The sequence below is a fragment of the Cellulomonas avistercoris genome (genome assembly GCF_014836445.1).
Classification (GTDB): Bacteria; Actinomycetota; Actinomycetes; order Actinomycetales; family Cellulomonadaceae; genus Cellulomonas; species Cellulomonas avistercoris.
Genome location: NZ_JACSQV010000002.1, coordinates 196,799 through 253,891, shown reverse-complemented (window position 1 = coordinate 253,891; position 57,093 = coordinate 196,799). Strand labels below are relative to the sequence as shown.

53 protein-coding genes and 1 tRNA gene (1 of these 54 running past the window's edge) are annotated in these 57,093 nt (G+C 74.2%); 39 read left to right on the top strand and 15 right to left on the bottom strand.

What is annotated here, in order from left to right; genetic code table 11:
* The 6 genes from H9657_RS03465 to H9657_RS03440 all read left to right on the top strand — a co-directional run.
* Positions 1-4,020, top strand: partial view of an endo-1,4-beta-xylanase gene (locus H9657_RS03465; protein ID WP_191780368.1) — the 3' portion only. It extends 753 nt beyond the left edge of the window; the window shows 4,020 of its 4,773 coding nt (coding positions 754-4,773); the start codon falls outside the window, past its left edge; its stop codon occupies positions 4,018-4,020.
* A gap of 265 nt (positions 4,021-4,285) precedes the next feature.
* Complete coding sequence (locus H9657_RS03460; protein ID WP_191780367.1) at positions 4,286-7,939, top strand: endo-1,4-beta-xylanase; 3,654 nt, start codon at positions 4,286-4,288, stop codon at positions 7,937-7,939.
* A 196-nt stretch (positions 7,940-8,135) separates the two neighbouring features.
* Positions 8,136-9,125 (top strand): carboxylating nicotinate-nucleotide diphosphorylase, encoded by a 990-nt coding sequence (nadC, locus tag H9657_RS03455; RefSeq protein ID WP_318241287.1) that lies wholly within the window; start codon positions 8,136-8,138, stop codon positions 9,123-9,125.
* Between the two features lie 69 nt (positions 9,126-9,194).
* Positions 9,195-10,682 (top strand): lysine--tRNA ligase, encoded by a 1,488-nt coding sequence (gene lysS, locus H9657_RS03450; RefSeq protein WP_191780740.1) that lies wholly within the window; start codon positions 9,195-9,197, stop codon positions 10,680-10,682.
* Between the two features lie 22 nt (positions 10,683-10,704).
* Positions 10,705-10,869, top strand: coding sequence for a hypothetical protein (locus tag H9657_RS03445; RefSeq protein WP_191780365.1), 165 nt, complete (start codon positions 10,705-10,707; stop codon positions 10,867-10,869).
* Between the two features lie 84 nt (positions 10,870-10,953).
* Complete coding sequence (locus H9657_RS03440) at positions 10,954-11,298, top strand: histone-like nucleoid-structuring protein Lsr2 (RefSeq protein ID WP_191780363.1); 345 nt, start codon at positions 10,954-10,956, stop codon at positions 11,296-11,298.
* A 252-nt stretch (positions 11,299-11,550) separates the two neighbouring features.
* On the opposite strand, the gene xylB is transcribed toward H9657_RS03440, so the two are convergent.
* Positions 11,551-12,990: a xylulokinase gene (gene xylB, locus H9657_RS03435; protein WP_191780361.1), complete on the bottom strand. Its 1,440-nt coding sequence runs from the start codon at positions 12,988-12,990 to the stop codon at positions 11,551-11,553.
* A gap of 147 nt (positions 12,991-13,137) precedes the next feature.
* Entirely contained in the window at positions 13,138-14,328 is a 1,191-nt protein-coding gene (xylA, locus tag H9657_RS03430) for a xylose isomerase (RefSeq protein WP_191780359.1), read from the bottom strand.
* A gap of 99 nt (positions 14,329-14,427) precedes the next feature.
* Here xylA and H9657_RS03425 point away from each other — a divergent pair, with 99 nt between their 5' ends.
* The 6 genes from H9657_RS03425 to H9657_RS03400 all read left to right on the top strand — a co-directional run bounded on the left by H9657_RS03425 (position 14,428) and on the right by H9657_RS03400 (position 20,440).
* Positions 14,428-15,750 (top strand): ROK family protein, encoded by a 1,323-nt coding sequence (locus H9657_RS03425; protein ID WP_225214532.1) that lies wholly within the window; start codon positions 14,428-14,430, stop codon positions 15,748-15,750.
* 39 nt (positions 15,751-15,789) lie between these two features.
* The gene (locus tag H9657_RS03420) at positions 15,790-16,872 is read left to right on the top strand and encodes a lactonase family protein (RefSeq protein ID WP_191780357.1); all 1,083 of its coding nucleotides are present in this window, start codon (positions 15,790-15,792) and stop codon (positions 16,870-16,872) included.
* A gap of 81 nt (positions 16,873-16,953) precedes the next feature.
* Positions 16,954-17,475, top strand: coding sequence for a hypothetical protein (locus H9657_RS03415; RefSeq protein ID WP_191780355.1), 522 nt, complete (start codon positions 16,954-16,956; stop codon positions 17,473-17,475).
* Positions 17,476-17,538: 63 nt separating this feature from the next.
* A complete protein-coding gene (locus H9657_RS03410) occupies positions 17,539-18,873 on the top strand; it encodes a glycosyltransferase (RefSeq protein WP_191780353.1) in 1,335 nt (444 codons plus the stop codon).
* 119 nt (positions 18,874-18,992) lie between these two features.
* Positions 18,993-19,529 (top strand): DUF1269 domain-containing protein, encoded by a 537-nt coding sequence (locus tag H9657_RS03405; RefSeq protein ID WP_191780351.1) that lies wholly within the window; start codon positions 18,993-18,995, stop codon positions 19,527-19,529.
* Positions 19,530-19,699: 170 nt separating this feature from the next.
* Positions 19,700-20,440, top strand: a complete 741-nt coding sequence (locus H9657_RS03400) for a phosphoglyceromutase (RefSeq protein ID WP_191780349.1) — start codon at positions 19,700-19,702, stop codon at positions 20,438-20,440.
* Positions 20,441-20,539: 99 nt separating this feature from the next.
* On the opposite strand, the gene phoU is transcribed toward H9657_RS03400, so the two are convergent.
* On the bottom strand, positions 20,540-21,214 hold the full coding sequence (phoU, locus tag H9657_RS03395) for a phosphate signaling complex protein PhoU (RefSeq protein WP_191780347.1): 675 nt from the start codon (positions 21,212-21,214) through the stop codon (positions 20,540-20,542).
* 148 nt (positions 21,215-21,362) lie between these two features.
* Between phoU and H9657_RS03390 the strand changes: the two genes are divergently transcribed.
* The 6 genes from H9657_RS03390 to pstB all read left to right on the top strand — a co-directional run bounded on the left by H9657_RS03390 (position 21,363) and on the right by pstB (position 27,583).
* Positions 21,363-22,631 carry a sensor histidine kinase gene (locus tag H9657_RS03390; protein WP_404813131.1) on the top strand — a complete coding sequence of 423 codons (1,269 nt, stop codon included), beginning with the start codon at positions 21,363-21,365 and terminating at the stop codon, positions 22,629-22,631.
* Complete coding sequence (locus H9657_RS03385; protein WP_191780342.1) at positions 22,628-23,332, top strand: response regulator; 705 nt, start codon at positions 22,628-22,630, stop codon at positions 23,330-23,332. Before H9657_RS03390 ends, H9657_RS03385 begins: the two co-directional genes overlap by 4 nt.
* Positions 23,333-23,464: 132 nt before the next feature.
* Positions 23,465-24,589 (top strand): phosphate ABC transporter substrate-binding protein PstS, encoded by a 1,125-nt coding sequence (gene pstS / locus H9657_RS03380; RefSeq protein ID WP_191780340.1) that lies wholly within the window; start codon positions 23,465-23,467, stop codon positions 24,587-24,589.
* 104 nt (positions 24,590-24,693) lie between these two features.
* The gene (pstC, locus tag H9657_RS03375; RefSeq protein WP_191780338.1) at positions 24,694-25,707 is read left to right on the top strand and encodes a phosphate ABC transporter permease subunit PstC; all 1,014 of its coding nucleotides are present in this window, start codon (positions 24,694-24,696) and stop codon (positions 25,705-25,707) included.
* The gene (pstA, locus tag H9657_RS03370; RefSeq protein ID WP_191780336.1) at positions 25,707-26,771 is read left to right on the top strand and encodes a phosphate ABC transporter permease PstA; all 1,065 of its coding nucleotides are present in this window, start codon (positions 25,707-25,709) and stop codon (positions 26,769-26,771) included. The genes pstC and pstA overlap by 1 nt, the downstream gene beginning before the upstream one ends.
* A 32-nt stretch (positions 26,772-26,803) precedes the next feature.
* On the top strand, positions 26,804-27,583 hold the full coding sequence (gene pstB / locus H9657_RS03365) for a phosphate ABC transporter ATP-binding protein PstB (protein WP_191780334.1): 780 nt from the start codon (positions 26,804-26,806) through the stop codon (positions 27,581-27,583).
* Positions 27,584-27,670: 87 nt separating this feature from the next.
* Here pstB and H9657_RS03360 read toward each other — a convergent pair whose 3' ends face one another.
* Positions 27,671-28,255 (bottom strand): hypothetical protein, encoded by a 585-nt coding sequence (locus tag H9657_RS03360; RefSeq protein WP_191780332.1) that lies wholly within the window; start codon positions 28,253-28,255, stop codon positions 27,671-27,673.
* A gap of 310 nt (positions 28,256-28,565) precedes the next feature.
* On the opposite strand from H9657_RS03360, the gene H9657_RS03355 reads away from it, so the two are divergent.
* The 3 genes from H9657_RS03355 (at position 28,566) to ispF (ending at position 30,359) form a co-directional block, all read left to right on the top strand.
* Positions 28,566-29,048 (top strand): CarD family transcriptional regulator, encoded by a 483-nt coding sequence (locus tag H9657_RS03355; RefSeq protein WP_191780330.1) that lies wholly within the window; start codon positions 28,566-28,568, stop codon positions 29,046-29,048.
* Positions 29,049-29,136: 88 nt separating this feature from the next.
* Positions 29,137-29,874, top strand: a complete 738-nt coding sequence (gene ispD / locus H9657_RS03350; RefSeq protein WP_191780328.1) for a 2-C-methyl-D-erythritol 4-phosphate cytidylyltransferase — start codon at positions 29,137-29,139, stop codon at positions 29,872-29,874.
* Complete coding sequence (ispF, locus tag H9657_RS03345) at positions 29,871-30,359, top strand: 2-C-methyl-D-erythritol 2,4-cyclodiphosphate synthase (protein WP_191780326.1); 489 nt, start codon at positions 29,871-29,873, stop codon at positions 30,357-30,359. The genes ispD and ispF overlap by 4 nt, the downstream gene beginning before the upstream one ends.
* A gap of 27 nt (positions 30,360-30,386) precedes the next feature.
* On the opposite strand, the gene H9657_RS03340 is transcribed toward ispF, so the two are convergent.
* A complete protein-coding gene (locus H9657_RS03340) occupies positions 30,387-31,343 on the bottom strand; it encodes an EamA family transporter (RefSeq protein WP_191780324.1) in 957 nt (318 codons plus the stop codon).
* A gap of 188 nt (positions 31,344-31,531) precedes the next feature.
* On the opposite strand from H9657_RS03340, the gene H9657_RS03335 reads away from it, so the two are divergent.
* Positions 31,532-31,810, top strand: a complete 279-nt coding sequence (locus tag H9657_RS03335; RefSeq protein WP_191780322.1) for a hypothetical protein — start codon at positions 31,532-31,534, stop codon at positions 31,808-31,810.
* Here H9657_RS03335 and H9657_RS03330 read toward each other — a convergent pair.
* Entirely contained in the window at positions 31,800-32,744 is a 945-nt protein-coding gene (locus tag H9657_RS03330; RefSeq protein ID WP_191780320.1) for an NADP-dependent oxidoreductase, read from the bottom strand. The two genes, H9657_RS03335 and H9657_RS03330, sit on opposite strands and share 11 nt — an antisense overlap.
* A 75-nt stretch (positions 32,745-32,819) precedes the next feature.
* Entirely contained in the window at positions 32,820-34,163 is a 1,344-nt protein-coding gene (locus tag H9657_RS03325) for a D-arabinono-1,4-lactone oxidase (protein WP_191780318.1), read from the bottom strand.
* A gap of 143 nt (positions 34,164-34,306) precedes the next feature.
* Here H9657_RS03325 and H9657_RS03320 point away from each other — a divergent pair, with 143 nt between their 5' ends.
* Genes H9657_RS03320 through rlmB form a run of 4 tightly spaced genes read left to right on the top strand, consistent with a single transcriptional unit; the run spans position 34,307 to position 38,765 of the window.
* On the top strand, positions 34,307-35,017 hold the full coding sequence (locus H9657_RS03320) for a TetR/AcrR family transcriptional regulator (RefSeq protein ID WP_191780316.1): 711 nt from the start codon (positions 34,307-34,309) through the stop codon (positions 35,015-35,017).
* Between the two features lie 13 nt (positions 35,018-35,030).
* Positions 35,031-36,269 (top strand): alanine racemase, encoded by a 1,239-nt coding sequence (locus H9657_RS03315; RefSeq protein WP_191780314.1) that lies wholly within the window; start codon positions 35,031-35,033, stop codon positions 36,267-36,269.
* Between the two features lie 58 nt (positions 36,270-36,327).
* Positions 36,328-37,767 (top strand): cysteine--tRNA ligase, encoded by a 1,440-nt coding sequence (gene cysS, locus H9657_RS03310; protein ID WP_191780312.1) that lies wholly within the window; start codon positions 36,328-36,330, stop codon positions 37,765-37,767.
* A complete protein-coding gene (rlmB, locus tag H9657_RS03305) occupies positions 37,767-38,765 on the top strand; it encodes a 23S rRNA (guanosine(2251)-2'-O)-methyltransferase RlmB (RefSeq protein ID WP_191780310.1) in 999 nt (332 codons plus the stop codon). The genes cysS and rlmB overlap by 1 nt, the downstream gene beginning before the upstream one ends.
* Before the next feature lie 15 nt (positions 38,766-38,780).
* Here rlmB and H9657_RS03300 read toward each other — a convergent pair whose 3' ends face one another.
* The 4 genes from H9657_RS03300 to H9657_RS03285 form a co-directional block, all read right to left on the bottom strand.
* A complete protein-coding gene (locus H9657_RS03300; protein ID WP_191780309.1) occupies positions 38,781-40,085 on the bottom strand; it encodes a DUF4032 domain-containing protein in 1,305 nt (434 codons plus the stop codon).
* Positions 40,086-40,194: 109 nt separating this feature from the next.
* Positions 40,195-41,319, bottom strand: coding sequence for an ABC transporter ATP-binding protein (locus H9657_RS03295; RefSeq protein ID WP_191780306.1), 1,125 nt, complete (start codon positions 41,317-41,319; stop codon positions 40,195-40,197).
* Positions 41,320-41,513: 194 nt separating this feature from the next.
* Entirely contained in the window at positions 41,514-42,350 is an 837-nt protein-coding gene (otsB, locus tag H9657_RS03290; protein WP_318241250.1) for a trehalose-phosphatase, read from the bottom strand.
* Positions 42,343-43,782 carry an alpha,alpha-trehalose-phosphate synthase (UDP-forming) gene (locus H9657_RS03285; protein WP_191780304.1) on the bottom strand — a complete coding sequence of 480 codons (1,440 nt, stop codon included), beginning with the start codon at positions 43,780-43,782 and terminating at the stop codon, positions 42,343-42,345. The genes otsB and H9657_RS03285 overlap by 8 nt, the downstream gene beginning before the upstream one ends.
* Before the next feature lie 110 nt (positions 43,783-43,892).
* Here H9657_RS03285 and H9657_RS03280 point away from each other — a divergent pair, with 110 nt between their 5' ends.
* From H9657_RS03280 to H9657_RS03265, 4 genes are all read left to right on the top strand, one after another.
* The gene (locus tag H9657_RS03280; protein WP_191780302.1) at positions 43,893-46,106 is read left to right on the top strand and encodes a serine/threonine-protein kinase; all 2,214 of its coding nucleotides are present in this window, start codon (positions 43,893-43,895) and stop codon (positions 46,104-46,106) included.
* 65 nt (positions 46,107-46,171) lie between these two features.
* Positions 46,172-46,729 carry a hypothetical protein gene (locus H9657_RS03275; protein ID WP_191780300.1) on the top strand — a complete coding sequence of 186 codons (558 nt, stop codon included), beginning with the start codon at positions 46,172-46,174 and terminating at the stop codon, positions 46,727-46,729.
* 130 nt (positions 46,730-46,859) lie between these two features.
* Positions 46,860-47,786 (top strand): DsbA family protein, encoded by a 927-nt coding sequence (locus H9657_RS03270; protein ID WP_191780298.1) that lies wholly within the window; start codon positions 46,860-46,862, stop codon positions 47,784-47,786.
* Positions 47,787-47,862: 76 nt separating this feature from the next.
* Positions 47,863-47,939 (top strand) — tRNA-Thr (locus tag H9657_RS03265).
* Position 47,940: 1 nt separating this feature from the next.
* Here the strand turns inward: H9657_RS03265 and H9657_RS03260 are convergent.
* Positions 47,941-48,702 (bottom strand): deoxyribonuclease IV, encoded by a 762-nt coding sequence (locus H9657_RS03260; RefSeq protein ID WP_318241249.1) that lies wholly within the window; start codon positions 48,700-48,702, stop codon positions 47,941-47,943.
* Positions 48,703-48,751: 49 nt separating this feature from the next.
* Positions 48,752-49,423: a response regulator gene (locus H9657_RS03255; protein WP_191780297.1), complete on the bottom strand. Its 672-nt coding sequence runs from the start codon at positions 49,421-49,423 to the stop codon at positions 48,752-48,754.
* Positions 49,424-49,509: 86 nt separating this feature from the next.
* Here H9657_RS03255 and H9657_RS03250 point away from each other — a divergent pair, with 86 nt between their 5' ends.
* The 6 genes from H9657_RS03250 to H9657_RS03225 all read left to right on the top strand — a co-directional run bounded on the left by H9657_RS03250 (position 49,510) and on the right by H9657_RS03225 (position 53,911).
* The gene (locus H9657_RS03250) at positions 49,510-50,676 is read left to right on the top strand and encodes a sensor histidine kinase (RefSeq protein ID WP_318241248.1); all 1,167 of its coding nucleotides are present in this window, start codon (positions 49,510-49,512) and stop codon (positions 50,674-50,676) included.
* A 144-nt stretch (positions 50,677-50,820) separates the two neighbouring features.
* The gene (locus tag H9657_RS03245) at positions 50,821-51,321 is read left to right on the top strand and encodes a hypothetical protein (RefSeq protein ID WP_191780295.1); all 501 of its coding nucleotides are present in this window, start codon (positions 50,821-50,823) and stop codon (positions 51,319-51,321) included.
* Between the two features lie 286 nt (positions 51,322-51,607).
* Positions 51,608-52,165 (top strand): hypothetical protein, encoded by a 558-nt coding sequence (locus H9657_RS03240; protein ID WP_191780293.1) that lies wholly within the window; start codon positions 51,608-51,610, stop codon positions 52,163-52,165.
* Between the two features lie 68 nt (positions 52,166-52,233).
* Positions 52,234-52,827: a signal peptidase I gene (locus H9657_RS03235; protein ID WP_191780291.1), complete on the top strand. Its 594-nt coding sequence runs from the start codon at positions 52,234-52,236 to the stop codon at positions 52,825-52,827.
* Complete coding sequence (locus H9657_RS03230) at positions 52,782-53,399, top strand: hypothetical protein (RefSeq protein WP_191780289.1); 618 nt, start codon at positions 52,782-52,784, stop codon at positions 53,397-53,399. The genes H9657_RS03235 and H9657_RS03230 overlap by 46 nt, the downstream gene beginning before the upstream one ends.
* On the top strand, positions 53,396-53,911 hold the full coding sequence (locus H9657_RS03225; protein WP_191780286.1) for a hypothetical protein: 516 nt from the start codon (positions 53,396-53,398) through the stop codon (positions 53,909-53,911). The genes H9657_RS03230 and H9657_RS03225 overlap by 4 nt, the downstream gene beginning before the upstream one ends.
* 4 nt (positions 53,912-53,915) lie before the next feature.
* On the opposite strand, the gene H9657_RS03220 is transcribed toward H9657_RS03225, so the two are convergent.
* Entirely contained in the window at positions 53,916-54,767 is an 852-nt protein-coding gene (locus H9657_RS03220; RefSeq protein WP_191780284.1) for an SGNH/GDSL hydrolase family protein, read from the bottom strand.
* Positions 54,768-54,834: 67 nt separating this feature from the next.
* Complete coding sequence (locus tag H9657_RS03215; protein ID WP_191780282.1) at positions 54,835-55,509, bottom strand: uracil-DNA glycosylase; 675 nt, start codon at positions 55,507-55,509, stop codon at positions 54,835-54,837.
* 161 nt (positions 55,510-55,670) lie between these two features.
* Here H9657_RS03215 and H9657_RS03210 point away from each other — a divergent pair, with 161 nt between their 5' ends.
* From H9657_RS03210 to H9657_RS03200, 3 genes are all read left to right on the top strand, one after another.
* A complete protein-coding gene (locus H9657_RS03210; protein WP_191780281.1) occupies positions 55,671-55,991 on the top strand; it encodes a DUF3263 domain-containing protein in 321 nt (106 codons plus the stop codon).
* 99 nt (positions 55,992-56,090) lie between these two features.
* On the top strand, positions 56,091-56,705 hold the full coding sequence (locus H9657_RS19520) for a LytR C-terminal domain-containing protein (protein WP_191780279.1): 615 nt from the start codon (positions 56,091-56,093) through the stop codon (positions 56,703-56,705).
* A gap of 136 nt (positions 56,706-56,841) precedes the next feature.
* Positions 56,842-57,045 (top strand): cold-shock protein, encoded by a 204-nt coding sequence (locus H9657_RS03200; protein WP_191780275.1) that lies wholly within the window; start codon positions 56,842-56,844, stop codon positions 57,043-57,045.
* Positions 57,046-57,093 lie beyond the last annotated feature (48 nt).

Below are 57,093 nucleotides of genomic sequence, written 5' to 3'. Positions count from 1 at the left end.
TACGACATCTCGGCGTGGGTCAAGCTCGCTCCGGGCGAGGAGGCCACGACCGTCAAGGCGACCGTCGCCGAGACCCCCGAGGCGTACACGCAGGCCGCCCCCGCGGTCGACGTGACGGACCAGGAGTGGGTCGAGCTCACCGGCACGTACACGCGCGGCGCGGCCGTCACCGGTGGCGACCTGTACCTCGAGGCGGGCGGCGAGACGACGATCTTCCTCGTCGACGACGTCGTCATCACCGGCCAGGCCGTCACCGACGACTGGGAGCCGGACCTCGAGGGCTTCGTGCCCGGGGGAGCGGTGGACCCGACGAGCACGCCCGTGGGTGCCGCGCGCGGCACCGGTGACGTGGCCGCGCTGACGTTCGACGACGGCCCCAACGGCGCCGACACGACCGAGCTCCTGGACTTCCTCGCCGAGAAGGACATCGACGCGACGTTCTGCGTCATCGGCTCGCAGGTCACGGCGCCGGGCGGTGCGGACGTCCTGCGCCGGATCGTGTCCGAGGGCCACACGCTGTGCAACCACAGCACCGGCTGGGCCGACATGGCCGGTTACACCAAGGCACAGGTCGAGGCCGACCTGAAGGCGAACCTGCAGATCATCCGTGACGCTCTCGGCGACCCCGAGGCGAAGGTCCCGTACTTCCGCGCACCCAACGGCTCGTGGGGCCAGACCATCCCGGTGGCCGTCGCGCTCGGCATGCAGCCGCTCGCGGTGTCGAACACCATCAACGACTGGGCGACGCAGGACGAGGCCGAGCTGACGGCCAACCTGCGCACCGCCATGCAGCCGGGCCGCATCGTGCTCGTGCACGACGGCGGCGGCGACCGCGCGGCGTCGATCGCTGCGACGAGGACCGTCGTGACCGAGCGCCTCGCCGACGGCTGGACGTTCACGCTGCCCCAGGGCGGCGCGGACGGCTCCGGCTCCGGCGTCGAGCTGGCGTTCGACTTCGAGGACGGCACGCTGCAGGGCTGGACGCCGCGCGCGACCGAGGACGGCGCCGCGACGGTCGCCGTGGTCGAGGGCGGCCACGACTCGGCGCAGGCCGCGCAGGTGTCCGACCGCGTCCACCAGGGCCAGGGCATCCAGTACGACGTCACCGGGCTGCTGGCCGCGGGGTCGACGTACGAGTTCGAGGCGTGGCTCCGGTTCGACGGCACGCCGGGCGACATGACGCTCAGCGCACGCACGGAGACCGGCGGCACGAGCACCTACGGCAACCTCCTGGCGATCACCGGCGTCACGCAGGAGTGGACCCGCGTCAGCGGCAAGTTCTCGCTGCCGGCGTACGAGACGGCCGCCGAGGTCTACTTCGAGACCGCGTGGGACAGCGGCAACCCGGGCAACACCTCGACGTTCCTCGTCGACGACATCGTGTTCCGCACGCCGCCGCCCGCGACCATCGAGGACATCACGCCGCTCAAGGACACCGTCCCGTTCCCCATGGGCGTCGCGATCGACAGCCGGGAGACCCAGGGCGACCCGGGCACGCTCACGCAGCGGCACTTCAACCAGATCTCGGCCGAGAACCACATGAAGCCCGAGGCCTGGTACGACGCCGAGGGCGGCTTCCGGATCCACCCGGAGGCGACGGCGCTGATGGACTCGGCCGCCGCGAACGACATGCGGGTCTACGGCCACGTGCTCGTGTGGCACAGCCAGACGCCCGCCTGGTTCTTCCAGGACGACGCCGGGCAGCCGCTGACGGCGGACGCCGCGGGCCAGGCGGTGCTGCGCGAGCGACTGCGCACGCACATCTTCGACATCGCCGGCAACCTGGCGGACACGTACGGCGCGTTCGGGTCGGACACCAACCCGCTCGTGGCCTGGGACGTCGTCAACGAGGTCGTCTCCGACGGCGCCGAGAACCCCGACGGGCTGCGACGCTCCGAGTGGTTCCGGATCCTCGGCGAGAACTTCATCGACCTCGCGTTCCAGTACGCCGACGAGGCGTTCAACGAGGAGTACGCGGCGCCCGGCACCGACCGTCCCGTGACGCTGTTCATCAACGACTACAACACCGAGCAGTCCGGCAAGCAGGACCGCTACTTCGCGCTCGTCGAGCGGCTGCTCGCCCGCGGGGTGCCGGTCGACGGCGTGGGCCACCAGTTCCACGTCAGCCTGTCGCTGCCGGTCTCGGCGCTCGAGGCGGCGATCGAGCGGTTCGAGGCGCTCGACGTCGTCCAGGCCGTCACCGAGCTCGACGTCGCCACCGGCCTGCCGGTGACCGAGGCCAAGCTCATCGACCAGGGCTACTTCTACCGCGACGCGTTCGACATCTTCCGGTCGCACGCCGACTCGCTGTTCTCGGTGACCGTGTGGGGCCTCAACGACGGCCGCAGCTGGGTCAACGACAACGGCGCACCGCTGCTCTTCAACGACGACCTGCAGGCCAAGCCCGCGTACTACGGCGCGGCCGGGCAGGACCTGCCGGACCGCATCCGCACCGCGACGGTGTTCGGCGGTCAGGTCGCGCTCGACGCGGACGCGACGTCCGCGGTCGAGTGGCAGCAGCTGCGGCTGCTGGACATCGGCGAGGCGGGCGCGTTCCAGCTCCGCTGGACCGCGGACACGCTCACGGTGCTCGCGGACGTCGACGGCGACGCCGACGCCCTCGAGGTGCAGGTGGGCGACACCACCTCCACCTACGCGCGTGACGGCTCGGGTGACGTCGACGGTGTCGACGCCGACCGGACCGGCGGCTGGCGTGCGGTCGTCCACGTGCCGCTCGACGGCGCGACGGTGGGCAGCACGCTGTCGTTCGACCTGCGGGTCGTCGACGGTGACGAGGTCACCGGGTGGGCGACCGCCGGTGCGACCGGGACGCTGAGCCTCGTCGAGGAGCTCTCGTTCCACGAGGCCCCGCAGGCCTCGACGGCACCGGTGGTCGACGGTGAGCTCGACGGGGTCTGGGCCGACGCGGAGCCCGTCACGTCGGCCAAGCAGGTGTCCGGCACTGGCACGGCCGTCGGCGAGTTCCGGACGCTGTGGGCGGACGACACGCTGTACGTCCTGGCCGAGGTCACCGACCCGGACATCGACGTGACGGGGTCCGACCCGTGGATCCAGGACTCGGTCGAGATCTACGTCGACGCCGGCAACTACAAGAACGGCACGTACCGACCTGAGGACATGCAGATCCGCGTGTCGGCGGAGAACGTGGTGTCGTTCGGCACCGGCGACGAGGCCGCACAGCAGGCGCGCGTGCGGACCGCGACGTCGCGCACCGACGAGGGCTACCTCGTCGAGCTCGCCGTCGACCTGCTCGACGCGGGTGGCCTCGACACCTTCCACGGCGTGGACTACCAGGTCAACGACGCCAGCGCCGGAGCGCGCCTCGGCATCACGAACTGGGCCGACCCGACGGGTGCCGGCTACCAGTCGAACGCCCGCTGGGGCGTCGTCCGGCTCGTCGCCGCGGAGCCCGCACCGGGTCCCGCGACGGGCGTGCCCGCCAAGCCGCTCCTGTCGCACGACAACTGGGACGGTGACGGCTCCTTCACGGTGACGTCGACGGTGTGGTGGGGGCAGAACGCCCACACCCTGACGCTGCTGGAGAACGGCGCGCCGATCGCCACGCAGCGCGTCGTCGACGCGACGCCCAAGGCCCAGACCGCGACCTTCGAGGTCACGGGCAAGGCCAACGGCTCGTACTCCTACGAGGTCGTCGCGACCAACCAGCACGGCGCGACCACGAGCCGTGCGCTGGTCGTGCGGGTCGTCGCCGCGAGCCCCGGCATCCCGGTGGTCGTGCACGACAACTGGGACGGCAACGGCAGCTACACGGTCTCCATGCACATGTGGTGGGGCACCAACGCCGACACGTACCGCCTCTACGAGAACGGTGTGCTGGTCGACACCCAGACGCTGACGCCGAACGGCCGCAACCCGCAGCACGCCGGGACGCGGTTCACGGGCAAGGCCAAGGGCACCTACACGTACACCGTGGAGCTGTCGAACGCGGCGGGGACGACCCGCAGCCTGCTGTCGATCCCCGTGGTCGTCTGGCGCTGACCCTCCCGACCCGGCCGGGGTGAGGCGCCCCCCCCCCCGGCCCCTCCCCGGAGCCCCACCGGCTGTTCCCCCCCGACAGCCGGCGGGGCTCCGTCATTTCGGGACGAATCGTCGCCCGGGTCACCCGAACGGACCATTCCCGAAAGTTATCGATCTCGATTCTGCAACCATCCGGGCGAGGGTCCAGGAGCACCCTGGCCTTTGCGCAGTTCGCCGCATACGGTGGCCGAGCGAATGAGACTTACTGCACGCAAGGGAGCGTCAATTGAGTCAGACCCGGCACCGCAAGGTGCTCGAAACTATCGGCGTCGGGGTGGCGGCTCTCGCTCTCGTCGCCGCGCCCCTCGTGGCCGTCGGCTCCACGGCGACCGCGGCCGAGCCCCAGGTCGTCTACGACATCGACTTCGACGACTCCTCCACGCTGCCGTGGACGCAGAGCGGTGACGTCACCCTGGGGTACGTCCCCGTGGACGGGAACACGGTGCTCGAGGTGGCCGACCGCACCCAGGACTTCGGGGGCATCCAGTCGCCGGAGTTCACGACCGAGGCCGGCGCCACCTACACGTTCTCGCTGCGCGCCCGGCTGCCCGAGGGCACGGCGGGCACCGCGAACCTCCGCTTCGTCGTCACCCCCGAGTACACGTGGGTCAAGGACACGACGATCTCCGCGGACGGCTGGACGACCATCAGCGGCACCTACACGCCGACGGACGCCGCACCGCGCCGGATCTACCTCGGCACGTCGGCGCTGAGCTCGTCGGCCGGCGCGTACGCGTACCTCGTCGACGACCTGCTCGTCACGAAGGTCGCGCCGGACGCGCCGCCGCCCGCGGGCGGGACCGTCGACAAGACGTTCGACTTCGAGGACGGCACCCTGCAGGGCTGGGCGCCGCGCGCGAGCACGGACGCTCCCGCGACCGTCGAGGTCGTCGACTCCGGCGCCCACGGCGGCACCCACGCGGTCCGCGTCAGCGACCGCGTGAGCCAGGGCCAGGGCCTCCTGTACGACGTCACCGACGTCCTCACGGCCGGCCAGCAGTACGAGTACGAGGCGTGGGTGCGGTTCGACGACGAGCCCGGCGACATCGTGCTCAGCGTGCGCACCGAGACCGACGGCACTAGCACGTACGGCAACATCGCCACGTCGACCGTGACGACCGACTGGACGCGGATCTCGGGCACCTTCACGATGCCGAGCTTCGGCACCGCGGCCGAGGTGTACTTCGAGACGCCGTACGCGAGCGGTGCTGCGGGCGACACGTCGACGTTCCTGCTCGACGACATCCGGATCACGAGCCCCGAGCTGGAGGTCCAGGACCTCACGCCGCTGCACGAGACCGTGCCCTTCCCGATGGGCGTCGCGATCGACGACCGCGAGACGGTCGGTTCGCCGGGCGAGCTCGCGGCGCGGCACTTCGACCAGATCACGGCCGAGAACCACATGAAGCCGTACGCCTGGTACGCCGCTGACCGCTCGTTCCGCATGGACCCGGTCGCCCGGACCCTCCTGGACACGGCCGTCGAGGAGGACCTGCGGGTCTACGGGCACGTGCTCGTCTGGCACGGCCAGAACCCGGGCCAGGTCGACGCCAACGACGACGGCATCCCGACCACCCCGGGCTGGATGTTCTACGGGGAGGACGGCGAGCTGCTCACGTCGAGCGAGGAGGACCAGGCGATCCTGAGCGCGCGCATGCGCACGCACATCTTCTCGGTCGCCGAGGCGATCTCGGACGAGTACGGCCTGTTCGGCTCCGACACCAACCCGCTGGTCGCGTGGGACGTCGTCAACGAGGTCATCGCCGACGGCGCCGAGAACCCCGACGGCATGCGTCGTTCGCAGTGGTTCAACGTGCTGGGTGAGGAGTTCGTCGACCTGGCGTTCCGGTACGCGGACGAGGCCTTCAACGAGGAGTTCGCTGCCCCGGGCACCAACCGCCCCGTCACGCTGTTCATCAACGACTACAGCACCGAGGCCGTCGCCAAGCAGGACCGCTACTTCGCGCTCGTCGAGCGCCTGCTGTCGCGCGGCGTGCCGCTGGACGGCGTCGGCCACCAGTTCCACGTCAGCCTGACCACCCCGGTCGCCGCGCTCGAGGCCGCGCTCACGCGGTTCGAGGCGCTGCCCGTCACGCAGGCCGTCACCGAGCTCGACGTCGCCACGGGCACGCCCGTGACGGAGGCCAGGCTCGTCGAGCAGGGCTACTACTACCGCGACGCGTTCGACCTGTTCCGCGCCAAGGCGGACTCGCTGTTCTCGGTCACGGTGTGGGGTCTCTACGACTTCCGCAGCTGGGTGAGGGACAACGGCGCCCCGCTGCTGTTCGACGACAACCTGCGGGCCAAGCCCGCCTACTACGGCGCGGCCGGGCTCGACCTGCCGGGTCGGATCGCGTCCGCCGAGTCCTTCGGCGGCGAGGTCGCCGTCGACGACGCAGCGGTGGACGCACCCGAGTGGGAGCAGCTGCCGCTCGAGCCGATCGGCGAGGACGGCGTCGCCGGGGGTCTGCAGACCCGCTGGACGGCGGACGCGCTGACCGTGCTGGCCGAGGTGCCGGCGACGACGGACGCCCTGCGCGTCACGATCGGCGAGGCGACGTACGACGTCCCGCGCAGCGGCGAGGGTGACCTGCCGAGCGTCTGGGCGGAGCACGGCGACGGCCTGCGGGTCGTGCTGCAGGCGCCGCTCGAGGGTGCCGAGGTCGGCGACGTGCTGGCCTTCAACCTGGGCGTCGTCCAGGGCGAGGACGTCACGTCCTGGTCCGGGGGCGCCGGCTCGCTGTCGCTCGTCGAGCCGCTGTCGTACCTCGAGGTCCCGGCCGCGTCCGCGGGCGTGCCCGAGGTCGACGGGACGGTCGACGACGCCTGGGAGGGTGTCCCGGCCGTCGTGACGGCCAAGCAGGTCAACGGCACGGGCACCGCGACGGCCTCGGTCCGCACGGTGTGGGACGAGGACACGCTGTACGTCCTCGCCGAGGTCACCGACCCGTCGGTCGACGTCAGCGCCACGCAGCCGTGGGAGCAGGACTCGGTCGAGGTCTACGTCGACGCCGGGAACGCCAAGAACGGCGCGTACCGCCCGGAGGACACGCAGATCCGCATCTCGGCGGACAACGCCGTGTCGTTCGGCACGGGTGACATCGCCGCCCAGCAGGCCCGCGTGCAGACCGCGACGTCGCGCACCGACGAGGGCTACCTCGTCGAGCTCGCCGTCGACCTGCTGGACCTCGGGGGTGCGAACACCATCCACGGCGTCGACTTCCAGGTCAACGACGCGACCGGTGGCGGGCGCATCGGCATCACCAACTGGGCCGACCCGACGGGCCAGGGCTACCAGTCCACGGCCCGCTGGGGCGTCGCGAAGCTCGTCGCCGGTCCGGTCGAGCCGGTCGAGCCGAGCATCACGCTCAGCAGCGGCCAGGTGCGTGCCGGTGAGCAGCTGCAGGTGACCCTCGAGGGCTTCGAGCCCGGTGCCGAGGTCGCGATCGCACTCGGTGCGGGCGTGACCGCGACCGGTGCGCTCGGTGGTCCGGGTGCCGCGGTGGCCCCGGAGGGCACGACGCTCCTGGGCACCGTCACGATCGGCGGTGGCGGCACGGCCGTCACCACCGTGACCGTGCCGGCGTCCACCGCGGCGGGCACCTACCTGGTGAGCGCGTCGGTCGGCGGCACCGTCCTGGCGGACGCCGTGCTCAGCGTCCTCGCGGCGGCACCGGGGGCCGGGTCCGGCACGGGTGCCGGCACCGGCGCAGGCGCCGGTGCGGGGACGGCGGCCGGGGGCAACCTCGCCGTCACCGGTACGGGCCTCGGCCTGGCCGGTCTGGCGCTCCTCGTCATCCTCGCCGGCGTCGCGCTGGTCGTGGCACGCCGCCGCGGGATGACCCTCGAGGGGGTGCGCGCGACCCTGCTGCGGAGCTGACCCGCACCAGCGGGCCGGGGTGACACGTCACCCCGGCCCACACGGGCCCCGCCGGCTGATCCCCCCCGACAGCCGGCGGGGCTTCGTCGTGCCCCCACCGGTGCCTGTCGGCCGGCGCACCACTACGGTGTGGCCCGTGACCGATGCGCAGCTGCCCGCGGACGACGCCGACACCCACCGACGGGCCGACGGCCCCGTGCTCCCGGGGGACCTCGGGCCCGAGCCGCTGGCGATCACCCGCCTCGTCGCGGTCGCCCTCGACGAGGACCTGGGCCCCGCACCCGGCCGCGACGTCACGACGCAGGCCACGGTCGACGCCCGCGCCCGCGGCCGCGCCGACGTCGTGGCCCGCGAGGCCGGTGCGATCGCCGGGCTCGTCGTCGTCCCCGAGGTGCTCGACCAGGTCGCCGACCGGCTCGACCTGCCGCACGCCACGGTGACGTGGCACGTCCAGGACGGTGCCGTCGTCGAGGCCGGCACGGTCCTGGCCACGCTCGAGGGGCCCACGCAGGTGCTCCTCGTCGCCGAGCGCACGCTGCTCAACCTCGTCTCGCGCGCGTCGGGCGTCGCGACGCACACGCACCGCTGGACGCAGGCCCTGAGCGGCACCGGGGCGCGCGTCCTCGACACGCGCAAGACGACGCCCGGGCTACGCGCGCTCGAGAAGTACGCCGTGCGGTGCGGCGGCGGCACCAACAAGCGCATGGGCCTGTTCGACGTCGCGATGGTCAAGGACAACCACGTCGTCGCCGCGGGGTCGGTCGCCGCGGCCGTGCGGGCCGTCCGCGAGCGGTTCCCCGACGTCGCCGTGCAGGTCGAGGTCGACCGGCCCGAGCAGGCCGACGAGGCCCTCGACGCGGGCGCCGACTTCCTGCTGCTCGACAACATGGGCACCGCGACGCTCGCGGCCACCGTCGCGCTCGTCCGCGCCCGCGAGGGGAGCGCGGGCCACGTCGAGCTGGAGGCCACGGGCAACCTCACGCTGGACCGCGCACGCGAGGTCGCACTGACGGGCGTCGACTACCTCTCCGTGGGGGCCTTGACGCACTCGTCGCCGATCCTCGACGTCGCGCTCGACCTCGACCCGCGATCCGTGACCGCACCCGTGGACGTCCGCGCCGACGTCCCGGCCGGCGCGGCCTCCGCCGTCCCGGCACCCGCCCGGGAGCCGGCTCCGCGCCCGTAGAATCGCCGGGTGACCGCACCCACCGAGCCCGCCACGACCGTGCAGGACCCTGACGCCGCCCACCCCGCCGTGGACGACGTCCCCGAGCAGATCCGGGTCCGCAAGGCCAAGCGCGAGCGGCTCCTGGAGGCGGGCGTCGACGCCTACCCGGTGGCGGTCCCGCGCACCCACACGATCGCCGAGGTGCGCGCCGCGTACCCGGACCTCGAGCCGGGCACCGAGACGGACGACGTCGTGGGCGTCGCCGGCCGCGTCGTGTTCCTGCGCAACACCGGCAAGCTGGCGTTCGCCACCCTGCAGGACGGCGCCGGGACCCGCCTGCAGGCGATGCTCAGCGAGAAGGAGATCGGCGCCGACGCGCTGACCGCGTTCAAGGCCGACGTCGACCTGGGCGACCACGTGTTCGTGCACGGCCGCGTCATCGCGTCGCGCCGCGGCGAGCTCAGCGTCATGGCCGACGAGTGGCGCATGGCGGCCAAGGCGATCCGGCCGCTGCCGAACCTGTACGAGGGCACCGAGATGTCCGAGGAGGCGCGCGTCCGGCAGCGTTATGTCGACCTGATCGTGCGTCCGGGTGCGCGCGAGATGGTGCGCCTGCGTTCGGCGGTCGTGCGGTCGCTGCGCGAGAACTTCTACCGGCGCGGATTCCTCGAGCTCGAGACCCCCATGCTGCAGGTGCGTCCCGAGGGTGCGGCGGCGCGGCAGTTCGAGACCCACATGAACGCCTTCGACATCGACCTGTTCCTGCGGATCGCACCCGAGCTGTTCCTCAAGCGGGCGGCCGTCGGTGGTGTCGAGAAGGTCTTCGAGATCAACCGGAACTTCCGCAACGAGGGCGTCGACTCCACGCATTCCCCGGAGTTCGCGATGCTCGAGGCGTACGAGGCCTACGGCGACTACGACACGATGGCGGCGCTCACGCAGGACCTCGTGCAGACCGCCGCCATGGACGCGCTCGGCACGACGGTCGTGACGCTCGCGGACGGCACCGAGTACGACCTGGGCGGGCAGTGGACGTCCCTGACGATGTACGGGTCGCTGTCCGAGGCGCTCGGCGAGGAGATCACGCACGACACGTCCGACGAGCGCCTGCTGGCGCTGCTCGCCGCGGCGGAGATCGAGCTGGCGCCCTCCCAGCGCAACCACGGCAAGCTCGTCGAGGAGCTGTGGGAGCACCACGTGGGCTCGACGCTGTGGGCGCCGACGTTCGTGCGGGACTTCCCCGTCGAGACGTCGCCGCTGACGCGTGACCACCGCACCGAGCGTGGGCTCGTGGAGAAGTGGGACCTCTACGTCCGCGGCATGGAGCTGGCCACGGCCTACTCCGAGCTCGTCGACCCCGTCGTGCAGCGCGAGCGCTTCGAGGCGCAGGCGCTGCTGGCGGCCAAGGGCGACGACGAGGCCATGCGGATCGACGAGGACTTCCTCACGGCGATGGAGCACGCCATGCCACCGTCGGGCGGCATGGGCATGGGAATCGACCGCCTGCTCATCGCCATGACCGGTCACGGCATCCGTGACACGATTGTCTTCCCGCTCGTGAAGCCGCAGGTCTGATGTTGTCATTGATGGAGGTCTCGTGAACGGGTGGGGTGCAGTTCTGGCGGCGTTGCTTCCGTCGGTCGGTGTCGGTCTGATCTTCTGGTACGGCATGCGCGCGATCATCAACGCCGACCGTGCGGAACGTCAGGCGCTCGCCCGGATGGACGCGGACGCCGTTCGGACGGACGTCGAGGAACCCTGAGAATTCGCCGTTCCGTTTGACGCGAACAAACGGCGGGTGCGACAGTGGGGATGTCAGCATTTTCCCCATGTCCGGGAGCATTTCATGGCACAGAAGGTGCAGGTCCTGCTGGTCGACGACCTCGACGGCGGGACGGCGGACGAGACCGTGACCTTCGGTCTCGACGGCGTGACGTACGAGATCGACCTCACGTCCGACAACGCCGCCAAGCTGCGCGACGCGTTCGCGCAGTGGGTCGGTAGCGCACGCAAGGTGAGCGGCCGGTCCTCCGGTCGCTCGGCGGGTCGCTCCACGTCCTCGTCGTCGCGCGGTGCGCGCTCGAACGAGGCGCAGGAGATCCGCGAGTGGGCCAAGGCCAACGGTCACCAGGTCTCGGAGCGGGGTCGCATCTCCGCCGAGGTCAAGCAGGCCTACGACGCCGCTCACTGAGCGAGACGTCTCGCGTCACGTCGGGGAGGCGTGACGCACGCGAAGGGGCCGGCCCCGCACAGGTGCCGGCCCCTTCGTCGCCCCCACCCCCGATGGTGAGAGAGCAATCCAGCCGCCTCGCCCACCCGCCCGGGCGACTCGATCGCTCTCTCACGCCCGGGAGGGGTGGGGGAGGGGTGGGGTGGTGGGCTGGATTGCTCTCTCACGCCCTTGGGGGTAGCCCTAGGTGGTGAGAGAGCGATCCGGCTCGGGTCAGGCCGGGCGGTCGACCGTCAGGTCGCGGGCCGCGGCGTACTGCTCGCGGACGACCGGCGTCGGCTGACCCGTCATGACCTCGGCGCCGGACGACGCCGACCACGACGGCGGGGCGTCCTGACCGGACAGCACCCACGCGGCCTGCCGCGCGGCACCGTCGGCGACGTACTCGCCGGGCGTCGGCACCTGCACGTCGACCCCCATGATCGACGGGATGATGCGGCGCACGGCCTCGGACTGTGCGCCGCCGCCGATGAGGAACACGCGCTCGACCGGCACGCCCACGGCGCGCATGGCGTCGATGCCGTCGGCGAGGGAGCAGAGCATGCCCTCGACCGCGGCGCGCGCGACGTGCGCGGGCGTCGTGTTCGCCAGGCGCATGCCGTGCAGGGCGCCGGTGGACATCGGCTTGTTCGGGGTGCGCTCACCCTCGAGGTAGGGGATGTGCACGAGGCCGTCGGCACCCGCCGGGGCGGCGAGCGCGAGCTCCGAGAGCCCCGGGTGGTCGACGCCGAGCATCCGGCAGGCCGCGTCGAGCACGCGCGAGGCGTTGAGCGTGACCGCGAGGGGCAGGTAGGAGCCGGTCGCGTCGGCGAACCCGGTGACCAGACCCGTGCCGTCGGCGATCGGCGCGGACGCGATGGCCGAGACCACGCCCGACGTCCCGAGGGACACCGCGACGTCGCCCGGCAGCAGACCGAGCGCGAGGGCGGCTGCGGCGTTGTCGCCGGCGCCCGGGCCGAGCACGGGCTTCAGCGCGAACGCGGGCGCGACCGGGCCGGCCTCGTTCGCGGCGAGCACGCGCGGCAGACGCGGCACGCTGCCGAGCGCCATCTCGAGCAGGTCCGTGCGGTAGTCCTCGGTGAACGGCGACCAGTAGCCCGTGCCCGACGCGTCGGACCGGTCCGTGATGAGCCCGTCGAACCCGACCCCGGCCATACCGCCCGCGAGCTTCCACGTCAGCCAGTCGTGGGGGAGGGCGACCGCGGCGACGCGTGCGGCGTTCTCCGGCTCGTTGTCGCGCAGCCACCGCAGCTTGGTCACCGTGAGCGAGGCGACGGGGACGGACCCGATCGCGTCGGCCCACGCCTGGGCACCGGCGGCGACGTCGCCGTCACCGAGCTCGGAGATGAGGTCCCGCGCGGCCTGCGCCGAGCGCGTGTCGTTCCACAGCAGCGCCTCGCGGATCACCTCGCCGTCGGCGTCGAGCACGACCATGCCGTGCTGCTGCCCGCCGACGCTGATCGCCTCGACGTCGTCGAGACCGCCCGCATCGGCGATGGCCGTCTGCAGCGCGTCCCACCAGTGGTGCGGGTGCACCTCGGTGCCCTCCGGGTGCCGGGCGCGGCCCTGCCGCACCAGCTCACCGGTCCGTGCGTCCCGCACGACCACCTTGCACGACTGCGTGGACGAGTCCACACCTGCCACGAGCGTCATCGCGTGTGCTCCCTTGCGCCAGATGCCCGGCGCTGCCGGGCGTGAGGTGTCCGAGCGGTCGTCGGGCCGGCCCGCTCGGACGTCGGGTGCCGGGACGGGCGACGCCCGGGGAGCGCGAGGCTCCCCGGGCGTCAGGTGGTGCTCAGGTCAGCCGCGCGCGCCCATGGCGTGCTCGACCGCGAGCTGGTTGAGGCGGACGAAGCCGAAGCCGTGCTTGGCGACCTCCTCGACGTCGAAGTCCTCGAACGCGGAGCGGTCCGCGAGGAAGTCCTCGAGCGACTCGCCCTCGTTCAGCGTGGGCTTCGCGAGCTCGAAGACGCCGGCGGCCTCCATGGCCTCCTGGACCTCGGGGTCGGCGCGGAACGCCTGCGCCCGCTCCTTGAGCAGGATGTACGTCGACATGTTGGCGGCGGCCGAGGCCCACACGCCCTCGAAGTCCTCGGTGCGCGAGGGCTTGTAGTCGAAGTGCACCGGGCCGTCGTACTTCGGGCCGCCGCTGGGGAAGCCGTTCTCGACGAGGTCGACCGTCGCGAACGCGGAGAACAGGTCGCCGTGGCCGAAGACCAGGTCCTGGTCGTACTTGATGCCGCGCTGGCCGTTGAGGTCGATGTGGAAGAGCTTCTCGGCCCACAGCGCCTGCGCGAGGCCGGTCGTGTAGTTCAGGCCGGCCATCTGCTCGTGGCCCGTCTCCGGGTTGAGGCCGACGATGTCGCCGTGCTCGAGCTTGGCGATGAGGCCGAGCGCGTGCCCGATCGTCGGGAGCAGGATGTCGCCGCGGGGCTCGTTGGGCTTGGGCTCGATCGCGATGCGCAGGCCGTAGCCCTTCTCCTTGATGTACGCCGCGACGGTGTCGATGCCGTCGGCGTACGCCTGGTGCGCCGCGTAGAGGTCCTTCGCGCTGTCGTACTCGGCGCCCTCGCGGCCGCCCCACATGACGAACGTGTCGGCGTCGAGCGAGGCCGCCAGGTCGACGTTGCGCAGGATCTTGCGCAGCGCGTAGCGGCGCACGCGGCGGTCGTTCGACGTGAACGCGCCGTCCTTGAAGACGGGGTGCGTGAACGTGTTGGTCGTGACCATCTCGACCGTGATGCCGGTGTCGGCCAGCGCGCCGCGGAAGCGGTCGAGGATCTTCTCGCGCTCGGCGTCCGAGGAGCCGAACGGGACGACGTCGTCGTCGTGGAAGGTCACGTGCGAGGCGCCGAGCTCGGCGAGCTTGTGCACGGACTCGACCGGGTCGAGCCACGGGCGGGTGGCGGCGCCGAACGGGTCCTGCGCGTTCCAGCCGACGGTCCAGAGACCGAAGGAAAACTTGTCTTCAGGGGTGGGCTTGCGAACCATGGACGCCTCCACGTCGAGTGCGGACCGGACGCACGTCACCGAGCGACCGGGTTTTGTTCTCGGGATGAATTTATCCCCGGGAGTCGATAGGGTCAAGCCATGCCGAGGGTGGACGACGAACCCGGCGCTCGCGCCGTCGACGTCGCCGCCGCAACCCCGCAGCAGCCTGCGGCGGCCATCCCGGACGACGCCCCGCGCACGCGCGAGGGCCGGGCGGCCGAGCGCGTCCCGGACCGCGGACGGGCCGCGCGGCAGGCCCAGATGCGCACCCACAACCTGTCCGTGACGCTCGCGCAGGTCGTCGACGCGCCGTCGCCGCCCTCCCGCGCGCAGATCGCCTCGGCCACCGGCCTGGCACGCGGCACGGTCACCGGCCTGGTCGACCTGCTCATCGAGGCCGGCCTCGTCCGCGAGCTCGACCCCGTCGTCGTCGCCCGTGCCGGACGCCCCGCCGTGCCGCTCGCGCCCACGCCCGGTCGCGTCGCGGGCGTCGGCATGGAGGTCAACGTCGACTACCTCGGGCTGCGGGCCGTGGACCTCGCGGGGGGTGTGCTCGTCGAGACGGTCGAGCGTGCCGACCTGCGCGGCAGCGACCCCGACGCCGTGCTGGACCGGCTCGCGCAGCTCGCGGCACCGGTCCTGGCGTCGCTCGCGGCCGACGGCGTCCGCGTCGCGGGCACCGCGCTCGCCCTCCCCGGCCTGGTCGACCGCGTCACCGGGCCCCTGCGCTACGCGCCGAACCTCGGGTGGCGCGACGTCGACGTGGTCGGACGCCTCGCGGCGCACCCCGTCCTCGCGGACCTGCCGCCACGCGTCGCCAACGAGGCGAACCTCGCCGCACGCGCCGAGGCCCACGCGCGCCGAGGGCGCGTCGCGCCGTCGTTCCTCTACGTGTCGGGCGAGGTCGGCGTCGGTGGTGCGCTCGTGCTCGACGGCGAGATCTTCCTGGGCCGGCACGGCTGGGGCGGCGAGATCGGGCACGTCGTCGTCGACGGCGGCCTCGACGGCGCGCGCCCGGTGTCGCTCGAGCAGCGCGCGGGCCAGGACGCCATCGCCCGGGCCGCCGGGCTGGCACCCGGGGCCCCGTTCGCGGACGTCGTCGCCGCGCTGGCCGCCGGTGACGCCCGCGCGCGGCAGGCCGTCCGCGGTGCCGCACGCTGGCTGGGCCTCGCGGTCGCGACCGTCGCCAACGTGGTCGACGTCAGCGAGGTCGTGCTCGGCGGGACCTTCGCGCTCGTCTACGACGACGTCCAGGACGTCGTCCGCGAGGCGCTGGCCGACCGCGTCATCTTCGCCGACTGGTCGGCCCCGTCCGTGTGCCGCTCGGCCGCGGGGGACTACCCGGCGATGACGGGCGGCGCGCTCGCGGTCCTGCGCACGGTCGTCTCCGACCCGACCCCCTGGTTCGCGACGACCTCCTGAGACGAGGCGGGCCGGGGCGGCTCTGCGTAGGGTCCTGACGTGAGCGCGACGACACCCCTGTGGATCGGCACCTTCCCGCACGCCGGCATCGGCACCGCGGCCGGGCTCGGCGAGGGGGTGTGGCGCGTCGACCTCGACGAGACGACGGGTGCGCTGGGCGAGCCGCGGCTCGTCGTCGAGACCCCCGCGCCGACGTTCGTCGCGACGCACCCCGGCGGCCGGTGGCTGTACGCGGTGGGGGAGAGCGACCCCGGGTCGGTGACGGCGTTCGCGGTCGACGACGACGGCGGCCTGACCGCGCGCGCCACCGTCGCGTCCGGCGGCGTGGCGCCCTGCCACCTGCTCGTCGTCGACGACACGCTGTACGTCGCCAACTACGTCGACGGCGTCCTGGGCGTCGTGCCGCTGACGCCCGACGGTGCCTTCACCCCGGAGGTCGTCGCGTCCGGACGTCCCGCGCAGACGTTCGACCACGTCGGGACGGGCCCGCAGACGGACCGCCAGGAGGGCCCGCACGCGCACTTCGTCGCGCTGACCCCGGACCGCCGGCACGTCCTGGTCGCGGACCTCGGCACCGACGAGCTGCGGCGGTACGCCCGCGGCGACGACGGTCTGCTCACCCCGGACGGCGTCGCCGCCACCCTCGGCCCGGGCACCGGTCCCCGGCACGTCGTCTTCGCCCCCGACGGCTCGCGGCTCTACGTCGCGGGCGAGCTCGACGCGAGCGTCCACGTGCTGCTGTGGGACGCGCCCACCGCCACGGGCACCGCGGTGCAGCAGGTGCCGGCCGTCCCGCAGGAGGAGTCCGCCGACGGTGTGCGCCGCTCGCCGTCGCACGTCCTGCTCGACGGCGACCGGCTCCTCCTGGGCGTGCGTGCCCTGGGGCTGCAGGGTCCGGACGTCGTCAGCGTGTTCGACGTGCACGCCGACGGCTCCCTCGCCGAGCCGCGCACGCAGCCGCTCGGCGGCCCGACGCCGCGTCACCTCGAGGTCGTGCACGGCTGGACGGTCGTCGCGCTGCAGGACGCGCACGCGCTCGTCGTCCACGACCCGCACGGCGCCGAGGTGTCCCGGACCGGCCTGCGCTCGCCGGCCTGCGTGGTGCCCGTCGCGCCCCGCTGAGGTCGCCCCCGCGCCAGGGAGTAGCGTCGCGCGCGGCGGCCCCCGTGCCGTCGTCCGCACCACCGTCCCTGGAGGAGTCCCATGTCCCACGCCCCGAGCGACGCTCCGGCCGCCCCCGGCCCACGGCTGACCTCCGCGCAGGTGTGGGCGACCGTCGCGCGCCAGCCGTTCGTCGTCGTCGGGATGGTCAACCGCCGCGGCGAGGGCCGCAGCGTCGGGGTCTCCCCGGCCGTGGAGGGCGACGACCTGTGGTTCGCCGCCGCCGCGACGGACTGGAAGGTCGCGCACCTGCGGCACCAGCCGGAGGTGTCCGCGACGGTCCCCGTCCGCCGCGGCGGACTGCTCGCGCTCGTCGCGCCCATCCCGCCGGCCACCATCACGTTCCGGGCGACCGCGCAGCTGCTGACGCCCGACGACGCGCCCGACGCCGTGCGCCGCCGCCTGCTGCGCGGCGTGACCGAACCGGACGGCGAGCGTGGCGGTGTGGTCCTGGTACGCCTGACGCCCCACGGCGACTTCGTCACCTACGGCATCGGCGTGTCCCTGCGCGTCATGGCCGACACCGAGCGCGCACGCGGCCGCGTCCCCGTCGCGCGCGGCTGAGCGGGCCGTCGCGGCCACCGGCACCCCGCGGCGCGCCGCTGCGCCGCGGGTGACAATGGTCCGGTGACCACCGACCGAGCGCCGCGCGTCGCCATGCTCTCGGTGCACACCTCCCCGCTCGACCAGCCCGGCACGGGTGATGCGGGCGGCATGAACGTGTACGTCCTGGAGCTCGCGCACGCGCTCGCGGCCCGCGGTGCACGCGTCGAGGTGTTCACGCGCGCGACGCGGTCCGACAGCCCCGAGACGGTCGTGCTCGACGGCGCCGACGCCGCGGGGCGCCCGCTGTCGCCGCACGACGCGCGCGACGTCCTGCTCGCGGACGACGTCCCGCCCGGCGTGACGCCGCCCGTGCTCGTCCACCACGTGCCGGCCGGGCCCTTCGAGGCGCTCGACAAGAACGACCTGCCGGGCGTGCTGTGCGGCATGGCCGCCGGCGTCCTGCGGTCCGAGGCGGCACGTCGTCCCGGCTGGTACGACGTCGTGCACTCGCACTACTGGCTGTCGGGGCAGGTCGGGGCGATCGCGGCGCAGCGCTGGGAGGTGCCGCTCGTGCACACGGCCCACACGCTGGCCAAGGTGAAGAACGCGAGCCTGGGCCCCGGTGACACCCCCGAGCCGAGCGTCCGCGTCGTGGGTGAGGAGCAGGTCGTCGCGGACGCCGACGCGCTCGTCGCGTCGACGTCCGTCGAGGCGCGCGAGCTGGTCGACCTCTACGGCGCCGACCCGGCGCGCGTGCACGTCGTCGAGCCCGGGGTGGACCTCGACCGCTTCCGGCCCGGCCCGCCGGGTGCGCGCGACGAGGCCCGACGGCGCCTCGGCCTGCCGACGGACCGGCCCGTCGTGCTGTTCGCGGGGCGCGTCCAGCCGCTCAAGGCCCCGGACGTCCTGGTGCGCGCCGTCGGGGCGCTGCGCGCGAGCGGGCGGCCCGTGCCGCTGCTCGTGGTGCTCGGCGGCCCGTCCGGCCGGCTCACCGCGGTGCGCGAGCTGCGCGCGCTGGCCGTCACGCTCGGCGTCGACGACGACGTGGTCGTCCGCCCGCCCGCCCCGCGCGACGAGCTCGTCTCGTGGTACCGCGCCGCGGACCTCGTGGCGATGCCGTCGCGCTCGGAGTCGTTCGGGCTCGTGGCCGTCGAGGCGCAGGCCAGCGGCACGCCCGTGCTCGCGGCGGACGTCGGCGGCCTGCGGACCGTGGTCGACGACGACGTCTCGGGCCGGCTCGTCCCGGGCCACGACCCCCAGGACTGGGCGGACGTCATCGCGGCCGCGCTCGCGGACGACGAGCGCCGCGCCCGCTGGGCCGTCGGCGCCCGTCAGGTGGCCGAGCGCTACGCGTGGCCCACGGCCGCCGACCAGGTCCTCAAGGTCTACGACATCGCCGCCGAACCCACCCGCTGACCCCCGGGGCGCCTGCCCGCTCCCCGGACCGGTTGCGCGCCCTGCTCACGCGGCATGCACTGGACCCACGGGGGGCGCGTTATCCGAACGGCGCCACGGACCTGCGATGGAGCACCGTCATGGCACTCGACAGCTTCACGATCATCATCAACTCGTACGACAACGTGGAGGACGCGCTCGCCGACTACGACGCGGCGAAGGAGCTGTACCGGACCTGGGACCTGGCCGACACCTACGACGCCGCCGTGGTGACGCACCGCGAGGACGGCAAGGTCAAGATCGTCAAGCGACACGAGCAGCCGGTGGTCCAGGGAGGTGCTGCGGGGCTCGGCATCGGCCTCGCCGTCGGGGCGCTCAGCGCGCTGTTCCCGGCGGTCGTCATCGGCGCCGGGCTGGCGTGGGGCGCGGGCGGCGGACTGGTCGTGGGCGCTCTCGCGGGGCACGTCGTGGCCGGCCTGAGCCGCAAGGACCTCAAGGAGCTGGGGGAGCACCTCGACGAGGGCCACAGCGCCGTCCTGATCGTCGCGGCGGAGGACGTCGAGGCCCGGGTCGACGAGGCCCTGAGCCGTGGCAGCAAGCTCCTGAAGAAGGAGCTAAAGGCGGACCGCAAGGAGCTGGAGGCGGCTCTCGCCGAGGCGAGCTCGACCAGCGTCTGAGCCGTCGCCCGCGCACCGACCTCGCGGGAGCAGGGGTGGACGAGGACCGTCCGGCCCCGGGCGGTGGCGCGCTCACGGCCGCGCCCCCGCCCGGGGGGTCGGGCCTGTCGCGGGGCCCAGGGGACGGACGTCCCTGCGCCACCCACCGCGTGCTGCGGCAGGATGAACCCATGACCTACACCCTCGTGCTGCTCCGCCACGGCGAGAGCGAGTGGAACGCCAAGAACCTGTTCACCGGCTGGGTGGACGTGCCCCTGTCCGAGAAGGGCGTCGAGGAGGCGAAGCGTGGCGGCACGCTGCTGACCGACGCGGGCGTGCTGCCGGACGTCGTGCACACGTCGCTGCTGCGCCGCGCGATCACGACCGCGAACCTCGCGCTCGACGTCGCGGACCGCCACTGGATCCCCGTCAAGCGGTCGTGGCGCCTCAACGAGCGTCACTACGGCGCGCTGCAGGGCAAGAACAAGAAGGAGACGCTCGACGAGTACGGCGAGGAGCAGTTCATGCTCTGGCGCCGCTCGTACGACGTCCCGCCGCCGGAGATCGAGCTGGGCTCCGAGTACTCGCAGGACACCGACCCCCGCTACGCGGGCGAGCCGATCCCGCGCACCGAGGCGCTCGCGCAGGTCCTCGAGCGCGCGCTGCCGTACTGGGAGGCCGAGATCGTGCCCGACCTCCAGGCGCGCAAGGTCGTCCTGGTCGCCGCGCACGGCAACTCGATCCGCTCGATCGTCAAGTACCTCGACGACGTCGACGAGCAGACCATCGCCGGCATCAACATCCCCACGGGCATCCCGCTGCTGTACGAGCTGGACGAGGAGACGCTGAAGCCGGTCAAGGCCGGTGGCACCTACCTCGACCCCGAGGCCGCCAAGGCCGCGATCGCGGCGGTCGCCAACCAGGGTCGCTGACCCGCAGCGCCACGCGCCGCACGACGACGAGAGGCGCCCGCCCCCTCCCCGGGACGGGCGCCTCTCGCGTGCACGGGGCCGCGATGGGCCCCGCGGTCCTCAGCGCACGCGCACGGCGGCCGGGTCGAGCGCGTCGGCCACGTCACCCGTCACCAGGTAGACCATGCGCCGCGCGACCGACACGCCGTGGTCGCCGAACCGCTCGTAGTACCGCCCGAGCAGCGTGACGTCGACCGTCTCCTGCGTCGTGCGGTCCCACGGGCCCGCGAGCATCGCCGTGAACGTGCCGGCGTGCAGCTCGTCGAGCAGGTCGTCGTCCTGCTGGATCGACTCGGCGAGCGCCATGTCCCGCGTGCTGAGCAGCGTGGTGACGCGGCGGGCGACGCGCACGGCGGCGTCCTGCATCTGCGTGAACGTCTCCTCCATGCCCGCCGGGACGGCCAGGACGGGGTACCGGGCGCGCGTCACCTGCGCGACGTGCCGCGCGAGGTCGCCCATGCGCTCGAGCGACGCGCTCATGCGCAGCGCCGAGACGACGACCCGCAGGTCGGTCGCGACGGGCTGCTGCTGGGCCAGCAGGCGTACGCACCGCTCGTCCAGGTCCTGCTCGAGCGCGTCGATCGCCAGGTCGTCGGCGATGACGGACTCCGCGAGCTGGAGGTCCCCGGTCAGCAGGGCGATGCCGGCGCTGCTGATGGCCTGCTCGACGCGGCCGCTCATGGCGACCAGGTCGTGGCCGAGCTGGGTGAGCTCGGCCTCGAAGATGTCCCGCATGTGCTCCCTCTCCTCGGACGTTGCGACCGCCACCGTCGCACGCGTCGGTGAACGACCGCCCCCCGGCAGGTGAACACGTGACGGCCGTTCGGCGTCCGCGACCGACGTGGGCGCGGGCCCCCCGAGGGCCCGGCCTAGTGTGGACGTCGTGGACTGGATCCTGGACGCGGCGCCCCTGGTCGCCGGACTCATCGGCGTGCTCGTCGGTGCGGTCGCGATCGGGGCGTTCCGCTGGAGCGAGCGCGAGCAGCACACCGTGCCGCCGCAGCCCGAGCCCGAGCTCGAGGACGGCCTGGTGCGCACGCTCGCGGTGCTGCGCTCGGCCGCCGTCGTGCTCGACGCGCAGGACCGCGTGGTGCGCGCGAGCCCGCCCGCGCACGCGCTGGGCGTGGTCCGCGACGGTCGGCTCGTCCACGCGTCGATGCGCGACATGGTCGCCGACGTCCGCCGCGACGGGGTCATCCGCGACGAGGAGCTCGACGTCCCGCGCGGGCCCGTCGGCCCGTCGCGCCTGCTGCTGCAGGTGCGCGTCGCGCAGGTGACGCCCGACCACCTGCTGCTGCTCGCCGAGGACCTCACGCAGGCGCGACGCCTCGAGGCGGTCCGCCGGGACTTCGTCGTCAACGTGTCGCACGAGCTCAAGACGCCCGTGGGCGCGCTGTCGCTGCTGGCGGAGACGGTGCAGGACGCCGCCGACGACCCGGAGGCCGTGCGCCGCTTCAGCGCACGGATGCGGTCGGAGGCCGCGCGCCTCTCCGCGCTGGTGCACGAGATCATCGAGCTGTCCCGCCTGCAGGTCGCCGGCGCCCTCGAGGACGCCGAGGAGGTCGCTGTCGACGACGTGGTGCAGGAGGCCGTCGACCGGGCGCGCACCGCCGCCGACGCCAAGTCCGTGCGCGTCGTGGCGGGCGGGGACCCGGGCGTCGTCGTCATCGGGGACCGCAACCTGCTGGTCACGGCCGTGCGCAACCTGCTCGACAACGCGGTCGCGTACTCGCCCGACGGCACGCGGGTCAACGTCGGCGTCCGCCGCCGGGGCGACCTGGTGGAGATCGCGGTGGTCGACGAGGGCGTGGGGATCGACGCCGCGGACCAGGAGCGCGTCTTCGAGCGGTTCTACCGCGTCGACCCCGCACGCTCGCGGGACACGGGCGGCACCGGGCTGGGGCTGTCGATCGTCAAGCACGTCGCCGCCGACCACGGCGGCGACGTGTCGGTGTGGTCGCAGCCGGGTCGCGGGTCCACGTTCACCCTGCGCCTGCCCGTCGCGACGCCCGCGGCGGCGCCCGACGCGCCGGACGCACCGGCCGCCTCCGCCACCTCCGCCACGTCCGCCGCGTCCGCCGACGCCCGCACCTCCTCCACCTCGCCGTCCCGGCCCGGTGCGCCCACGACCCCCACCAGGAGCAGCACGTGACCCGCATCCTTCTCGTCGAGGACGAGGAGTCCTACCGCGACCCGCTGTCCTACCAGCTCGGCCGGGAGGGCTACGAGGTCGTCACGGCGGCGACGGGTCCGCAGGCGCTGGAGCAGTTCGCCGAGCACGGTGCGGACCTCGTGCTCCTCGACCTCATGCTGCCCGGCCTGCCCGGCACCGAGGTGTGCCGGCGGCTGCGCCTGGAGTCCGACGTGCCGGTGATCATGCTGACCGCGAAGGACGACGAGATCGACAAGGTCGTGGGCCTCGAGCTCGGTGCGGACGACTACGTGACCAAGCCCTACTCGTCGCGCGAGCTCCTGGCGCGCATCCGGGCCGTGCTGCGGCGCCGCGACACCGGCACCCGCGCGGTCGGCGAGGACGACGGCGACACGGTCCTGGAGGTCGACGGCGTCCGGATGGACGTCGACCGGCACACGGTGCACGTGCACGGCGAGCTGGTGCCGTTCCCGCTCAAGGAGTTCGAGCTGCTCGAGATGCTGCTGCGCAACCCCGACCGGGTGCTGACGCGCGGGCAGCTCATCGACCGCGTGTGGGGCTCGGACTACGTGGGCGACACCAAGACCCTGGACGTCCACGTCAAGCGCATCCGGGCCAAGATCGAGCGGGACCCGTCCGCGCCGACACTGCTGACGACCGTGCGGGGGCTCGGGTACAAGCTGTCGGACGGCCCGGAGTAGCGCACGCGAGACGGTCGACGAGCGTTCACCCGGGGTTCACCCGGAGCCGTCGGAGCGGTCACCTGCCCCACCTAGCGTCGGCGTCGGCCGCGCACCGACCGGTGCGCGCAGACGTTGACAGGACGGGACACAGTGAAGCTCACCCCCCACAGCCGTTTCGGTGCCGTCGCCCTCACCGGTGCGCTGGCGCTGACGCTCGCCGCGTGCAGCTCGGGCTCCTCGGCCGAGCCGGGCGCGACGTCGGGTGCAGGCGACGCCCCCGCCGAGCTGAGCGGCTCGCTCGCCGGTGCCGGTGCGTCCTCGCAGGAGAAGGCCGTCGCCGGCTGGATCGCCGGGTTCAACGACACGTACCCCGACGTGGCGGTCAGCTACGACGCGGTCGGCTCGGGCGGCGGGCGCGAGCAGTTCCTCGCCGGTGCCGTGCAGTTCGCCGGGTCCGACGCGGCGCTGAAGGACGACGAGCTCGAGGCCGCGACCGAGCGCTGCGAGGGCGGCGAGGCGCTCGAGCTGCCGCTGTACATCAGCCCCATCGCGGTCGTCTACAACCTCCCCGACGTGGACACCGAGCACCTGCAGCTCTCGGCGGCCACCATCGCGAAGATCTTCAACCGCGAGATCACGACGTGGGACGACGCGGCGATCGCCGCCGAGAACCCCGACGTGACGCTGCCGTCGACCGGCATCATCCCCGTGAACCGCTCCGACGAGTCGGGCACCACGGAGAACTTCACCGAGTACCTCGAGGCCGCCTCGGACGGCGCGTGGCCGCACGAGGCCTCGGGCGACTGGCCGCTGTCCGGCGGGCAGTCGGGCCAGGGCACGCAGGGCGTCATCGACACGGTCTCGGGCGCGAAGGGTGCGATCGGCTACGCCGACGCGTCCCGCGCGGGTGACCTGGGCACGGTCGCGCTGAAGGTCGGCGAGGAGTACGTGCCGTTCTCGGCGGAGGCGGCCGCGAAGGTCGTCGACGCGTCCCCGCGTGCCGAGGGCGCGACGGACAAGCGCCTCGTGGTCGAGCTGGACCGCACCACGACCGAGGCCGGCGCCTACCCGCTGGTCCTCATCTCGTACTCGATCGCGTGCTCCACGTACGCCGACGCGGCGGACGCGGACAACGTCAAGGCGTACCTCACGTACGTGGCGAGCGCCGCGGGCCAGGACCGCGCCGCCGACCCGGGCGTCGCGGGCTCGGCGCCCATCTCCGACGACCTGCGCACCGAGGTCCAGGCGGCGATCGACTCGATCACGGCGGCCTGACGACCTCACGACCGCACCACGCCGGGCCGTCCCGGGACGGGCACGACGCCCACCCCGGGACGGCTCGCGCGGCGCCCCCACCCTCCCCGACCGACGGAGCAGCAGTGGCTGTCACCACCACCCCACCCCCGCGAGGCGCCGCCCCGCGTCCCTCGTCCGACGCCGGCGACACGGCCGGCGCCGCCGCGCGCGCGGCCTCCACCGGGCGGCTGGCGGGCCGCGTCTTCGGTGCCCTGTCGACCGGCGCGGGCGTGCTCATCCTCGTGACGCTCGCGGCGGTCGCGGTCTTCCTCGTGCTGCGCGCGTGGCCGGCGCTGACCGCGTCCCGCGAGGAGCTCGAGGCCATCTCGTGGTTCAACGGCGGCTCCGTCGCCGAGTACGTCGGGCCGCTCATCTTCGGGACGCTCCTGGCGTCCCTCCTGGCGCTCCTGCTGGCGGTGCCCGTGTCGATCGGCATCGCGCTGTTCATCTCGCACTACGCACCGCGCCGGCTCGCGCAGGGCCTGGGCTACCTGATCGACCTGCTGGCGGCCATCCCGTCGGTCGTCTACGGGCTGTGGGGCGCGCTGTGGCTCATCGGGCGGCTGGACCCGGTGTTCGCGTGGCTGTCGTCGAACCTCGGGTTCATCCCGCTGTTCGCGGACTACCAGGCGCCGGCCAAGAACATCATGTCGGCCTCCGTGGTGCTGGCCGTGATGATCCTGCCGATCATCACCGCGGTCTCGCGCGAGGTCTTCCTGCAGACCCCGCGCCTGCACGAGGAGGCCTCGCTCGCGCTCGGCGCGACCCGCTGGGAGATGGTCCGTCAGGCCGTCCTGCCGTTCGGCCGCTCGGGCGTCATCAGCGCCTCGATGCTCGGGCTGGGGCGGGCGCTGGGCGAGACGATGGCCGTGCTCATGGTCATCTCGCCCGGGTTCCTCTTCTCGTTCTTCCTGCTCAAGCCCGGTCAGCAGCAGACCATCGCCGCGAACATCGCCTCGAAGTTCCCCGAGGCGAGCGGCCTGAGCGTCAGCGCGCTGATCGCCACGGGCCTGGCGCTGTTCGTCATCACGTTCGTGGTCAACTTCGCCGCGCGCTGGGTCATCGCGCGCCGCGCCGAGTTCTCGGGAGCCAACTGATGGCCGCTGACGCCACCACCGCTCCCGCGGGGCTGCTGACCGACGACGCGTACCGCCGCCTGCCGTCGTGGAGCCCGTGGGCCTTCGCGGCCGGCGCGCTCGCCGCGGCGCTGCTGGTGCTGCTCGCGCTCGGGGCGGTCTCGACGGCGGGCGTCGTCGTGCTCGGCGCCGTGCTCTTCGTGCTGTCGTCGAGCATCACCTCGCGCGTCGTCGAGGGGCCGCGGCGCGCGGCCGACCGTCTCGCGACGACCCTCGTCACCGGCGCGTTCCTGCTGGCCCTCGTGCCGCTGGTCTCGCTCGTCCTGCTCGTCGTCACGCGCGGCGCGTCGTCGTTCGGGTGGGCCTTCCTGACGACCGACATGGTCGGCGTCTTCGGGGAGATGACGTCGGGCGGCATCGCGCACGCGCTCGTCGGGACGCTCCTGGTCACGCTCGCCGCCGCGCTCATCTCGGTGCCGGTCGGCCTGCTGACCGCGATCTACCTGGTCGAGTACGGCCGCGGCCCGCTCGCGCGGGGCATCACGCTGCTCGTCGACGTCATGACGGGCATCCCGTCGATCGTCGCGGGCCTGTTCGCGTTCGCGCTGTTCACGCTGATCATGGGCCCGGCGTACCGCGCGGGGATCATGGGCGCCGTCGCGCTGGCCCTGCTCATGACGCCCGTCGTCATCCGCTCGGTCGAGGAGATGCTGCGGCTCGTGCCGAACGAGCTGCGCGAGGCGTCGTACGCGCTGGGTGTGCCGAAGTGGCTGACGATCGTCAAGGTCGTCCTGCGCACGTCCGCGGCGGGCATCGTCACGGGCGTCATGCTCGCGGTCGCGCGCGTCATCGGCGAGACCGCGCCGCTGCTGCTCACGGTCGGGCTCGTCACCCAGACCAACACCGACCTGTTCGACGGGCGCATGGCGACGCTGCCCGTGTTCGCGTACCGCCAGTACGAGCAGGGCGGGACGGGGATCGACCGCGCGTGGGCCGCGGCCCTCACGCTCATCCTGCTCGTCATGCTCCTCAACCTCGTGGCCCGGCTCGTCAGCCGCTGGTTCGCCCCGAAGGGCGCCCGCTGACGCGGGCCGCACCGACCCCAGGAAGGACCCCCATGTCCAATCGGATCGACGTCTCGGACCTCGACGTCTACTACGGCGACTTCCTCGCCGTGCAGGGCGTGAACATGACCATCGAGGCGCGGCAGGCGACCGCGCTCATCGGCCCGTCGGGCTGCGGCAAGTCCACGTTCCTGCGCACCCTGAACCGCATGCACGAGGTCATCCCCGGCGCGCGCGTGCAGGGCAAGGCGCTCATGGACGGCCAGGACCTGTACGGCGCGGACGTCGACCCCGTCACGGTGCGTCGCCTCGTCGGCATGGTCTTCCAGCGGCCCAACCCCTTCCCGACGATGTCGATCGCGGACAACGTGCTCGCGGGTGTGCGGCTCAACAACCGGCGCATGTCGAAGGGCGACCAGCAGGACCTCGTCGAGCAGTCGCTGCGGGGAGCGAACCTGTGGAACGAGGTCAAGGACCGCCTCGCGCGCCCCGGCTCGAGCCTGTCGGGGGGTCAGCAGCAGCGCCTGTGCATCGCGCGCGCGATCGCCGTGAAGCCGCAGGTGCTGCTCATGGACGAGCCCTGCTCGGCGCTCGACCCGATCTCGACGCTCGCGATCGAGGACCTCATCGCCGAGCTGAAGTCGCAGTACACGATCGTCATCGTCACCCACAACATGCAGCAGGCCGCGCGCGTGTCGGACCGCACCGGGTTCTTCAACATCGCGGGCACCGGCAAGCCGGGCCGGCTCATCGAGATGGACGACACCTCGACGATGTTCTCCTCGCCGCGCGAGCAGGCCACGGAGGACTACATCTCGGGCCGCTTCGGCTGACGCCGGCGCGACCGCCGCGACGCACGAGGGGCCGACCACCGGACGGTGGTCGGCCCCTCGTGCGTGCGGCGGTGGGACGGGCGGGTGCTACTCGCCCTGCTCCTGCTCCTGCTGCTGCGGCTCGGAGGCGTCGCGCGTGGCGTCGTCGGTCGGCGTCGCGGTCGGGCCCCCGGTGATCGACTCGAGCAGGGCCTCGTACTGCGGCTGCGCACCGTCGAGGACCGGGATGGCGAACTCGACCGTGCCGCCGCTCGACGTCGTCACCTTGAGCTGCGTGAGCCCGCCGGGGCGCGTGTCCACGGCGGCGACGGGCACGTCCTGCGTCGTGTAGCGCGGGGGAGCGTCGCTGACGCCCAGCAGCACCGTCTGGCGGGCGCCGACCTGCACGCGCACCGGCTCGGCGTCGCCGACGGTGAGCGTCACGTCCTCGTCGTCAGACGAGCCGTTGGCCAGCGCACCGGTGAGGACCCCCGGGGCGCCCTCGGCGGCGGAGACGACCACCATGTTGAGCACCCGGACCTCGCCCACGGCGCTGCCCGCACCGTCCGAGGCCGCGTAGTCCCAGGTCGTCGTGATCGGGTTGGTGGCCGAGCAGCCCGCCACCGTCAGCGCGGCGGCGGCGACCAGGCCGGCTGCGGCGGTCCGGACGGAACGGGGACGGAGGCGGGTCACGAGGGGCTCCTGCTGGTCTCGCGCGCGGAGGCGGCGGGTGCGGGTGGGGCGCTGCCTCTGCACCCGGTCCGACGGTGCGGACCCGACGCAGGGGGAGTCGCAGGTCAGCCTACCGTCGAGGGACCCGACGGGACCTCGGTCCCTTGCACGGGGCGGCCCGCGCCCGGCCGCAGGGCACGTCGGCGGCGCGTCGCCGGGGCGTCGTTCGCCTGTCGACCGGGCGCTGACCAGCGCGGACGCTCCTGGACGACCGGATTCCACAGGAGCCGGGCGTGATACCATACACGTCTGCGAAAGGGGACACCGACAGATGACTTTCACTGTTGGGGAGACCGTCGTCTACCCGCACCACGGTGCAGCCAAGATCGAAGAGATCAAGAGCCGGACCATCCGGGGCGAGGAGAAGCTCTACCTCAAGCTCAAGGTCGCCCACGGTGACCTGACGATCGAGGTGCCGGCGGAGAACGTCGATCTGGTCGGTGTCCGCGACGTCGTCGGCCAGGAGGGCCTCGACCGCGTGTTCGAGGTGCTGCGCGCCCCGTACACCGAGGAGCCGACCAACTGGTCGCGACGCTACAAGGCCAACCTCGAGAAGCTGCAGTCGGGCGACGTCATCAAGGTGGCGGAGGTCGTGCGCGACCTGTCGCGCCGTGACGCCGACCGCGGCCTGTCGGCCGGGGAGAAGCGCATGCTCGCCAAGGCCCGTCAGATCCTCGTCTCGGAGCTCGCGCTCGCCGAGAAGACCGAGGAGGACAAGGCCGAGGCCATCCTCGACGAGGTCCTCGCGTCCTGATCCACGCACGACGGCCCGGGCCCAGCCGCCCGGGCCGTCTGCTGTGTCGGGGGAGCGTCCGGGAGCCACCACGGTGCACGATGCGCACATGACGATCGCCGCTGTCCTCACCGCCGCCGGGAGCGGTTCGCGCCTCGGCCTGCAGCTCCCCAAGGCCGTCGTCCCGGTCGCGGGCGAGCCGCTCGTGGTCCACGCCGCGCGTGCCCTGCTGGCCGCGCGGGCGTCGGACGGGTCCGCCGTCAGCCAGCTCGTCGTCACCGCGCCCGCCGCGCACCTCGACGAGGTCGCCGTGCTGCTCGCGGACGTCGTGGAGGCGGCGGACGTCCGCCTCGACGTCGTCGGCGGGGGACGCACCCGCCAGGAGTCCGTCGCCGCGGGGCTCGCGGAGCTGGTGGACGAGGTCGACGTCGTCCTCGTGCACGACGCCGCTCGTCCGTTCGCCCCGGTGGAGCTCGTCGCGCGCGTCGTGGACGCGGTGCGCGCGGGCCACCCCGCGGTGGTGCCGGGGCTGCCCGTGGTCGACACCGTCAAGCGCGTGGGCCCGGGCGACGGCACCGGACGACCGGTGCTCGAGACGGTGCCACGGTCCGACCTCGTCGCGGTCCAGACCCCGCAGGGCTTCGACCGCGAGGTGCTCGAGCGTGCGCACGCGGTGGGCTCGGGCCGGGGCGCGCACGAGGAGACGGCGGCGTCGGACGACGCGGGGCTCGTGGAGGCGGACGGCGTGCCGGTCTGGGTGGTCCCCGGCGACGAGCGCGCCGCCAAGGTGACCACGGCCCGCGACCTGCTGGTCGCCCAGGCCCTGACGGCGGGAGCCCTGGCATGAACCTGCGGACCGGGATCGGCATCGACGTGCACTCCTACGACCCCGACCCGGCCCCGGACGCGGTGCTGCACCTCGCGGGCCTGGAGTGGCCGGGCGAGCGCCCGCTCGCGGGCCACTCGGACGCGGACGTCGCCGCGCACGCCGCGGCCGACGCCCTGCTGTCCGCGGCGGGACTCGGCGACCTGGGCCTGCAGTTCGGCACCGACGACCCGCGGTGGGCGGGTGCGTCGGGGGCGGCGCTCCTGGCCGAGGCCGCGCGCCGGGTGCGGGCCGCGGGGTTCACGATCGGCAACATCGCGGTGCAGGTCGTCGGCAACCGTCCCAAGCTGGGCCCGCGGCGCATCGAGGCGCAGGCGGTCCTGTCGATGGCGTGCGGTGCGACGGTGACGGTCGGTGCGACGACGACGGACGGCCTCGGGCTGACCGGCCGGGGCCAAGGGGTCGCGGCCATCGCGACGGCCCTGATCACGCTCGACGAGGTCTGAGGGTCGACATCGCGGGGGAACCGCCGGTCAGGCGCGCTCCGCGGCACCCGTCGCGGCCGGGTCGGCGGCGGGGTGCTCGGCAGGGGACGTGGGCGACGGCCCGCGCGGGGTGCGTCGACCCGTGCTGCCCAGCAGGACGCCCCCGACCACGAGCGTGCCCAGCGCCAGCTCGGCGGGCCGCGTCGGCTCGTGCAGGAACAGCCACGACGAGCCGATGCCGACGACCGGGACCAGCATCGAGAACGGCGCCACCACGCTCGACGAGTGGTGCGCCATGAGCCACGTCCACAGCCCCGTCCCGACGACGGTCGCGACGAGCACGGTGAACGCGAGACCGCCGAGCGCGGCCAGGCCGGTGGGCGTGGTCAGGCCGTCGAACGACGCGGCGATCGTCGCCGGCCCCTCGACCAGCAGCGACAGCACCAGCATCGGCACAGGAGGGACCACCGTCATCCACATCATGAGCCGGAAGGGCGAGTCGGCCTGGGCCTGGCGGTTGCACAGGTTGCCGAACGCCCAGCCGAGCCCGCCGCAGAGCGTCAGGAGGACGGGCAGCAGCGCCGCGCCCCCGTCGAGCCCGGCACGGTGCACGGCGATCCCGCCGAGCCCCACGACGGCGATCGCGACGCCGAGGCCCTGGCGCACCGTGAGGCGCTCCCGCAGCAGCACGGCGGCGAGCAGCACCGTGAACGGCGCGGACGACTGCAGCACGAGCGAGGCCAGGCCCGTCGGCATGCCGTTGTCCATCGCGAGGTAGAGGAAGACGAACTGCAGCACGCCGAACCCCGCGCCGTAGCCCAGCAGCCAGCGCCACGCGACGCGCGGGCGGGGCACGAGCAGCAGCGTCGGCACGGCGACGACCGCGAAGCGCAGCGCGACCAGGAAGAACGGCGGGAACTGCTGGAGCGAGAGGTGGATCGCGGGGAAGTTCAGGCCCCACGTGACGGCGACGAGCACGGCGAGCAGGACGTGGCGGGGTGGCACCCGGTGAGTCTGTCCCCCGTGGCGCGCGGCCACCAGCGCATTGCGCGGACCGCGTGCGACCACCGTGTCACGATGTGGGCACGCGACCACCCGCGCGGGTGAACTGTCGGAGCGGATCTCGAAAGTCACGCACCGCACACGCCGCCGGGCGTCGCGATCCGGACGAATCGCCGGTACCGTCCGTCCACGTGACTGTGCCATCCACCGACAGCGAGCGCGCTCCCACGCGCGCTGCGCCCACACCGGAGACGGCCCCGCGCCGGCTGCCGCGGCGTGCGGCGACCCTGCCCGTCCGGCAGCGCAACCGGGTGGCGCTCGAGACGCTGGAGGCCACGTTCGCCGGCCTGCAGCAGGTCGACGAGGAGGCGCGTCCCGCTGCGCCCCTCACCCCGCCGGCGGACCTGTGGCCGCCCGTGACCGGGAGCCACCCGCTCGTGACCGGCAGCCAGCCGCGCGTCAGCGGGTGAGGAGCACGAGCTTCCCGCCCGTGTGACCCTCGCGGCTGCGCGCGTGTGCCGCCGCGGCCTGCTCCAGCGCGTACGTGCCGGTGACCAGCACGTCCAGGGCGCCGTCGGCTGCCAGGGCCGTCAGCTGGCTGCGTGCCGCCTCACGCACGTCGTGGCCGGGGTCCGCCCCCGCGCCGTGGCCCAGGGCCAGCACACCGAGCCCCGCGGCGCGGTCGAGGGCGACGAGCGTGGCGACCCGTCGGCGGTCGGCCACCAGCGCGACCGACGTGTCGAGCGCCTCCGGGGTGCCCACGGCGTCGATCGCGACGGTCACGCGTCCCAGCACCGGCTCGAGGTCGCGCACGCGCTCCAGCAGCCCCGTGCCGTACGCCACGGGCTCGGCGCCGAGGCGCCGCAGGCAGTCGTGCCAGGCGGGCGATGCCGTCGCGATCACACGCGCGCCGCGCAGCACCGCGAGCTGCACGGCCATGCGTCCGACACCCCCCGAGGCCCCGTGCACCAGGACGACGTCCTCGTCGTCCACGCCCGTGGCGTCGACGGCGTGCGCGGCGGTCACGCCCGCGGCGAGCAGGCCGGCGGCGCGCACGACGTCGAGCCCGTCGGGCCGGCGCACGACGACGCCCTGCGGTGCCGTCACCACGTCGGCGTACCCGCCCGTGACCGGCCACGCGAGGACCTCGTCGCCCGGGGAGTACCAGCGCACACCCGTCCCGACGGCCTGCACGACGCCGGCGACCTCGAGGCCCAGGCGCACGGGCGGGTGCCCGCCCGAGCCGGGGGCGTACGACTTCCAGTCCCACGGGTTCACGCCTGCGGCGTGCACGCGGACCTGCACCTCGCCCGGGCCCGGTGGCGCGACCTGCGCCTCGACGACCCGCAGCACCTCCGGCCCACCGAGCGCGGTCGCGACGACCGCTCGTCCCGTGTCCGCCATCGGGCCAGCCTGACGGCGGAAGGCCCCGGAGACCAGGGCGGACGGGTCCCTCGTTCGCCTGAACCGCGGGCGGCGTCAGCCCGCGGGACCGAGCACGTGGTCGACGTACGCGTTGCGGAAGGTGCCGGTGGGGTCGACGCGCGCGCGGACGCGGTTGGCGCGGGGCAGGTGCGGGTACAGCTCGTCCAGGCGCTCGTGGTCCAGCCCGTGCAGCTTGCCCCAGTGCGGGCGGCCGTCGACCTGCGCGACGATGCGCTCGACGGCGTCGAAGTACCGGCGGTGCGCCATGCGGTGGTACTGGTGCACGGCGACGTACCCGGTCGCCCGGCCCTGCGCGGTCGACAGCCACAGGTCGTCGGCGGCGGCGAAGCGCACCTCGAGGGGGAACGGCACGGGCTCGCCCGTGCTGCGCAGCCACGCGTCCACCTCGCGCAGCACGTCGGCCACGTGCTCGCGCGGCACCGCGTACTCCATCTCGCGGAACCGGACGCGGCGCGGCGAGACGAACACGTCCGCGGACGGCCCGGTGTAGGTGCGGGCGGCGAGCGCGCGGCAGGCGAGGGCGTTGACCCGCGGCACGACGCCCGGCCGCGCGGACGCGAGCCGGTTGAGCGCCGCGAAGACGCCGTTGGACAGCACCTCGTCGTCGACGAGGTGCCGCAGCGGTGACAGCGGGCGCTCCGCACCGTCGGTGACGTGGTTGTTGCGCTTGGTCAGTGCGCCGTCGGTGTGCGGGAACCAGAAGAACTCGAAGTGGTCGTTGTCGTCCACGAGCGCGTCGAGGCGGTCGAGGACCTCGTGCAGCGCCATCGGCTCCTCGCGGGCGCGCAGCCGGAAGGCGGGCACCACGTCGAGCGTGACGGCCGCGAGGACGCCCGCGGTGCCCAGCCCCAGCCGCGCGAGCTCGAACAGGTCGGGGTCCTGCGTCGGCGAGACCTCCCGGACGTCACCGGTCGCGGTGACGACCCGGCAGGCGGTCACCTGGGTCGCGAGGCCGCCGAGCCGCGCTCCCGTGCCGTGCGTGCCGGTGCTGATCGCGCCCGCGATCGACTGCGCGTCGATGTCGCCGAGGTTCCGCAGCGCGAGGCCTCGCGCGGCGAGCCCCGCGTTGAGCGCGCCGAGCCGGATGCCCGCACCCACCGTGACCTCCGCGGAGCCGTCCGTCCGGGTGACGACCCGCTCGAACCCGGCCAGGGCGTCGAGGTGCACCTGCACGCCGTCGGTCACGGCGGCGCCGGTGAACGAGTGGCCCGCTCCGACCGCGCGCAGCCGCGTCCCCGCCGCCGTCGCGGCGCTCACCTCGCGGACGAGCTCTCCCAGGTCACGCGGACGTGCGACCCTGCGCGGGTCGGCGCTCTGCGTCCGCGCCCAGTTGTGCCACGTCCCTGTCCCGGCCCCCCCGGCGCGACGCCCTCCCATCTCCGCAGGATCGGCTGGGCGCGTGTCCAAGTCAAGTGCGCGAAATCCTTGACTATCGTCATGACACGCGATGAGATGATCCCGGAGACGCATCGACCGCACCCGGGGGGGTGTGCCGGCGAGGCGTCCGCGAGGAGGAAGCAATGAACCGTCTGCCGGTTGCAGAGCGTCGCGAACAGCTGATCGAGGCAGCACTCAGCGTCGCCAGCCGTGAGGGAATCGACGGTGCCACCGTGCGCGCCGTCGCCGCCGAGGCGGGCGTGTCGTTGGGGGTGGTCCACTACTGCTTCCGTGACAAGGACGAGCTCCTGCGCGCGATGGCCCACACGATCACCGAGCGCAACCTGGGTCGCGGCGTGGCCGCGATGCCCGAGTCGGCGCCCGCACGCGACCTCGTCATGGGAGTCCTGCACGAGCTGTGGTCGAACATCCGCGCCACACGCGGTCCGCAGCTGCTGACGTACGAGCTCACGACCACCTCGCTGCGCCATCCCGAGCTCCAGCAGGTCGGGGTCGACCAGTACGTCGTCAGCTGGGCCGCCGCCGAGCGCTTCCTCGAGGAGGTGGAGCGCGCCGCCGGGATCGTCTGGCGCGTGCCGCGTCACCTGGTCGCACGCTCGATCATCGCCACGATCGACGGGTTCTCCCTCGCGTGGCTCGTCGACGGCGACGACGACGCGGCGTACCAGGGCCTGCGCCTGTTCGCCGAGCACCTGTCCTCGCTCGCGGTGCCGGTCGACGAGGCGGCGATGCTGGGCGGGACCGCCGCCGACGAGGGTGACGACGAGCCGCGTGCCGAGGTGCACCCGTTCGCCGCACCGTCCGTCGCGTCCGGGGTGTCCGCCCTGGCATGACGAGCCCGCGCGCATGACCGTCCCGACGGCGGCCCGCCGCACCGCTGCGGACGGGTCGCCCGGGGTGGACGTGCGCACCCTCGGGCAGCGGCTCGACGCGGCCACGGCCGGCCTGCCCGCGCCGCTGGTCGTGGTCGACCTGGACGCGCTGGACGCGAACACGGACGACGTCCTGCGGCGCGCGGCGGGCACGCCGGTGCGCGTGGCGAGCAAGTCCGTGCGCGTGCGTCACGTCCTCGAGCGGGTGCTTGCGCGGCCCGGGTTCGCGGGCGTCATGGCGTACGCGGCCGCCGAGGCGCACTGGCTCGTGCGGCACGGCGTGCGGGACGTCCTGCTCGGGTACCCGACCGTCGACACCGTGGCGGTCGACGCCGTGGCCGCCGACCCCGACGCGGCGCGCGCGGTGACGTTCATGGTCGACGACACCGCCCAGGCGGACCTGCTCGCCGCCGCGGCGCACCGTCACGGACGACGGCTGCGGGTCTGCCTCGACGTCGACGCGTCGCTGCGTGTCGGCCGGGGCCCGCTCACCGTGCACCTCGGCGTGCGCCGCTCGCCCGTGCGCACGCCGCGCGACGCCGCGGTCCTCGCGGCCGCCGTCGAGCAGCGGGGAGCGCTCGAGGTGCGGGGCGTGATGTTCTACGAGGCGCAGGTCGCCGGCCTGCCCGACACCTCGCCGGCCGTGCGGCTCGTCAAGGCCGCCTCGGTCCGCGAGCTCGCGCGCCGGCGCGCCGACGTCGTCGACGCCGTGGCCGCGGCGCTCGGCCGTCCGCTCGAGCTGGTGAACTCCGGCGGGACCGGGTCGCTCGAGGTCAGTGCGGCGGCTCCCGCGGTCACCGAGGTCACGGCGGGCTCGGGCCTGTTCGTCCCCACGCTGTTCGACGGGTACCGCGCCTTCGCGCCGCGACCCGCGGCGTACTTCGGACTCGACGTCGTGCGCGTGCCCGGCGACGGGTGGGCCACGGTCTTCGGGGGCGGCTACGTCGCGTCGGGGCCGGCGACGCCGAGCCGCCTGCCCCGGCCCGTGTGGCCGGCCGGGCTGCGCCTGGGTGCGCGCGAGGGCGCGGGCGAGGTGCAGACGCCCCTGCGGGTGCCCGCGCGCGCGGACCTGCGCATCGGGGACCGCGTGTGGTTCCGGCACGCCAAGGCCGGTGAGGTCATGGAGCGGTTCGCCCAGGTGCACCTGGTCCGCGGCGACCGGGTCGAGACGACCGTGCCGACGTACCGTGGGGAGGGCGTCTGCGTCGGCTGAGCGCGCCGGTGCGTGCAACCGGTCGGGCGGGTGCCCCGTGCGCCGGTAGCCTGGCCCGGTGAGCCTGCGGCTGTTCGACAGCGGCACCCAGTCGGTGCGCGACTTCGTCCCTCTCGTCGAGGGCGAGGTCGGCATCTACCTGTGCGGTGCCACCGTGCAGTCGCCGCCGCACGTGGGGCACGTGCGCTCCGCCGTCGCGTTCGACGTGCTCGTCCGCTGGCTGCGCCGCAACGGCGTGCGCGTCACGATGATCCGCAACGTCACCGACATCGACGACAAGATCCTCGCGAAGGCCGCCGCGGCGGGCACCGAGTGGTGGGCGTGGGCGCTGGCGAACGAGCGCGCGTTCGCGTCCGCCTACGACGCCCTCGGCGTCATCCCGCCCGACTACGAGCCGCGCGCGACGGGCCACGTGCCCGCGATGCTCGACCTCATGGACCGCCTCGTCGAGCGTGGGCACGCTTACGCGGCGGGCCCGGGGGACGTGTACTTCGACGTCCGCTCGTGGACCGAGTACGGCAGCCTGACCAACCAGCGGGTCGACGACATGACGGACGTCCCCGAGGACGCGGGCTCCGGCAAGCGCGACCCCCACGACTTCGCGCTCTGGAAGGCACCCAAGCCGGGCGAGCCGGCCACCGCCTCGTGGGACACCGCCTACGGGCGCGGACGCCCGGGCTGGCACCTCGAGTGCTCGGCGATGGCCCACCGCTACCTCGGTGAGGCGTTCGACATCCACGGCGGCGGCCTCGACCTGCGCTTCCCGCACCACGAGAACGAGCAGGCGCAGTCGCGCGCCGCCGGGTACGGGTTCGCCCGGTACTGGCTGCACAACGGCTGGGTCACGCAGGGCGGCGCCAAGATGAGCAAGTCGCTCGGCAACGGCCTGCTCGTCACCACGGTGCTCGAGAAGGCCCCCGCGGCGGTCGTCCGCTACGCGCTGACGGCCGTGCAGTACCGCTCGATGCTCGAGTGGACCGACGACACCCTGGCCGAGGCCGAGGCGACGTGGGACCGGCTCGCCGGCTTCGTGCAGCGCGCCACCGAGCGGGTGGGCGGCGTGCCCGACGCCGAGGTCGCCGGCGTCGCCCTGCCGGCGGCGTTCGCCTCCGCGCTCGACGACGACCTCAACGTCCCGGCCGCGCTCGCGGTGGTCCACGAGACCCTGCGCGCGGGCAACACCGCCCTCGCGGCGGGCGACGACGACGCCGCGCGGCGCGCGATGGTGACGTTGCGTGGCATGCTCGACGTGCTGGGGCTCGATCCCGGTTCACCGCAGTGGAGCACCGCCGGGGGCGACAGCCGTACCGCGGACGCCCTCGACGCGCTGGTCCGTGCCGAGCTCGACGCACGCGCCGCCGCGCGTGCGGCCCGTGACTGGGCCACCGCCGACGCGATCCGCGACCGGCTCACTGCTGCAGGCGTCGTCGTGGAGGACTCCTCGACGGGCGCGCGCTGGGCGCTCGCTGCGCCCGCGACCGACAACTCGGAGGACTGATGGCCGGCAACTCCCAGCGCCGCGGGGCGACCCGCACCCCTGGATCGAAGAAGGGCGCCCGCGTCGGGACCGGTGGTCTCGGCCGGCGCGCGCTCGAGGGCAAGGGGCCGACGCCCAAGGCGGAGGACCGCCCGTACCACGTCGCCCACAAGCGCAAGCTCGCCGCCGAGCAGGCGGCCGCCGCCCCCGGGGGATCGGGTCGCCCGTCGCCGCGGGCCGCGCGCGGTGCGCAGGGCAAGCGCGGGGGCAGGACGAGCTCGACCCACGAGATCGTGTCGGGCCGCAACTCGGTCCTCGAGGCGCTGCGCGCCGGCATCCCCGTCGCGACCGTGTACCTCGCGGCCCGCCTCGAGGCGGACGACCGCACGCGCGAGATCATCTCGATCGCCGCCGACTCCGGCTACCCGCTGCTCGAGGTGGGCCGCGCCGAGATCGACCGGCTGACCGACGGCGCGGTGCACCAGGGCGTCGCGATCCAGGTCCCGCCGTACGAGTACCTCGATCCGGACGACCTGCTGGACACCGCCGAGGCGTCGGCGACGGCGCCGCTCGTCGTGGCGCTCGACGGCATCACCGACCCCCGCAACCTCGGGGCGGTGCTGCGCTCCGCGGGCGCGTTCGGTGCGCACGGCGTCCTCGTGCCGGAGCGGCGCGCGGCCGGTGTGACCGCGGCGGCGTGGAAGGTCTCGGCCGGTGCCGCCGCGCGCGTGCCGGTGGCGCGGGCCACCAACCTCACGCGTGCGCTGCAGGACTACCGCCGGGCCGGCGTGTTCGTCGTCGGGCTCGACGCGGGCGGGGACGTCCCGCTCAGCGGCCTGCCGTTCGCCGCCGACCCGCTGGTCCTCGTCGTCGGCTCGGAGGGCAAGGGCCTGTCGCGCCTCGTGCGTGAGCAGTGCGACGCGATCGTGTCGATCCCCATCGCGTCCGCCGTGGAGTCGCTCAACGCCGGCGTCGCGGCCGGGATCGCCCTGTACGAGGTGGCCCGGCAGCGCGCCTGAGCCGCGCCGTCGGCGTCAGCCGATGATCTGGTCCGGGTCGAACGCGTCGTCGTCCGACCCGGACGGACCGGTCTCGCCGTCGCGGAGGTCCTCCGCACGGGTCCCGAGCACCGCCTGCTCGTCGGGGCGCGTCGGCAGGATCGTCGCGACGTAGCTGCGCGCGACCTCCGGCATGGGGACGTCCCGGTGCTGCTGCTGCGAGAGGTACCAGCGGTGGTCGAGCAGCTCGTGGTAGATCTGCGCGGGCTCGAGCTTGCCGCGCAGCTCGCGCGGGACGCTGCGGACCGCGGGCTCGAAGATGTCCGTCACCCAGTCGTGCGCGACGAACGCCTCGTCGTCGGCCTGCCGGTCGGTCGCGGCGCGGAACTCGTCGAGGTCGTTGAGCAGGCGGCGGGCCTGGTTCTCCTGCACGTCGAGCCCCGTGAGGCGCATGAGCCGGCGCGAGTGGTGGCCCGCGTCGACGACCTTCGGCTGGATCCGCACCGACGTGCCGTCGAGGTCCGTGGTGATGGCCAGCTCGCCGACGTCGAACCCCAGGTCGTTGAGGCGGTCGATGCGGGCCTGCACGCGCCAGCGCTCCCCGAAGCCGAACGACTCGGTCTCGGTCAGCGCGCGCCACAACTCCTCGTACCGCACGACGAGCGCCTCGCCGATGCCGACGGCGTCCTCGTCCTCGTCGAGGAACTCACCGGCCTGCAGGTCCATGAGCTCACCGATGATGTTGACGCGCGCGACCTCGAGGTCGTACCCGCGCTGCCCGGGGGTCAGCACGTCGTGCAGGTCGCCCGTCTCCGCGTCGACCAGGTACGCGGCGAACGTCTCGGCGTCGCGGCGGAACAGCGTGTTCGACAGCGACACGTCACCCCAGTAGAAGCCCGCGAGGTGCAGGCGCACGAGCAGGACGGCCAGCGCGTCGATGAGGCGCGTCGCCGTGTCCGGCCGCAGCGACTGGCTGAACAGCGCACGGTAGGGCAGCGAGAACTGCAGGTGCTGCGTGATGAGCACCGCCTCGAGCGGCTCGCCGTCGGGGGCGCGGCGACCCGTGATGACGCCGACGGGCTCGACGCTCGGCACGTCGAGCTTGCGCAGCTGGCGCAGCAGCTCGTACTCCCGGTAGGCGACGGTCTCGCCGATCTCCTTGATCGCGATGACCCGCCCCGAGAGCCGGGCGAAACGCACGATGTGCCGGGAGATGCCGCGCGGCAGGGCCGCGAGGGTCTCGGTCGGCCAGTCCTCGAGCGGGATGTGCCACGGCAGGTCCAGCAGCGCGGGGTCCGGGTTCGCCGCCGTGATCTGCAGGCTCTGTGCCGTGACGCTCATGCCCCGATCCTCTCAGGTCTCGCCGACATCCTCCGCAGCCACCTCTCGACGAGACGCACGAGGCGGGCCCGGCGACGCCGGACCCGCCTCGTGCGTGTGGTGCTGGGTGTCAGCCGATGCGCTCGCCCGAGCCCGCGTGGAACAGGTGCTGCTCCGTCGGGCGGATGCGGACGTAGATCGTCGCGCCCTTCGGCGGGACCTGGCGGGGGTCGACGCGCACGATGATCTGCGCGTCGCCGGCGCCGGAGTGCACCGCCGCGGCCTGACCGAAGTCGTTGGTCAGCGCACCGTAGACGTACGCGTCGGAGCCGAGCTCCTCGACGATGTTGACGATGACCGGGAACGAGTCCGGCGTGCCCTGCGGCACGACGTCGAGCGACTCGGGGCGGAAGCCCACGGTGATGTGGCCCTTGTCGTCGTCCGTGAGGCCCGTGACGGCCTCGCGCGGGAGCGCCAGGCGCGACGAGCCGACCGACGCGGAGCCCTCGAGCACCGGGAAGGTGCCGATGTTCATGGCCGGCGAGCCGATGAAGCCGGCGACGAAGACGTTGGCCGGGGTGTCGTACATGTCACGCGGCGTGCCGACCTGCTGCAGGATGCCGTCCTTGAGGACCGCGATGCGGTCGCCCATGGTGAGGGCCTCGGTCTGGTCGTGCGTGACGTAGACCGTCGTGACGCCGAGGCGGCGCTGCAGCGACGCGATCTGCGTACGCGTCTGGACGCGGAGCTTGGCGTCGAGGTTCGACAGCGGCTCGTCCATGAGGAACACCTGCGGCTGACGCACGATGGCGCGGCCCATGGCGACGCGCTGACGCTGGCCACCGGAGAGGGCCTTCGGCTTGCGGTCGAGGTACTGCTGCAGGTCGAGGATCTTGGCAGCCTCCTCGACGCGCTGGCGGATCTCCGCCTTCGGGGTGCCGGCGATCTTGAGCGCGAAGCCCATGTTGTCGGCGACCGTCATGTGCGGGTACAGCGCGTAGTTCTGGAACACCATCGCGATGTCCCGGTCCTTGGGCTGCACGTCGGTGACGTCGCGGTCACCGATCAGGATGCGCCCGGCGTTGACGTCCTCGAGACCCGCGAGCATGCGCAGGGAGGTCGACTTGCCGCAGCCGGAGGGGCCGACGAGGACGAGGAACTCGCCGTCCTCGACGTGGAGGTTGAGGGCGTCCACCGCGGGACGCTCGGTCCCCGGGTAGATGCGGGTCGCGTGGTCGAAGCTGACCGTAGCCATGGCTGTACTTTCCCTTCACCGGCAGGTACGTGCCGGACGATCCGTCGTGAAGAGTGTCAACGCAGGTCCGCGGGGCCGCGGGCCTGCTGAGCCCATGTGTCTCCGCTGACACGGATCGAGGGGGGTCCGTCGGACCTCCCTCGGCCGCCGTCAGTATGGCACAGGTCATACGGCGCCCGACGGGACCGCCACGTTCAGCGCAGGGCGTCGCGCAGCAGCGCCAGGGCGGCCACGCCGGCGTGCGGGTCGGCCACGCGGTAGCGCGCGACGGTCTGCCCGGCACCGACCTTGAGCGTCACGTCCTGGTCGTCCAGCGCGGCGAACGCGTGCTCGTCGGTGACGTCGTCGCCGGCGTACAGGACGACCGGCGCGCCCAGCTCGTGGCGCAGCGCCTGCAGGGCCGTGCCCTTGTCCGCCGGCAGCACCGTGAGCTCGACGACGTCCTTGCCGTGGAGCGTCCCGACGCCGAGCTCGGTGCCCAGCGCGAGCGCCTCCGCCTCCGCGGGTGCCGCGTCGTCCGGCTCCGCGAGGCGCGTGTGCACGACGACCGCCGTCGGCTTGGACTCGACCCACACGCCGTCGCGGCCGCGCGCCACGGTGGCGGCGCGCGCCCCCAGCGCCGCCAGCAGGTCCGCCTGCGCGTGCGTCAGCTCGACGACGTCGCGGTCGAGGCCGAACTGCGTGACCCGGGCGCGCTCGGCACCGTGGCTCCCGACGAGGTAGGTGCCGGCCGGCACCTGCGCGAGCGCGTGCAGGTCGGCCATCGCGCGGCCCGAGACGAGCGCGAGCTCGACGCCGTCCCACGCCGCCAGCGCGGCGAGCACCTCGACCCCCGCGGGCAGGATGCGCGACGCCGCCGGGTCGTCCTGCAGCGGTGCGAGGGTGCCGTCGAAGTCGAGCGCGACGAGCAGGGGCCGTGCGGCGGGGTCGCCGCCGAGCGCGACGAGCCGGTCGCGCAGGTCGTCGGGCACCTGCGCGTCGGGCACCTGGTCGTCGGGCACGTGGTCGTCCGGCACGTGCGCGTCAGCCACGGTCGTCCCTCACCGGGACGGCCGTCAGGGCCGAGAGGAACTGGTCCGACCACGCGGCGACGTCGTGCGTCAGCACCCGGCGCCGCAGCCGCCGCATGCGCTTGCGCGCCTCCTTGGGGTCGAGGTGCGCGGCGTAGGTGATCGCGTCCTTCATGCCGTCGATGTCGTGCGGGTTGACCAGCACCGACCCGACCAGCTCGTCGGCGGCGCCCGTGAACTCGCTGAGCACCAGGCAGCCGCGCTCGTCCGAGCGCGCGGCCACGTACTCCTTGGCGACGAGGTTCATGCCGTCGCGCAGCGCCGTGACGAGCATGACGTCGGCGGCCAGGTACAGGGCCGCCATCTCCTCCATCGGGAACGACTGGTGCAGGTACTGCACGGGTGCGTGCCCGACCTGCCCGTGGTCCCCGTTGATCCGGCCGACGAGCAGCTCGACGTCGTCGCGCAGCTGCTGGTAGGCGCCGACGTTCTCACGGCTCGGGCTGGCGACCTGCACGAGCGTGGTCTCGGTCGCCGAGAGCCGGCCGTCCTCCAGCAGCTCGCCGTACGCCTTGATGCGGTGCCGGATGCCCTTGGTGTAGTCGAGCCGGTCGACGCCCAGCAGCAGGTACTGCGGGTCGCCCAGCTCGCGGCGGATCTCCCGCGCGCGCTCCTGGACGGCGTCGGTGCGGGCCAGGTGGTCGAACGCGTGCGAGTCGATCGAGATCGGGAACGCCTGCGCGCGCACGTGGCGCTGCGTCGGGGTGCCCTCGTCGACCGTGATCATCTGGCCGCGCGTCGTCAGGTCGGTCAGCCGTCGCACGATCCGCACGAAGTTCGCGGCGTCCCCGCCGCGCTGGAACCCGATGAGGTCAGCACCGAGCAGACCCTCGACGACCTGCTTGCGCCACGGCAGCTGCGCGAAGATCTCCAGCGGTGGGAACGGGATGTGGTGGAAGTACCCGATGCGCAGGTCCGGGCGCAGCGCGCGCAGGAACGCCGGCACGAGCTGCAGCTGGTAGTCGTGGATCCAGACCGTCGCGCCGTGCGCCGCGTTGGCGGCGGCGGCCTGCGCGAACCGCTCGTTGACGCGGCGGTACGCGTCCCACCACTGGCGGTGGAACTGCGGGGGAGCGATGACGTCGTGGTACAGCGGCCAGAGCGTGTCGTTCGAGAAGCCCTCGTAGTACCGCTCGACGTCCGTCTCGGTGAGCATGACCGGCACGAGCTCGGTGCCGTCGACCTCGAACGGCTCGAGCTCGAGCCCGGGGGACCCGCCCCACCCGACCCAGGCGCCCTTGGTGTTGGACATGACCGGCGCCAGCGCCGTGACGAGGCCGCCGGGCGACCGTGTCCAGGTCGGTTCCCCCTCCTCGTCCAGCGTGACGTCGACGGGGAGGCGGTTCGCGACGACGACCAGGTCCTGGCCGTCGCGCGGCGCGTCGATGGGCACCAGATCAGCTCCTTGCGGGTGGCTCGACCTCCGACCCTAGTCGTCCCAGGGGTGACACGCTCGGGCGCTGACGGCTCCCTGCCGCCTCCTGACCGGCTAGGTTTCCCGTCATGGAGCGGAGCGGTCTGACGCCGGGGTCCCAGATCGGGGGCTACACGATCGTGGCGCCGCTCGGCTCGGGCGGCATGGGGACGGTCTACCGCGCCGTGGACGGCGGGGGTGACGCGGTCGCGCTCAAGCTGCTGCACCCGCACGTCGCGTCGGACGCGGTCGTGCGGACGCGGCTCATGCGCGAGGTCGCCGCCCTGCAGCGCCTGCGCCACCCCGCGGTCGCGGCCGTCCTGGACGCCGAGGCCGACTCGACCGAGGCGTTCCTCGTCACCGAGCTCGTCGCGGGGGACACGCTCACCGAGCACGTGCGCGCGCACGGCCCGCTGGACGCCGACGAGCTCCTCTCGCTCGCCGAGGGCCTGCGCTCCGCGCTCGCGGCCGTGCACGCGGCGGGTGTGGTGCACCGTGACCTCAAGCCGTCGAACGTCCTGCTGACGGCCGACGGGCCCGTGCTCATCGACTTCGGCCTCGCGCAGGGCGTCGACGACGACGCCAACCTCACGACCGCGGGCTTCGTGCTCGGCACGCCGGGCTACCTGGCCCCCGAGCTGCTCGACGGCGGCGAGCCGGGGCCTGCGACCGACCTGTGGGGCTGGGCGGCGCTCCTGGCGTTCGCGGCGACGGGCCGCGACCCGTTCGGCACGCGTCCCGTCGAGGCCGTGCTGGCGCGCGCCCGCTCCGGTGAGGTGGACCTCGACGGTGTCGGCCCGCTCACGCGCGCCGCGATCGCGGGTGCCCTGCGCCCCGAGCCCGCGGACCGCAGCGACCCCGAGGACGTCGTCGCGGCGCTGCGGACGGTCGCCGAGCAGGGGGAGCTGCCGCCCGGGGCCGTGCCGACGCTCGCCCTGGGGACGGGGGTCGCGTCCGGTGCCGCGGTGGCCGGGGCGGGGGCCGCCGGAGCGGCGGGTGCCGTGGCGCTCGCCGCGGGGCTCGCGGCGACGCCGGGTGACGCGGACGACGACGGGTCGGACGAGGACGGCGCGGACGAGGTCGGGGCGGACGACGTCGACCCGGGCGCGGACCCGCTCGACGAGCACGGCGAGGTGCTCGACGACGAGGCGCTCGACCACGACGAGGACCTCCTCGACGACGACGAGGACCTCCTCGACGAGGACGACGAGGCGCTCGACGACGACGAGGACCTCCTCGACGAGGGCGCGGACCCGATCGACGAGGCGCTCGACGAGGACGACGAGGCGCTCGACGTCGACGAGGACCTCCTCGACGAGGACCAGGGCGACGGGACCGACGAGGACGACCTCGCCACCGAGCTGGTCGCGCAGCGCGGACCGTCGCCGCAGGACGGGCTGCAGACCGTCGCCGTGGGGACGTCGGCAGGTGCCACCGGGGCCACGGCCGTCGTGGCGCCGCCGACCGCACCCGTGCGTGACGGCCTCACGGTCGCGGTCCCGGTCCGCGGGCCCGCCGCGCCGGCCGTGCCCGCGTCGCCCGCCGGGACCGACGGCGGCGACGACGGCTACGACGACGACGGCGACGACGACGACGCCGACGGCTCACGCCACGACGGTGTCGACTGGATCGAGGAGGACCTCGACCAGACGGACGTCGAGGGCGAGGACGAGGGCCCCTGGTACGAGCGCCCGCCGGCGCGCCGGCGCTGGGGGTCGCTGCTGGCCCTCGGGCTGGTCGTGGCCCTCGCGGGGATGCTCTACCCGGTCCTGACCGTGGCGACGGTCCTCGTGCTCGTCGTGGTCGTGCGGACCGTCGGTGCCACGGTCGAGGCGATGCACGGGCGGCGCGAGCGCCGCGGGGTGCGCCGCGGGGACCGGCTCGTCGCGGTCGTCTCGACCCCCTGGTACCTGCTGCGGTCGGTGCTCGGCGTGCTGCCGTCGCTCCTCGTCGGCGGTGCGGTCGTGCTCATCGTCGGCGGGCTGGGCTGGTGGCTGCTGGGCTCGGGACGCTGGGAGATCGGCGGGTCGCCGCCCGGGCAGGAGCCCCAGGGGCAGACCGCGATGCTCGTCGTGGGCGCGCTCGTGGCGCTCGCCGTCGTCTTCCTGTGGTGGGGGCCGCTGTCCCGCATGACGCGCACGGGCGCGCGTCGCACGCTCGCGGCCGTCGCGCCGGGCCCGGTGGGCGCGCTCGTCGTGGTCGTCGTGGCGCTCGTCCTCGCGGTGCTGCTCACGAGCCAGGTGCTGGACGTGCAGCCGATCAGCTGGTCGCCGTTGCCGACACCGACCCTGCCGCGTCCCTGACCCCGCCCGCAGGTGCGGGACCCAGGGCGGGTGACCCCGCGGTCGCCGGGCCCTACCCTGGTGCCGTGCGTGCGACCTCGACGGGACGGGCGGTGGCCCCCGTCGTCCGGCGTGCCCGCTCACGGCCCGGCTCGCAGGTGCGCCCCGACCTGCTGCGCACCCACCTGCTCGGCGCCGTCGGCACGACGCTGGCCGTCCTGTCCGTCGTCGTGGGGGCGCAGGGGCGTGTGCTGCTGCACCAGTGCGTCGTGGCCGACGGACCGCTGGCGGCGCTCGGCGTGCGGATGGCCCTGCTGCGCTCCGCGTCCGAGTGCCCCGACGGCGCACTGGGACTCGGCTCGGCGTCGACCGGCGCCGTCCTGCTGCTCAGCGTCGCGCTGCCCGTCGTCGCGGCCCACGTGCTGCTGACGGCGTGCGGCCTGGGCCTCGGCGTCGTGGCACGGCGAGGCGTGGCGGCCGTCGCCGCGCTCCTCGCGTCGCACCTGGTCCCGCCCGTCGTCGTGGCGGGCACCCCGGTGCCCACCGCCCGCCCGCTGCTGCTCGCGGGCGGTCCCGTCGTGCGCGTGCGGCGGGACCGCGGGCACGACCCGGCGCGGCCGCGCCGCGGGCCACCGGCGCGCTGACGCGCACCGCGACGTCGCCCGGCACCTCGCCCCGGCGCCTCGCCCCGGCACCTCGCCGTCGCACGTCGCCCCCGCACGTCCCCCGCACGCCACCGCCGGTCAGGACCGGCACCCGAGACCAGGAGCACCCATGCCCACCAACGACCCCCGACCCACCAAGACGCAGCGGCGCGACGACGCGCGCGCGAAGGCGCTCCAGATGCGCCAGGAGCAGGAGCGCAAGGCGAAGCGCACCCGGCTGATCGCGATCGGCGGCCTCCTCGCGGCCGTCCTCGTCCTGGGCGCCGTCGTCTTCGTGATCGTCCGTCAGGGCCAGGCCAACGCCGAGGCCTACGGTGACGTCGTCTTCGCCGGCGGCACCGAGAACACGCTCGTCCCCGCGTTCGACGACATCGACACCCCCGACGCCGCCGACGAGACCGGCGGCATCCCGATCAGCGCCGCGGGCGTCGGCGAGGCCGGTGGCGAGGACGACGTCGTCGTCGAGGTCTACTTCGACTTCATGTGCCCCTGGTGCGGGAAGTTCGACGCCGCGAACTCGGGTGAGCTCGACGCGCTCGCCGCGGAGGACGGCATCACGGTCGTCTACAAGAACATCGCGTTCCTCGACGGCAACTCGCAGGGCACGTTCTACTCGACGCGCGCCGCGAACGCGGCGGCCGCCGTCGCCGCCGAGGACCCGGAGCACTACACGGCGTTCGTCACCGCGCTGTACGCCAACCAGCCGGAGGAGGGCACCGCGGGCCTCAAGGACGCGCGGATCGCCGAGATCGCGCTCGAGGTCGGCGTCCCGCAGGCGGTCGTCGACACGTTCACCGAGACGGTCGACGGCACGTACGAGGTCGCGACGTCCGAGGACGAGAAGGAGTCCCGCGAGGGCACGTGGCGCCGCTACGCGCCGTTCGTCGCCGCGACGACCCAGCAGGCTGCGGCCGACCTGGGCGGGCTGAGCACGCCGACCGTCCTCATCGACGGCGAGAAGTGGGAGGGCGGCGACCTGTACAGCACCGGCCCCCTCACGCAGGCCGTCCTCGACGCGGTCGCGGCCAAGGGCTGAGCCGCTCGCGCCACGGGCGTCCGTCCCCGCGAGGGGCGGGCGCCCGCGGCGTCCCGGCCGGTACCCTGGCCGCCTCGCCTCCTTAGCTCAGCTGGCCAGAGCAGCTGTCTTGTAAACAGCAGGTCGTCGGTTCGAATCCGACAGGGGGCTCCACCTAGAGGCCGAGCGCCTCGCGCAGGTAGGCGATGTCGTCGCCCTGCGTCTCGGACGGCGTCTCGACGACGACGTCGCAGCCGGCCTCGCGCACGACGTGGGCGATGAGCTCGCGCGGGATCGTGCCGTCCGCGAAGCCCGCGTGGCGGTCGCGGCTGGACCCGTGCGGGTCGCGCGAGGAGTTGGCGTGGACCAGGTCGACGCGTCCCGTGATCGCGGTGAGGCGCTCGACGATCGTCTCGAGGTCCTCGCCCGCGGCCCACGCGTGGCACGTGTCGAGGCACACGCCCACGTCGTACCCGCCGATGGCGTCCCACAGCTGCGCCCAGCGGTCGAGCGTGCGGGCGCACGCGTTCTCGCCGCCCGCGGTGTTCTCGACGAGCACCCGGACGGGGAACGTCGCGCGCTCGAAGGTCTTGCGCCAGTTCTCGATGCCGACCGCGACGTCGTCGCCGTCACCGACGTGCCCGCCGTGGACGACCAGGCCGCGCGCGCCCAGGTCGGCCGCGGCCGCGGCGTGCTGCGCGATCATGTTGCGGCTCGGGATGCGGATGCGGTTGTTGGTGGACGCGACGTTCACCAGGTACGGGGCGTGCGCGTAGATCCCCAGGTCCGCGGCGATCAGGTCGTCGGCGTCCGGCCGGCGCACGGGCTTCTTCCACCCCTGCGGGTCGGCCAGGAACACCTGCACGGCCTGGGCTCCCACGCGCTCGGCCTCGACCAGGGGCTCGGCACCGCGCACGTGCGCACCGATCAGCACCACGACGTCCTCCTCGTGCTCCTCGGGAGCGCGCGCTGGTCGCGCGCGCCGTTCACAGGGACGGACCCGTCTCCTCCAGCAGCCGCAGCGCGGCGCTCACGCGCGGGTTGCGCGCGGGCTCGGCGTCGATGCCGAGCGCCGCGTAGACCGCGTACACGTGGTTCTGGACGGACTTCTCGGTGATCTCCAGCCGGTCGGCGATGCCGGAGTTCGACAACCCCTGGGCGAGCAGCTGCAGCACCTCGTACTGCCGGCGCGTGAGGCGCGAGACGGCCGACCCCGCGCGCGGCGAGACGCGCTGCAGCAGCGTCGGGTCCAGCACGGTCTCGCCCGCGGCGGCGGCGCGCACGGCGTGCATGAGCGCCTTCTCGCTCGTCCCGCTGTTCTTCGACAGGTAGCACCAGCCGTGCGCGACGTCGCGCGGCAGGTCGAGCAGCAGGTCCATCGCGTCGTGCGCCGAGAGCAGCAGCACGCCCAGGTCCGGCTGCTCCCGCCGCAGCGTGACGCCCAGCGCGATGCCGTTGCCGTCGGGCAGGTCGATGTCGAGGACGACGACGTCGGCGACCCCCGGTGTCAGGACGGCTCGGGCCTCGGCGACGGTGCCGACGGCGGCCACCAGCTCGAGGTCCGGCACGTCGGCCAGGGTCCGTTCGAGCATGGAGCGGAAGAGTGGCTGGTCCTCGACGAGGGCGACGCGCAGGCGGCGGGACGTGGTGGGAGTCATCCCGGCCAGTATGGTCGCGCCGAGGGCGCTCCGCCCGGGACAGGCGCCGGTGTCCCGCCGCGCGGGACGCGGAGGACGGGGACATCGTGGTCGACCGAGACATGACACCGGCGGCCGTGCGCCACGACGACCTCGTGGCGGACCGCCTCACCCTGCTGCGCGGCACGGGGATCGTCGCGATCGGCTACGCGGTCGGCGCGTCCGTGCAGAGCGCCTGGATCTACTCGGAGCTCGTGCCCGAGTGGGGGCAGGTCGACCTCTGGCGCCGCCTGGTGGCCAACGGCGTCGGCGTGCTCGCTCTCGTCGTGGGGCTCGGGGTGCTCGGGGCCCACCGCGTGCAGGGCCCGGTCCTGCTCACCGTGCGGCTGCTCGCGGCGGCGCTCCTCATGGGCGTGCTGCGCGTCGCGGTGCAGGTCGGTCTGGGCGTGCACGCGGCGGACGACACGCGGTCGCTGCTCGCCGAGACGGTGACCGGCGCCTTCATCGCCTTCGTCTCGGCCGGCATCGGGGTGTGGGCCCTCGTCTCGCGTCGCCGCATGCGGGTCGCGACACGGGCCGCCGAGCGGCAGGCGGTCAGCGTCGAGCTCGCGCTGCAGGCGCTCGAGGTCGAGGAGATCCGCGTGCGACGGCAGGTCGCCGAGGGGCTGCACGGCACGGTCCAGCAGCGGCTGCTGCTCATCGACGCGCGCCTGGCGAAGGTCGAGGAGCAGGTCGACGACGCGGCGCCGGGCGTCGCGCAGGACATCGCCTGGGCGCGTGCCGAGCTCGCCGCGTCGCGTGAGCAGGACGTGCGCCAGATGAGCCGGCTGCTCTACCCCGAACGGCTGGAGATGGGCCTCGTGCCGGCCGTCCGGGCCCTGCTGGGTCGTCTGCCGACGTCGATCGCGACCCGGCTGGAGGTGGGCGAGGAGCTGCGGACCCTGGACGACCCGTCGCAGGTGGGCCTGACGGTCGCCGAGCGGCTCCTGGCGGTGCGCGTGGTGGAGGAGGCGGTGTCCAACGCGCTGAAGAACGGGCCCCCGGCGCTCGTCGAGGTCGGGCTCGACCTCGTGGGCGACGAGCTGCGGATCGTCGTGTCGAACGACGGGAACCCCTACGTGACGCCCGCTGCACCCGACCCCGCGTCCGGGACGGCACGTCTCGACCAGCGGCTGCAGCTCGTGGGGGGTGCGCTGCGTGTCGTGGGCCGCCACCCGACCGGCGCGCGGCTGGAGGCGTCGCTGCGCCTGGGGGCCGTGCCCGACGAGCCGTGACGGTCGCGCGGGTGGCCTCGTCCGGGGGTGAAGAAAGGGGACGACCCCGGCGCCGGTGGGGGAAAGCACCCAGAACCGGCGGGGGGCGCACGTCGACGCCCGCCATCCTGTCCGGACATCCGTCCAACAGGATCGAGCCGAACGATGTCCGCCCGCAGCTCACGCCACGCCCCGGCCCGCCCGGGCGGCGGCGCGGCGAACGCAGGGGGCACCGTGATGATGCTGGTCTACGGGACGCTCGCGGTGCTCGCGGCCTTCCTGTGGCCACCGAGCCTCGGCGGGTGCACGTCGCTCGACGTCGTGCCTCCGCCCGCGGCCGGGGCTGGGCTGGCCGCCGGTGACCTGATCGTCACGCGGTGCGACCGCCCGCAGGTGGGGGACCGGGTCGTCCACCGTGCGCACGGCGTCGCGTGGTCCGTCGGCCGCGTCGTGGACGTCCGGCCGGACGGGTGGAAGGTGGTGCGCGGCGCCGCCGCGGCCGAGCGCACCGTCGCGCACCCGGACGCGGTCCGCGTGCTCCCGCTGCGGATGCCCGCAGCGGTGGTCGCGCCGGCGGCGGGTGCCGCGCTGATCGGCGCCGGGGTGCTCGTGCTGGACGTCGGACGTCGCCGCCGTGCGAGGCGTCCGACGCCGGGCACGCCCTGACGATCCCGCCCGACGGGGGTTGTGCGCAGCGCAACGCCGCCGGGTGAAGGAGTCCGGCATTGCGCCGACGACGGTGCGAAAGGGCGCGACCTCGCCGGGCGGCGCCGAGCCGGCCGTGCGCATGATCGAGGGAGCGTCCTGGACAACCGTTCAGGACGACTGCCCGCTCCGTGCCCCGGGGTCGGGCGGTCGCAGCACGCCGCGATGCGACGCGAGGGCCGACACGGCCCGCCACCCACTCACCAGCACCGGTCCACCTCCGCGCCGGTGCCAGCAAGGAGCCACCATGAGCGAGTTCACCCCCACCCCCGCGCCCGAGCAGACCGAGAAGCGCCGTCGTGGCGGGGCGTTCCTGCGCTTCGGCCTGGCCGGCGTCGCGGTGCTGGGCATCGGAGCGGCCGCCACGAGCGCGGCGTGGACGGACGAGGCGTGGTTCGCGGGCAGCGCGAGCGCCGTGACGGTCGAGCTGCAGGGCAGCCTCGACGGCACGACGTGGATCGACGCCGACACGTCCGCGTCGGGCGTCGCCGTGCAGATCCCGGCGGCGACGTTCGCGGGCCTCAACCAGGGCGCGAACAAGACGTTCACGCTGCACCTGAGGAACAACGGCACCGTGCCGCTCACGCTCGGAGCCGCTGCCGTCGCCGTCGACAGCACCGCGACGACGAGCATCTTCGCCGGGGACGCGCCCGCCACCGCGACCGTCACGGCCCCCGCCGCGACCTCCCTCGCGGCGGGCGCGGTCACCACGGCCACGCTCACCGTCGCGACGCCGGCGACCTGGCCCGCGACCTACCAGGGCAGGACCGGCACCCTGACGGTCACCTTCACCGGTCAGTCCTGACGGTCCCCGTACCGGGTGGCGCCGTATCCCCCTGCGGCGTCACCCGCCCCTCCACGAGACGAGGCCCCGTGCGTGCCCTGCGAGCCGTCGCCGACGTGCTGGTCTGGTCCCTCGCGGCCCTGGGCGTCGTCAGCCTCGGCGTCTGGGGCGCCGACGCGGCCGGGCTCGTCAAGCCGCTCGTCGTGGTCTCCGGCTCCATGGAGCCGGGGATCATGACGGGCGACCTCCTGCTCGACACGCCCGTGCCGGTGGACGAGGTCGAGGTGGGCGACGTGCTGTCGCTGACGAACCCGGTCACCGGGACGCTCGTCACCCACCGCGTCGTCGACGTCGCCCGGCAGGACGACGGCATGTGGCACGTGTGGATGCAGGGCGACGCCAACGACGCGGCCGACGGCGGTGCGTACGTCGTCACCGGGGGCACCGTGCTCAGCCCCCGCTGGCAGGTCGCCGGCGCGGGCACCGCGCTCGTGCGGCTCACCACGCCGAGCACGGCCGTCCCGCTGCTGGTCGCGCTGGTGGCGCTGCTCGCACTCGGCCAGCTGCCGCGGTCCACCGCCGCGGCCCCCGCACGACGCACCCCGACCACCCCCACGAGCGCACAGGAGGACGCAGCATGCGACCCACCCGTCGCCTCGCCACGGTCGCGCTCGCCGCGCTGACGGTCGTGGGCGCGAGCCCGCCCGCCGCGGCCGCCGTCGACGTCGTCCCCGTGACGTTCGAGCTCCTCGAGCTCGCGCCGGGCGAGCACCGCTCCCGCGACCTGACCGTGCACGTGCGGGACGACGCGACGGTCACGGGGGTCGAGCTGCGCAGCGACGGAGCGCCGACGGTCGCGTGGGACGCACGCCTGTGCGACGCCGACGGCACCTGCCGGCCCGTGGACGACGCGCTCGTCGGCCGGGTGGTGGCCCCCGGCACGTGGACGCTCACCGTGACGGCCGTGGCCTCCCACGCGCTGCGGCCCGGCGACCGGTCCGACGTCGTCGGCCGGGTCGTGCTGCAGGGCGGCGACGTGACGACCGACGGTGACCCCGGGGCGGGAGCGGCGCCCGGCGGAACCAGCGGGACGGGCGGGCGCCTGGCCGGCCGGACGGGCCCGCTCGCCCTGACGGGGGCGGCCGTGCCCGCGTCGCTCGCGCTGGCGCTCACCGCCACGGCGACCGGTGCCTGGCTCGTCGTGCTGGCCCGCCGACGGCGCGACGACGGCACCGCGGAAGGAGCGCACGCATGACGCGCCGCACCGGACCGGCCCTGCTTCCCGCCGTCGCCGCGGTCGCCCTCACCGCGGTCCTCGCCCTGGGGGCGTCCGCGCCCCGCACCACGGCCGCCTGGACCGACCCGGCGCACGCGCGGGCGACCGTGTCCGCGGGGACCTGGGGGCCGGTGGTCGGGTGCACGGTGCACCGGGCGTCCGACGACGCGCTCGTCGCGGGCGCGACCTGCGCCGTGGTCGGGACGCCGGTGCCGACCTTCTGGGACGACCACAACGGGAACGTCAACGTCGGGATCACGATCGCCCCGGGGGCGACGAACATCCAGACGGTGTACGCGCGGGCGACGTTCGTCCTCGCCGACCCGAGGCCCGGCTTCAGCTGGGCGGGCGTCGTGGTGACCGGCACGCCGGGCACGATGGTGTCCTCGTCCTGCACCCAGATGCCGACGCTCACGCTGCGCGTCTCCGGGCTCAGCGGCAGCCACCAGAGCGTCTACCTGCCGCTCGCGCGCACCGGCTGCGCGCGCTGACACCTCACTCCACGGGCGTCGGCACGGGCCGCTTCGGGGTCAGCAGGTCCCCCGACGAGCGCCGCCGGAGCCGTCGCGTCGCCCACGGGTACGCGTGCTCCCGCAGCCACCGGGCGTCGGCGCGCGCGCGCTCGAGGCGCGGCACGGGCGGCAGCGGCGCGAGGGGGTCGTCCCAGTCGGCGCGGTCGGGCGCCTGGCCGAGCGCCACCAGCGCCCCCTGCGCGACGCGCGTGTGCCCCTCGGTCGTCAGGTGGATGCGGTCGTCCGACCACATGCGCCAGTCGAGCAGGCTGCGCATGCCCCAGGGGTCCAGCACGTACGCGCCGTGGCGGCGCGCGATCGACCAGATGTGCGCGTTGTAGATGCCCACACGCGCGCGGGTCGTGCGCACCAGCGGGCTCTCCCGCACGTCGAACCCGGTGCCGAGCAGCACGTCGACGCCGCGCGCCCGCACGCCCGCGACGACGCGCTCGAGGTCCGCCGCGACGCGGTCGACGTCGACCGACGGGCGCAGGATGTCGTTGCCGCCGCCGATCATGCTCACGAGGTCGGCGTCGAGCGCGAGGGCGGCGGGCACCTGCTCGTGGAGGATCGGGCGCATGAGGCGGCCGCGGACCGCGAGGTTCGCGTACTCCAGCGGCTCCAGGCCCGCCGCGGTGCGGCGGCGCGACAGGTGCGAGGCCAGCTGGTCCGCCCAGCCGCGCAGCGGCGCGTCCTGACCGTCCGGCGCGTCCCACAGGCCCTCGGAGAAGGAGTCGCCGCAGGCGACGTAGCGGGTCCAGCGCGGTGCGTCGCCGGGCAGAGGGTCGTCATGGGTGCCGGCGGTGGTCGGGCGGGACCCGTCGTGCGACGTCATCCCCCCATCATGCGACGGATCGGGACGTGACGGACCCGATCGGGTGACGCAACCGCACCACCGACCGTCAGGGCAGGCGCCAGTCGACCGGGTCGCCGCCCTGCTCGCGCAGCAGCGCGTCCACGCGGGAGAACGGGCGCGAGCCGAAGAACCCGCGCGACGCCGACAGCGGGCTCGGGTGCGGGCTCGCGACGACCGGCACGTCGCCCAGCGCGGGGCGCAGCGACTGGGCGTCCCGCCCCCACAGGACCGCGACGAGGGGTCCGCCGCGCTCGACGAGCGCCGCGATGGCCCGGTCCGTGACCTGCTCCCAGCCCTTGCCGCGGTGCGACGCGGGGGCACCCGGACGCACGGTGAGCACGCGGTTGAGCAGCATGACGCCCTGCTCGGCCCACGGTGTCAGGTCGCCGCACGTGGGGCGCGGCACGCCGATGTCGTCGACCAGCTCGCGGAAGATGTTGTCCAGCGACCGCGGCACCGGGCGCACGTCCGGCTGGACCGAGAACGACAGCCCCATGGGGTGCCCTGGCGTGGGGTAGGGGTCCTGGCCGACGACGAGCACGCGCACGTCGGCGAGCGGCCGGTGGAACGCACGCAGGATCGCGTCCGCCGCGGGCAGGTACGGGCGGCCGGCGGCGACCTCGTCGCGCAGGAACTGCCCGGCGGCGCGCAGCGCGGGCTCGACGGGGGCGAGCGCGCGGGCCCAGTCCGGCGCGACCAGGTCCTGCAGGGCGGCGTTCACGTCGCGGAGGCTACCCGGGCGGCGGGCGTCGCGCACCGCTCCCCACGGGCCCCGCGGAGGTGGTCCGGCCGGTGCTCGCGTCATCCGCGCGCGCGAATGACACCCGTGTGGTTCGCCGCGTACGATGCCGGGCGGAGCACCCGCGCGCGAGGAGGAGAGCCATGGACGGCACAGCCGGCACGGCGACCCAGGTGGGCGCGGACGACCTGCGCGCGGACGAGCGTGGCGCCGACGGCCTGAGCGAGCGCGACAGGCAGGTCCTGGCGTTCGAGCGGCAGTGGTGGAAGTACGCGGGTGCCAAGGAGCAGGCCGTCCGCGAGCTGTTCGACATGTCCGCCACGCGGTACTACCAGCTCCTCAACGCCCTCATCGACGACCCGGCCGCGCTCGCGCACGACCCGATGCTCGTCAAGCGGCTGCGCCGCATGCGCTCCTCGCGTCAGCGGGCCCGCACGGCACGCCGTCTCGGCACCGACGCCTGAGCGCCGCGTGCCCGCTTCGCACCGCTCCCTCCTGGATCGCCGCAGGTCCGACGGCGGGGCGGGCCCTGAGCGTCCCGCCGAGCAGTTAGCCTGTCGGCCGTGAGCAAGGCCGACTACCCCTACCCCGAGGACGAGTTCGACGCGATCTCGCCCGACGCGCCGACCGGTGTCCACCGTGCGCCCCGGTCCGCGTGGAGCCGGTGGTGGCCCTTCGTCGTCGTCCTCGTGGTCGTGCCCGCGCTCGCCTACGGCGCCGTGGCCTACCTGTCCCGCACGGGCGACCTGCCGGTCGTGGGCGGCCCGACGCAGGGCCAGGACGCGCCGGCCGAGCCCGACGACGAGATGGTCGACGAGGACGCCGGCGAGGAGGACCCCGCCGTGGGCGAGGGTGAGGCGACCCCGGACGCCGAGCCGACGACACCGGCAGCCGCACCCGTGCTCACCACCCCGGTGGCCGTCCTCAACGGCGCGCGCGTGGGCGGTCTCGCCGGGCGCGTGGCGGACGAGCTGGAGGCTGCGGGCTTCACCGCCGTCACGCCCGACAACGCGACGGGCACCCTCCCGGCACAGTCGGTCGTCTACATGGCGTCCGAGGACCTGCGCCCGACGGCCGAGCTGGTGGCCACCACGGTGGGCGTCCCCACCGTCGAGGTGAACCCCGCGCAGGCCGGCAGCGGCATCAAGGTGCTGCTCGTCACCGACCCCGACGCCTGAGGCCGACCTCCGCCCCCCGGCGGAGCGGTCGCGGACCGGCTGGTCCACCCTGGTCGCGCGACCCCGGCCGCCACTAGGCTCCACGCACCGGGGCGACGGTGAGCGGCCCGGTCCACCGCACCTCGAGGAGCGCCGGATGGCCCAGGGCACGGTCAAGTGGTTCAACGCGGAGAAGGGCTTCGGGTTCATCACCCCCGAGGGGGGCAGCCAGGACCTCTTCGTGCACTTCAGCGCGATCCAGGCGGACGGCTACCGCACGCTCGAGGAGGGCCAGGCCGTCGAGTTCGAGGTCGGCCAGGGCACCAAGGGGCCGCAGGCCGAGCAGGTCCGCCCCGTCTGACGTACCGGCCGCCCGTCGCGTCACCCGCCCGTCGCGTCACCGACGCGA

Excerpts from the sequence above, each read along its gene's own strand:
- H9657_RS03440 (WP_191780363.1), top strand. The coding sequence starts at position 10,954 with ATGGCACAGAAGGTGCAGGTCCTGCTGGTCGACGACCTCGACGGCGGG.
- xylB (WP_191780361.1), bottom strand. The coding sequence starts at position 12,990 with ATGACGCTCGTGGCAGGTGTGGACTCGTCCACGCAGTCGTGCAAGGTG.
- xylA (WP_191780359.1), bottom strand. The coding sequence starts at position 14,328 with ATGGTTCGCAAGCCCACCCCTGAAGACAAGTTTTCCTTCGGTCTCTGG.
- H9657_RS03425 (WP_225214532.1), top strand. The coding sequence starts at position 14,428 with ATGCCGAGGGTGGACGACGAACCCGGCGCTCGCGCCGTCGACGTCGCC.
- H9657_RS03415 (WP_191780355.1), top strand. The coding sequence starts at position 16,954 with ATGTCCCACGCCCCGAGCGACGCTCCGGCCGCCCCCGGCCCACGGCTG.
- H9657_RS03405 (WP_191780351.1), top strand. The coding sequence starts at position 18,993 with ATGGCACTCGACAGCTTCACGATCATCATCAACTCGTACGACAACGTG.
- H9657_RS03400 (WP_191780349.1), top strand. The coding sequence starts at position 19,700 with ATGACCTACACCCTCGTGCTGCTCCGCCACGGCGAGAGCGAGTGGAAC.
- phoU (WP_191780347.1), bottom strand. The coding sequence starts at position 21,214 with ATGCGGGACATCTTCGAGGCCGAGCTCACCCAGCTCGGCCACGACCTG.
- pstA (WP_191780336.1), top strand. The coding sequence starts at position 25,707 with ATGGCCGCTGACGCCACCACCGCTCCCGCGGGGCTGCTGACCGACGAC.
- pstB (WP_191780334.1), top strand. The coding sequence starts at position 26,804 with ATGTCCAATCGGATCGACGTCTCGGACCTCGACGTCTACTACGGCGAC.
- H9657_RS03355 (WP_191780330.1), top strand. The coding sequence starts at position 28,566 with ATGACTTTCACTGTTGGGGAGACCGTCGTCTACCCGCACCACGGTGCA.
- ispD (WP_191780328.1), top strand. The coding sequence starts at position 29,137 with ATGACGATCGCCGCTGTCCTCACCGCCGCCGGGAGCGGTTCGCGCCTC.
- ispF (WP_191780326.1), top strand. The coding sequence starts at position 29,871 with ATGAACCTGCGGACCGGGATCGGCATCGACGTGCACTCCTACGACCCC.
- H9657_RS03330 (WP_191780320.1), bottom strand. The coding sequence starts at position 32,744 with ATGGCGGACACGGGACGAGCGGTCGTCGCGACCGCGCTCGGTGGGCCG.
- H9657_RS03325 (WP_191780318.1), bottom strand. The coding sequence starts at position 34,163 with ATGGGAGGGCGTCGCGCCGGGGGGGCCGGGACAGGGACGTGGCACAAC.
- H9657_RS03320 (WP_191780316.1), top strand. The coding sequence starts at position 34,307 with ATGAACCGTCTGCCGGTTGCAGAGCGTCGCGAACAGCTGATCGAGGCA.
- H9657_RS03315 (WP_191780314.1), top strand. The coding sequence starts at position 35,031 with ATGACCGTCCCGACGGCGGCCCGCCGCACCGCTGCGGACGGGTCGCCC.
- rlmB (WP_191780310.1), top strand. The coding sequence starts at position 37,767 with ATGGCCGGCAACTCCCAGCGCCGCGGGGCGACCCGCACCCCTGGATCG.
- H9657_RS03300 (WP_191780309.1), bottom strand. The coding sequence starts at position 40,085 with ATGAGCGTCACGGCACAGAGCCTGCAGATCACGGCGGCGAACCCGGAC.
- H9657_RS03295 (WP_191780306.1), bottom strand. The coding sequence starts at position 41,319 with ATGGCTACGGTCAGCTTCGACCACGCGACCCGCATCTACCCGGGGACC.
- H9657_RS03280 (WP_191780302.1), top strand. The coding sequence starts at position 43,893 with ATGGAGCGGAGCGGTCTGACGCCGGGGTCCCAGATCGGGGGCTACACG.
- H9657_RS03270 (WP_191780298.1), top strand. The coding sequence starts at position 46,860 with ATGCCCACCAACGACCCCCGACCCACCAAGACGCAGCGGCGCGACGAC.
- H9657_RS03255 (WP_191780297.1), bottom strand. The coding sequence starts at position 49,423 with ATGACTCCCACCACGTCCCGCCGCCTGCGCGTCGCCCTCGTCGAGGAC.
- H9657_RS03245 (WP_191780295.1), top strand. The coding sequence starts at position 50,821 with ATGTCCGCCCGCAGCTCACGCCACGCCCCGGCCCGCCCGGGCGGCGGC.
- H9657_RS03240 (WP_191780293.1), top strand. The coding sequence starts at position 51,608 with ATGAGCGAGTTCACCCCCACCCCCGCGCCCGAGCAGACCGAGAAGCGC.
- H9657_RS03230 (WP_191780289.1), top strand. The coding sequence starts at position 52,782 with ATGCGACCCACCCGTCGCCTCGCCACGGTCGCGCTCGCCGCGCTGACG.
- H9657_RS03225 (WP_191780286.1), top strand. The coding sequence starts at position 53,396 with ATGACGCGCCGCACCGGACCGGCCCTGCTTCCCGCCGTCGCCGCGGTC.
- H9657_RS03220 (WP_191780284.1), bottom strand. The coding sequence starts at position 54,767 with ATGACGTCGCACGACGGGTCCCGCCCGACCACCGCCGGCACCCATGAC.
- H9657_RS03210 (WP_191780281.1), top strand. The coding sequence starts at position 55,671 with ATGGACGGCACAGCCGGCACGGCGACCCAGGTGGGCGCGGACGACCTG.
- H9657_RS03200 (WP_191780275.1), top strand. The coding sequence starts at position 56,842 with ATGGCCCAGGGCACGGTCAAGTGGTTCAACGCGGAGAAGGGCTTCGGG.